Origin of the sequence: Pseudothioclava arenosa (assembly GCF_002358085.1) — a bacterium.
In the GTDB taxonomy this organism is placed as follows: domain Bacteria; phylum Pseudomonadota; class Alphaproteobacteria; order Rhodobacterales; family Rhodobacteraceae; genus Pseudothioclava; species Pseudothioclava arenosa.
This window is the reverse complement of record NZ_NTJD01000010.1, coordinates 57,672-100,955: the sequence shown is the minus strand read 5'-3', so window position 1 is coordinate 100,955 and position 43,284 is coordinate 57,672. Positions and strand designations below refer to the sequence as shown.

The 43,284-nt window shown below is 65.4% G+C and carries 40 protein-coding genes, 5 tRNA genes and 1 pseudogene (1 of these 46 cut by a window edge); 27 read left to right on the top strand and 19 right to left on the bottom strand.

What is annotated here, in order from left to right:
* Positions 1-166, bottom strand: a pseudogene (locus CLN94_RS14160) (ferredoxin--NADP reductase); the annotation flags it as partial.
* Between the two features lie 224 nt (positions 167-390).
* Here CLN94_RS14160 and CLN94_RS12780 point away from each other — a divergent pair.
* The 6 genes from CLN94_RS12780 (at position 391) to CLN94_RS12755 (ending at position 7,435) form a co-directional block, all read left to right on the top strand.
* Complete coding sequence (locus CLN94_RS12780) at positions 391-2,151, top strand: ATP-binding protein (protein ID WP_245845240.1); 1,761 nt, start codon at positions 391-393, stop codon at positions 2,149-2,151.
* Complete coding sequence (locus CLN94_RS12775) at positions 2,148-3,371, top strand: sigma-54-dependent transcriptional regulator (protein WP_096434334.1); 1,224 nt, start codon at positions 2,148-2,150, stop codon at positions 3,369-3,371. Before CLN94_RS12780 ends, CLN94_RS12775 begins: the two co-directional genes overlap by 4 nt.
* A 245-nt stretch (positions 3,372-3,616) precedes the next feature.
* Positions 3,617-4,618 (top strand): TRAP transporter substrate-binding protein, encoded by a 1,002-nt coding sequence (locus tag CLN94_RS12770; protein ID WP_096434333.1) that lies wholly within the window; start codon positions 3,617-3,619, stop codon positions 4,616-4,618.
* Positions 4,619-4,707: 89 nt separating this feature from the next.
* On the top strand, positions 4,708-5,394 hold the full coding sequence (locus tag CLN94_RS12765) for a TRAP transporter small permease (RefSeq protein WP_096434332.1): 687 nt from the start codon (positions 4,708-4,710) through the stop codon (positions 5,392-5,394).
* A 6-nt stretch (positions 5,395-5,400) separates the two neighbouring features.
* Positions 5,401-6,795 (top strand): TRAP transporter large permease, encoded by a 1,395-nt coding sequence (locus CLN94_RS12760; protein ID WP_096434331.1) that lies wholly within the window; start codon positions 5,401-5,403, stop codon positions 6,793-6,795.
* A gap of 163 nt (positions 6,796-6,958) precedes the next feature.
* Positions 6,959-7,435 (top strand): DUF411 domain-containing protein, encoded by a 477-nt coding sequence (locus tag CLN94_RS12755; protein ID WP_096434330.1) that lies wholly within the window; start codon positions 6,959-6,961, stop codon positions 7,433-7,435.
* Between the two features lie 38 nt (positions 7,436-7,473).
* On the opposite strand, the gene CLN94_RS12750 is transcribed toward CLN94_RS12755, so the two are convergent.
* Positions 7,474-9,327, bottom strand: a complete 1,854-nt coding sequence (locus CLN94_RS12750) for an ABC-F family ATP-binding cassette domain-containing protein (RefSeq protein ID WP_096434329.1) — start codon at positions 9,325-9,327, stop codon at positions 7,474-7,476.
* Between the two features lie 49 nt (positions 9,328-9,376).
* Positions 9,377-9,673, bottom strand: coding sequence for a hypothetical protein (locus CLN94_RS12745; RefSeq protein WP_096434328.1), 297 nt, complete (start codon positions 9,671-9,673; stop codon positions 9,377-9,379).
* 219 nt (positions 9,674-9,892) lie between these two features.
* On the opposite strand from CLN94_RS12745, the gene ndk reads away from it, so the two are divergent.
* Entirely contained in the window at positions 9,893-10,315 is a 423-nt protein-coding gene (gene ndk / locus CLN94_RS12740) for a nucleoside-diphosphate kinase (RefSeq protein ID WP_096434327.1), read from the top strand.
* On the opposite strand, the gene CLN94_RS12735 is transcribed toward ndk, so the two are convergent.
* The 3 genes from CLN94_RS12735 to CLN94_RS12730 form a co-directional block, all read right to left on the bottom strand.
* Complete coding sequence (locus CLN94_RS12735) at positions 10,316-10,654, bottom strand: TfoX/Sxy family DNA transformation protein (RefSeq protein ID WP_096434341.1); 339 nt, start codon at positions 10,652-10,654, stop codon at positions 10,316-10,318.
* Between the two features lie 61 nt (positions 10,655-10,715).
* Positions 10,716-10,865: a hypothetical protein gene (locus CLN94_RS14030; protein WP_179300311.1), complete on the bottom strand. Its 150-nt coding sequence runs from the start codon at positions 10,863-10,865 to the stop codon at positions 10,716-10,718.
* Between the two features lie 148 nt (positions 10,866-11,013).
* Positions 11,014-11,514 carry an RrF2 family transcriptional regulator gene (locus CLN94_RS12730; RefSeq protein WP_096434326.1) on the bottom strand — a complete coding sequence of 167 codons (501 nt, stop codon included), beginning with the start codon at positions 11,512-11,514 and terminating at the stop codon, positions 11,014-11,016.
* A gap of 173 nt (positions 11,515-11,687) precedes the next feature.
* Between CLN94_RS12730 and CLN94_RS12725 the strand changes: the two genes are divergently transcribed.
* Complete coding sequence (locus CLN94_RS12725) at positions 11,688-12,701, top strand: SLAC1 anion channel family protein (protein WP_096434325.1); 1,014 nt, start codon at positions 11,688-11,690, stop codon at positions 12,699-12,701.
* A gap of 173 nt (positions 12,702-12,874) precedes the next feature.
* On the opposite strand, the gene CLN94_RS12720 is transcribed toward CLN94_RS12725, so the two are convergent.
* A complete protein-coding gene (locus tag CLN94_RS12720) occupies positions 12,875-13,918 on the bottom strand; it encodes a cytochrome-c peroxidase (protein ID WP_096434324.1) in 1,044 nt (347 codons plus the stop codon).
* A gap of 190 nt (positions 13,919-14,108) precedes the next feature.
* On the opposite strand from CLN94_RS12720, the gene speB reads away from it, so the two are divergent.
* The 5 genes from speB to CLN94_RS12695 all read left to right on the top strand — a co-directional run bounded on the left by speB (position 14,109) and on the right by CLN94_RS12695 (position 19,413).
* A complete protein-coding gene (gene speB, locus CLN94_RS12715) occupies positions 14,109-15,074 on the top strand; it encodes an agmatinase (protein ID WP_096434323.1) in 966 nt (321 codons plus the stop codon).
* Positions 15,071-15,493 (top strand): DUF1499 domain-containing protein, encoded by a 423-nt coding sequence (locus CLN94_RS12710; protein WP_096434322.1) that lies wholly within the window; start codon positions 15,071-15,073, stop codon positions 15,491-15,493. The genes speB and CLN94_RS12710 overlap by 4 nt, the downstream gene beginning before the upstream one ends.
* Before the next feature lie 109 nt (positions 15,494-15,602).
* On the top strand, positions 15,603-16,643 hold the full coding sequence (locus tag CLN94_RS12705) for a DUF475 domain-containing protein (RefSeq protein WP_096434321.1): 1,041 nt from the start codon (positions 15,603-15,605) through the stop codon (positions 16,641-16,643).
* A gap of 71 nt (positions 16,644-16,714) precedes the next feature.
* Positions 16,715-18,325 carry an FMN-binding glutamate synthase family protein gene (locus CLN94_RS12700; protein WP_096434320.1) on the top strand — a complete coding sequence of 537 codons (1,611 nt, stop codon included), beginning with the start codon at positions 16,715-16,717 and terminating at the stop codon, positions 18,323-18,325.
* A gap of 77 nt (positions 18,326-18,402) precedes the next feature.
* Positions 18,403-19,413 carry an NAD-dependent epimerase/dehydratase family protein gene (locus CLN94_RS12695; protein WP_096434319.1) on the top strand — a complete coding sequence of 337 codons (1,011 nt, stop codon included), beginning with the start codon at positions 18,403-18,405 and terminating at the stop codon, positions 19,411-19,413.
* A gap of 41 nt (positions 19,414-19,454) precedes the next feature.
* Here CLN94_RS12695 and CLN94_RS12690 read toward each other — a convergent pair whose 3' ends face one another.
* The 6 genes from CLN94_RS12690 to CLN94_RS12665 all read right to left on the bottom strand — a co-directional run bounded on the left by CLN94_RS12690 (position 19,455) and on the right by CLN94_RS12665 (position 30,948).
* Entirely contained in the window at positions 19,455-20,339 is an 885-nt protein-coding gene (locus tag CLN94_RS12690) for a transglutaminase family protein (protein WP_096434318.1), read from the bottom strand.
* 8 nt (positions 20,340-20,347) lie between these two features.
* Positions 20,348-22,753: a circularly permuted type 2 ATP-grasp protein gene (locus CLN94_RS12685; RefSeq protein ID WP_096434317.1), complete on the bottom strand. Its 2,406-nt coding sequence runs from the start codon at positions 22,751-22,753 to the stop codon at positions 20,348-20,350.
* Positions 22,754-22,773: 20 nt separating this feature from the next.
* Positions 22,774-26,223 carry a transglutaminase family protein gene (locus CLN94_RS12680; protein ID WP_096434316.1) on the bottom strand — a complete coding sequence of 1,150 codons (3,450 nt, stop codon included), beginning with the start codon at positions 26,221-26,223 and terminating at the stop codon, positions 22,774-22,776.
* 168 nt (positions 26,224-26,391) lie between these two features.
* Positions 26,392-27,975, bottom strand: coding sequence for a hypothetical protein (locus tag CLN94_RS12675; RefSeq protein ID WP_096434315.1), 1,584 nt, complete (start codon positions 27,973-27,975; stop codon positions 26,392-26,394).
* 25 nt (positions 27,976-28,000) lie between these two features.
* The gene (locus tag CLN94_RS12670; protein ID WP_096434314.1) at positions 28,001-29,923 is read right to left on the bottom strand and encodes a hypothetical protein; all 1,923 of its coding nucleotides are present in this window, start codon (positions 29,921-29,923) and stop codon (positions 28,001-28,003) included.
* A gap of 17 nt (positions 29,924-29,940) precedes the next feature.
* The gene (locus CLN94_RS12665) at positions 29,941-30,948 is read right to left on the bottom strand and encodes a glycosyltransferase family 2 protein (protein ID WP_096434313.1); all 1,008 of its coding nucleotides are present in this window, start codon (positions 30,946-30,948) and stop codon (positions 29,941-29,943) included.
* 418 nt (positions 30,949-31,366) lie between these two features.
* Between CLN94_RS12665 and CLN94_RS12660 the strand changes: the two genes are divergently transcribed.
* Positions 31,367-31,579 carry a hypothetical protein gene (locus tag CLN94_RS12660; RefSeq protein WP_096434312.1) on the top strand — a complete coding sequence of 71 codons (213 nt, stop codon included), beginning with the start codon at positions 31,367-31,369 and terminating at the stop codon, positions 31,577-31,579.
* 141 nt (positions 31,580-31,720) lie between these two features.
* On the opposite strand, the gene CLN94_RS12655 is transcribed toward CLN94_RS12660, so the two are convergent.
* Positions 31,721-31,795 (bottom strand) — tRNA-Asn (locus CLN94_RS12655).
* Between the two features lie 69 nt (positions 31,796-31,864).
* On the bottom strand, positions 31,865-32,746 hold the full coding sequence (locus CLN94_RS12650) for an MBL fold metallo-hydrolase (protein ID WP_096434311.1): 882 nt from the start codon (positions 32,744-32,746) through the stop codon (positions 31,865-31,867).
* Between the two features lie 41 nt (positions 32,747-32,787).
* Between CLN94_RS12650 and CLN94_RS12645 the strand changes: the two genes are divergently transcribed.
* From CLN94_RS12645 to CLN94_RS12605, 9 genes are all read left to right on the top strand, one after another.
* A complete protein-coding gene (locus CLN94_RS12645; protein WP_096434310.1) occupies positions 32,788-34,137 on the top strand; it encodes an ATP-binding protein in 1,350 nt (449 codons plus the stop codon).
* A gap of 161 nt (positions 34,138-34,298) precedes the next feature.
* A complete protein-coding gene (lon, locus tag CLN94_RS12640; RefSeq protein WP_096434309.1) occupies positions 34,299-36,710 on the top strand; it encodes an endopeptidase La in 2,412 nt (803 codons plus the stop codon).
* 172 nt (positions 36,711-36,882) lie between these two features.
* On the top strand, positions 36,883-37,167 hold the full coding sequence (locus tag CLN94_RS12635) for an HU family DNA-binding protein (protein ID WP_179300310.1): 285 nt from the start codon (positions 36,883-36,885) through the stop codon (positions 37,165-37,167).
* Between the two features lie 85 nt (positions 37,168-37,252).
* Positions 37,253-37,327: transfer RNA gene (locus tag CLN94_RS12630), tRNA-Val, on the top strand.
* A 115-nt stretch (positions 37,328-37,442) separates the two neighbouring features.
* Positions 37,443-37,518: transfer RNA gene (locus CLN94_RS12625), tRNA-Val, on the top strand.
* 193 nt (positions 37,519-37,711) lie between these two features.
* Positions 37,712-37,788, top strand: a tRNA-Asp gene (locus CLN94_RS12620).
* A gap of 29 nt (positions 37,789-37,817) precedes the next feature.
* A tRNA-Asp gene (locus CLN94_RS12615) sits at positions 37,818-37,894 on the top strand.
* Positions 37,895-37,964: 70 nt separating this feature from the next.
* Positions 37,965-38,201, top strand: a complete 237-nt coding sequence (locus CLN94_RS12610; RefSeq protein WP_096434307.1) for an RND transporter — start codon at positions 37,965-37,967, stop codon at positions 38,199-38,201.
* 62 nt (positions 38,202-38,263) lie between these two features.
* Positions 38,264-39,529 (top strand): glutamate-5-semialdehyde dehydrogenase, encoded by a 1,266-nt coding sequence (locus CLN94_RS12605; RefSeq protein WP_096434306.1) that lies wholly within the window; start codon positions 38,264-38,266, stop codon positions 39,527-39,529.
* Between the two features lie 15 nt (positions 39,530-39,544).
* On the opposite strand, the gene CLN94_RS12600 is transcribed toward CLN94_RS12605, so the two are convergent.
* Positions 39,545-40,159 (bottom strand): histidine phosphotransferase family protein, encoded by a 615-nt coding sequence (locus tag CLN94_RS12600; RefSeq protein WP_096434305.1) that lies wholly within the window; start codon positions 40,157-40,159, stop codon positions 39,545-39,547.
* A gap of 25 nt (positions 40,160-40,184) precedes the next feature.
* Here CLN94_RS12600 and CLN94_RS12595 point away from each other — a divergent pair, with 25 nt between their 5' ends.
* The 3 genes from CLN94_RS12595 (at position 40,185) to olsA (ending at position 42,132) form a co-directional block, all read left to right on the top strand.
* Positions 40,185-40,364 (top strand): DUF3553 domain-containing protein, encoded by a 180-nt coding sequence (locus CLN94_RS12595; RefSeq protein ID WP_096434304.1) that lies wholly within the window; start codon positions 40,185-40,187, stop codon positions 40,362-40,364.
* A 131-nt stretch (positions 40,365-40,495) separates the two neighbouring features.
* A complete protein-coding gene (gene olsB, locus CLN94_RS12590) occupies positions 40,496-41,296 on the top strand; it encodes an L-ornithine N(alpha)-acyltransferase (protein WP_096434303.1) in 801 nt (266 codons plus the stop codon).
* Complete coding sequence (olsA, locus tag CLN94_RS12585) at positions 41,296-42,132, top strand: lyso-ornithine lipid O-acyltransferase (RefSeq protein WP_096434302.1); 837 nt, start codon at positions 41,296-41,298, stop codon at positions 42,130-42,132. Before olsB ends, olsA begins: the two co-directional genes overlap by 1 nt.
* Here olsA and CLN94_RS12580 read toward each other — a convergent pair.
* Both CLN94_RS12580 and CLN94_RS12575 read right to left on the bottom strand, forming a co-directional pair.
* Positions 42,075-42,332 (bottom strand): ribbon-helix-helix domain-containing protein, encoded by a 258-nt coding sequence (locus CLN94_RS12580; RefSeq protein WP_096434301.1) that lies wholly within the window; start codon positions 42,330-42,332, stop codon positions 42,075-42,077. The genes olsA and CLN94_RS12580 overlap by 58 nt on opposite strands.
* Positions 42,329-42,517: a DUF4169 family protein gene (locus tag CLN94_RS12575; RefSeq protein WP_096434300.1), complete on the bottom strand. Its 189-nt coding sequence runs from the start codon at positions 42,515-42,517 to the stop codon at positions 42,329-42,331. The genes CLN94_RS12580 and CLN94_RS12575 overlap by 4 nt, the downstream gene beginning before the upstream one ends.
* Positions 42,518-42,657: 140 nt before the next feature.
* On the opposite strand from CLN94_RS12575, the gene CLN94_RS12570 reads away from it, so the two are divergent.
* Positions 42,658-42,972, top strand: a complete 315-nt coding sequence (locus CLN94_RS12570) for a hypothetical protein (protein WP_096434299.1) — start codon at positions 42,658-42,660, stop codon at positions 42,970-42,972.
* 58 nt (positions 42,973-43,030) lie between these two features.
* Here the strand turns inward: CLN94_RS12570 and fumC are convergent, their stop codons facing one another.
* Positions 43,031-43,284, bottom strand: partial view of a class II fumarate hydratase gene (fumC, locus tag CLN94_RS12565; protein WP_096434298.1) — the end only. It continues 1,141 nt past the right edge of the window; only the last 254 of its 1,395 coding nucleotides appear in the window; its start codon lies off the right edge, out of view; it ends in the stop codon at positions 43,031-43,033.

Here is a 43,284-nt window from a genome sequence, read left to right as displayed (position 1 = left end):
TGTCGTCCAGGAGCCCGATCATCACGAACTCCCCCGAGCGGAACCGCAGCGTCTGCGGCCGCGTCACCCGGAACGAAAACAAACGATCCGTCCAATGCGTGACCGAAGTCACCGTCTGCGCGTCGGGGAGGGTTTTCACGGGCGGGATGCTGGCGGTCTGGGTCACGTCGATCTCATCTCCTGGGGCCACGCGCGCGCGCAGCAAATATGCCTCGCAGATACCTCTTCAGATGCGGGGCCACTTTGATCTGGCTCAAATGCCAACTGGGCGACGTAAAGGCAAGCGATCGCGGGCGGGTCAGGGTGTCGCATCTTGGGCATCCGGGGCTTGGAGCTTGATTTCCGGGGCGCGCCGGGGGCATCAAGAAGATCCGTTCTTGCCGAGGCCCCATGATTGCGCGCATCGCCCTTCTGACACTGGTTCTGGTGCTTGCCGTGATTGGCGGCGCCGAGGTCTGGCTGATCTCGGCGCGCGAGGGGCTGGACCGGCTTGAGGACCGGGGGCGGGCCGATCTGCGGCTGGCCTCGGACCGGCTGGTGACAACGCTGGTGCAGTTTCGCGAGGTCGCGGTTCTGGCGGCGGATCATCCTTACGTGCGCGCGGTGGTGCATGAAGAATCGGCGCTGGCGCCTGAGGTCGTCTCGGGGGTGCTGCGCCGCATTGCGGACCGGGCCGGGGCGCTGGATATCTTGCTGATCGCGCCCGATGGCCGGGTGCTCGCCGGCCCCGAGGATGCGCCCGCGCGCGTCCCGATGACGCCGGACCTGCGCCGCGCCGCGCAGGGCGCGAGCGGCAGCCACCATCTTGTCGACCCCGAGACCCGCCAGCGGCTCTTTACCTTTGCGGCCCCGGTCCATCTGCCCGGTGGGCCGGTCGCGGGCATGGTTCTGTTGCGGATCGAGGCCGATCGGGTCGAGGCGCCGGGCCGGGGCGATCCGGTGCCGGTCTGGTTCCGGGACGAGGCGGGTGTGACCTTTGTCGCCAACCGCTCCGAACTGGTGTTTCAGACCGCAGGCGACCCGTCCGTGCCGGGCGATTATCCGCCGGGCACCCTGCGTGCCACGCCGAAACTGCCCGAGCAGCGCATCGCGGGATACCCGCTGGTGCAGGGCAACGGGTCTTTGCCGGAACTGGGCCTGCCGGTCGCACAGGCGCTGCCGGTGATCGCGATGACGGGCCACGCGCTGATTGATACCCGTTCGGTGATGGACACGGCGCGGATCGCGGCGCTGGCGACGGCGCTTGGGGTGCTCGCCCTTGGCGCGGGGGTGCTGGCGTTCTGGGAGCGGCGCCGGGCGCTGACGGTGCGGCTGGCCGCCGAGGCGCGCGCCAATGCGGCGCTTGAAGCCCGCGTCGCGGAGCGCACCGCCGAGCTTCTGGCCGCGAACGAGCAGTTGCAGCGCACTCAGGCGGAACTGGTTCAGGCCGGCAAGCTTTCGGCACTGGGGCAGATGTCGGCGGGGATCAGCCACGAACTGAACCAGCCCCTGATGGCGATCGGGTCTTATGCGGAAAACGCGACCCTGCTGATGGAGCGCGGGCGCGGTGCGGAAGTGTCGGAAAACCTCAGCCGGATCTCGGATCTTGCGCGGCGGATGGGGCGGATCATCCGCAACCTGCGCGCCTTCGCCCGGCAAGAGGCCGAGCCCGCGACCCGCGTCGGGTTGGTCGCGGTGGTGGAAAGCGCGCTGGAAATCGCGCAGATGCGGCTGGAGCGCGCGGGCGTGGTGATCGACTGGCAGCGGCCGGGCTTTCCGGCGGTGGTGATGGCGGGTGAGGTGCGGCTGGCGCAGGTGGTGGTGAACCTCCTGGCCAACGCCGCCGATGCGATGTCGGAAGCGTCTGGCAAGCGGGTGACGATCCGTATCGAGCGCGCGGGGGAGGGGCGTCTCGCGCTGAGCCTGCGCGACACCGGCCCCGGCATCCGCGAGCCCGAGCGCATCTTTGACCCGTTCTACTCGACCAAAGAGGTGGGCTCGGCCGAGGGGATGGGCCTCGGGCTCTCGATCTCTTATGGTCTGGTGCAGGGCTTTGGCGGCACGCTGCGCGGGGAAAACCCCGAAGGCGGCGGCGCCCTGTTCACGGTCGAGTTGCAAGAGGCGCCGCCCTTCGAGGCCGCGGCGCCGCTGCGCGAAGGGGAGGGCGGATGAAGGTTCTGGTGGTCGATGACGATCGCGCGGTGCGCGAGGCGCTGGGGCAGACGCTGGATCTGGCCGGGCACAAGCCGGTGCTGTGCAGTTCCTACATCGAGGCCAAAGACCATATCGGCCCCGAGTTCGACGGCGTGGTGCTGACCGATATCCGCATGCCCGGCAAGGACGGCTTCGCGCTTCTGGAGCACGCGCATGGGCTTGATCCCGACCTGCCGGTGATCTTGTTGACGGGCGAAGGCGATGTGCCGATGGCGGTGCGTGCGATGGCGGGGGGCGCCTTCGATTTCCTTGAAAAGCCCTGCGCGGCCAAGGATTTGCTTTCGGTTGTCGAAAAGGCGCTGAAGACCCGCGCGCTGGTGATCGAGAACCGCCGTCTGCACCGTGAAATCCGCCGGGGCGACGCGGCGGCGCGGATGCTGGTGGGGTCGAGCCCGGTGGCCGAGGCCCTGCGCGAGGCGGCGCGGCGCGCGGCGCGCTCGGGCGCCGAGGTGCTGATCTCGGGCGCGCCCGGCGCGGGCAATTCGAAAGTGGCCGAGGTGATCCACCTGCTGTCCGCCGCCGCTCCGCGTGCCTTCGTGAAACTCGCTGCAGCGATGCTCACCCCCGAGGAGCTTGAGGCGGGGTTTGCTCGTGCCGAGGATGGCACGCTCTATCTCGACGAGGTTGCCGACCTGCCGCAATCGGCGCAATTCGCGCTGATCGAATTGCTGGAAAGCCGCCCCTCGACGCGGTTGATCGCGGGCACCTATCGCGATCTGGCCCGCGAGGCGCGCGAGGGCCGGTTTCACCCCGATCTCTACTGGAAGCTCGAGGTGATGCGGGTGCGCATCCCCTCGCTGTCGGAGCGCCCAGAAGACATCCCGCAACTGTTTCGCCATTACGTCCAGATGGCCTGCGAGCAATCGAGCCTGCCGATGCCCGAAATTCCGCCCGAGGTCGGGGCCGAGCTGATGGCGCGCGACTGGCCGGGCAATGCGCGCGCGCTGATGTCCGAGGCGATGCGCTTCGCGATGGGGCTGGGCCCCGAAGGCGCCGAACCCGAGGCGGGGCTTGGACTGGCCGAGCGGATGGCGGCGGTGGAACGCTCGCTCCTGATCGAGGCGCTCTCGCGCGCGAAGGGCAATGCCACCGAGGCCGCGCAGGCGTTGAAGCTGCCGCGCAAGACCTTCTACGACAAGCTCGCCCGCCACGGGCTGCGCCCCGAATCCTTCCGCTGAAATGCCGGGCCCGGACCTGTGCGACATTCCGCCCGACAGGCGCTAACATCTGTGTGGATTTTCGCACATGCTGCAGTGCGGCACGTAGCGCGCTGATTTCATAAGGAATTGTTCCCGAACCGAAAATCACGATTTTTCACGAGCTATGACGAATATGTTGATCGGCATTGCGTCTGGCGGTTGGCTATAGGGGACGCCGGAGACCCGGCGCCGTGTTTTTGCCTATGGCACTTCGGGAGGAAACCATGAAGAAATTCGCCGCCGCAATGACGGCCATCGCCCTCGTGACCGCCGCCGCGCCCGCCTTCGCGCAATGCGACGATGGCGAGATGGTGATCAAGTTCAGCCACGTCACCAACTCGGATAAACACCCCAAGGGCATTGCCGCCCAGATGTTTGCCGACCGCGTGAACGCCGAGATGAACGGCAAGGTCTGCGTCGAAGTCTATCCGAACTCGACGCTCTACAACGATGACCAGGTTCTTGAGGCGATGCTGCAGGGCGACGTCCAGATGGCCGCGCCGTCGCTGTCGAAGTTCGAAAGCTTCACCAAGGTCTTCAACATTTTCGACCTGCCCTTCATGTTCAAGAACATGCGCGCTGTCGATGCCTTCCAGAACTCGGACGTCGGCCAGGAAATGAAAGGCTCGATGGAGCGCCGCGGCCTGACCGGTCTCGAATTCTGGCACTCGGGGATGAAGCAGTTCTCGGCCAAGTCGGAACTGCGCATGCCGGGCGATGCCAAGGGCCTGAAGTTCCGCGTGCAGCCCTCGGACGTGCTCGTGGCGCAGATGGAAGCGCTTGGCGCCTCGCCGCAGCCGATGGCCTTCTCGGAAGTCTACGGCGCGCTGCAGACCGGCGTTGTCGATGGTCAGGAAAACACCTGGTCGAACAGCTACGGCCAGAAATACTACGAGGTTCAGGCCGCGATCACCGAGACCAACCACGGTCTGCTGGATTACCTCGTCGTGGTCTCGACCGACTGGTGGGCCGGGCTTGACGCCGAAACCCGCGATCAGCTCTCGACGATCATGAACGAAGTCACCGTGGCCCGGAACGCGGCCGTGGAAGAGGTCGAAGCGACGGCCCGTCAGTCGATCCTCGATGCCGGTGGCAAGATCATCGAACTGACCCCCGACGAGCGTCAGGCCTGGGTTGATGCGATGAAGCCCGTCTGGGCGAAATTCGTCGACGGCATCGGTCAGGACAAGATCGACGCCGCGCAGGCGATCAACGCCGAGCACTGATCCGATCTCGGGGCGCGGGCCAGGCTCGCGCCCCACACTCTTCCCGCGGCCTTCGGCCCGGGCCATCGCTTATTGCATGAGGTAGCCCCATGTCCGGCACCGGATCCGGTTCGCATCACTCGCGGACCTCTTGGTCAGACAGGATCGAGGAAAGCGCGATCGCGCTGATCCTTGGCGCGATGACCCTGATCACTTTCATCAACGTGATCCTGCGTTACGTGTTCAACAACTCGTTGATCTGGGGTCTGGAGCTGACGTTGATCCTGTTCGCCTGGCTGGTGATCTTCGGCGTCTCTTACGCTTTCAAGAAAACCGCGCATCTGGGCGTGGACGCGGTGCTGAACATGGTGGGGCCGGGCCCCAAACGTGCGCTGGCGGTGGTGTCGGCGTTCCTGTGTCTGGTCTATGCGCTGCTGATGCTCAAGGGCGCGTGGGATTACTGGGCGCCCTATGCCGCGCTGGAGCGCACCTCGGGGCACTGGTTCCCGACCGGCTTCGAGCCGACCCGCGATCAGGCCTGGTATGAAACCGATCAGGTGCCGATGCTGTGGATCTTCCGCTGGCTCGAACCGCTGATCAACCAGGGCGAACATTACGAAAAACTCCCCCGCGTCGTGCCCTATTTCATTCTGCCCTTCGGCGTTGCGCTGATTACCTGGCGGATTGCTCAGGCGACGCTGCGGGTCATCGCGGGCCGTCAGGAAAGCCTGATCGTCAGCCACGAAGCCGAAGACGACGTCGAACGCGTTGCGGCTGCCAACAAGGACGAGGAGTGATCCCGGATGGACGTTTTCCTGCTTTTCGCGCTCATCGTCGGGCTTCTGATGATCGGTGTGCCGATCGCGGTGTCGCTGGGTCTCAGCTCGATCCTGTTCCTGCTGGCCTTCTCGGAGACCTCGCTCGCCTCGGTCGCTCAGTCGCTCTATCAGGCGATGGCCGGGCATTACACGCTGCTGGCCATTCCCTTCTTCATCCTCGCGTCCTCCTTCATGTCGACGGGCGGTGTGGCGAAACGGATCGTGCGCTTCTCGATCGCCTGCGTCGGTCATGTCCGCGGCGGTCTGGCGATTGCGGGCGTCTTTGCCTGCATGATCTTCGCGGCGCTGTCGGGTTCGAGCCCCGCGACCGTCGTTGCCATCGGCTCGATCGTGATCGCGGCGATGCGCCAGATGGGCTACACCAAGGATTTCGCCGCCGGCGTGATCTGTAACGCAGGCACCCTCGGCATCCTGATCCCGCCCTCGATCGTGATGGTGGTCTATGCCTCCTCGGTCGAGGTGTCGGTCGGGCGGATGTTCCTCGCCGGGGTGATCCCGGGCATTCTGGCCGGTGTCATGCTGATGATCGCGATCTACATCATGGCGCGCATCAAGAACATGCCCAAGGGCGAGTGGCAGGGCTGGGGCGAGATCGCCGTGGCGTTCAAGGACGCCTTCTGGGGCCTGATGCTGATCGTCATCATCATGGTGGGTATCTATGGCCTCCCGGGGATCACCGGCGCGATCTTTACCCCCACCGAAGCCGCCGCCGTCGCCTCGGTCTATGCTTTCCTCGTCGCCACCTTCGTCTATCGCGACATGGGGCCGCTGGCGGGCAAGGACGGCGCGGCGCCGACGAGCCTTCTGCAAAAGCCGCAGGCGCTGATCACCGCGCTCTGGCATGAAGACACCCGCAAGACGCTGTTTGAAGCGGGCAAGCTGACGATTACGCTGATGTTCATCATCGCCAACGCGCTGATCCTCAAGCATGTGCTGACCGACGAACAGATCCCGCAGCAGATCGCCGAAGCGATGCTCTCGGCCGGGTTCGGCAAGATTGTCTTCCTGATCCTGGTCAACGTGATCCTCCTGATCGGTGGGCAGTTCATGGAGCCCTCGGGTCTGATCGTGATCGTCGCGCCCTTGGTCTTCCCGATCGCGATCGAGCTGGGCGTGGACCCGATCCACCTGGGCATCATCATGGTCGTAAACATGGAGATCGGGATGATCACGCCGCCGGTGGGTCTGAACCTCTTCGTCACCTCGGGTGTGGCCGGGATGCCGATGATGCGTGTGGTAAAAGCCGCGCTGCCCTTCCTCGGCGTGCTGTTCCTGTTCCTGATCCTGATCACTTACGTGCCGTTCCTGTCGACCTGGCTGCCCACATTGGCCATGGGACCGGAGTTGATCGTGAAGTGACGCGCGCCGGGCCGTGCTTTGGCCCGGGCCAACTGGGGCCGCCCTTCGGGGCGGCTCTTCTTTTTTGGGGGCGTCAAAAACGCGTGAACCTGACCAAAGTCAGGTCGTCCGGGGCGCGGATCGCGCTAAGCTGACGCAACGACATGCACAGGAGGAAACGCGCATGACCCAAGCCCTCGTTTCGCGCCGCCGTCTGCTGAGGCTGGCCGCTGGCGCCTCGGTGCTGCCTGCTTTGCCGCTCTACGCCGCAAGCGCCCCTGCGATCCATGTGGTGAAAGACCCCGATTGCGGCTGCTGCGGCGCCTGGATGGAGGTCTTGGCGCGCGACGGTTTCGCGGTGACGCAGGAACTTCGCCCCTATGACGCGCTGCAGGCCTACAAGGCCGAGATGGGCGTGCCCGAGGGGCTCGCCTCGTGCCACACCGCCATGATCGAGGGCTATGTGATCGAGGGCCACGTGCCCCCCGCCGATATCCTCCGCCTGCTTGACGAACGCCCCGAGGCGATCGGGCTCTCGGTGCCCGGCATGCCCTATGGCTCGCCCGGCATGGGCCCCGAAAGCGAGCGCGACGCCTATCAGGTGATCCTGTTCCGCCGCGACGGCACGGGGGAGATTTTCGCCAGCTACGGCGCGGCCTGAACGGGGCGGCCTGAGCGGGAATGGAGGCGGGCAGGGCACTAGCCCTGCTCGGCCCCTTCCAGCGCCTCCAGCGCCTCCATCCACAGCGCCTCGGCGCGGGTCATCGCCTCGCGCGCCTCGGCGTGTTTCTTCATCCATTTTTCGGCGTCGGCCGCACGACCGGGTTCGTAAAGCGCAGGGTCGGCTAGGATTGCGTCAAGCTTTTCAAGCATTTCCGCCAGCTTGTTCACGCGGTCTTCGCATTTGCGCACCTCGGAGCGCAGCCCCGTGATCGCCTCACGCGAGGGTTTCGCGGGCTTATCCTTCGGCGCGGCGCGGGGCTTGTCCTCGTCGCCGCCCGCCAGCAATTCGGCGCGATAGGCTTCGAGGTCGCCGCCATAGGGCGCGACCGCGCCGCCCTTCACCAGCCAGAGCCGGTCGACGACGAGGCTGAGCAGGTGCATGTCGTGGCTGACCAGGATCACCGCGCCCGAATATTCGGTCAGCGCCTCGACCAGCGCCTCGCGGCTCTCAATGTCGAGGTGGTTGGTCGGCTCGTCAAGGATCAGCAGATGCGGCGCGTCCCAGGTCGCCAGCAAAAGCGACAGCCGCGCCTTCTGCCCGCCGGAAAGCTTGCCGACCACCGTCTCGGCCTGATCGGCGCCAAGGCCGAACCCCGCCAGCCGCGCGCGCAGCTTCGATTGCGCCTCTTCGGGCAGGATCCGTTGCAGGTGCAAAAGCGGCGTCGCGCCGAGGTCCAGCTCGTCGACCTGATGCTGCGCGAAATAGCCGATGCGCAGCTTGGACGAGCGCGCGATCTTGCCGTCGCAAACCTCAAGTTTGCCCGCCAACAGCTTGGAAAGTGTGGATTTTCCCTCGCCGTTGCGCCCCAGAAGCGCGATCCGGTCGTCCTGGTCAATGCGCAGGTTCAGCCGTCGCAGGATCGGAGCGCCGCCATAGCCCACCGCCGCACCATCAAGCGCGATGATCGGCGGCGAAAGCTGTTCGGGCGCGGGGAAGGTAAAGACCTGCTTCGCCGCCTCTTCGGGAGCGGTGATCGGCACCATCTTTTCCAGCATCTTCACGCGCGACTGCGCCTGCGCGGCCTTGGTCGCCTTGGCCTTGAACCGGTCGACGAAGCTTTGCAGATGGGCGCGGCGCGCCTCTTGTTTTTTCGCCGCTGCCGCCTGCGCCTCGCGTTTCAGCGCGCGGGTCTTGGCGAATGTGTCATAGCCGCCCTGATAGAGCGTCAGCTTGCGCCCCTCGAGGTGCAAAATCGCCCCCACCGCGCGGTTCAGCAGGTCGCGGTCGTGCGAGATCACGATCACCGTATGCGGGTAGCGGATCAGGTATTGTTCGAGCCAGAGCGCGCCTTCGAGGTCGAGATAGTTCGTCGGTTCGTCCAGCAGCAGCAGGTCGGGCTGCGCGAACAAGACGCCCGCAAGCGCCACGCGCATCCGCCAGCCGCCCGAGAAATCGCTGCACGGCCGGCGCTGCGCTTCGGCGTCAAAGCCCAGGCCCTTGAGGATCGCACTGGCGCGGCCCTCGGCCGACCAGGCGTCGATATCGGTGAGCCGGGTCTGGATCTCGGCGATGCGATGGGGGTCGGTCGCGGCTTCGGCCTCGGCCATCAGCGCGGCGCGCTCGGTATCGGCGGAAAGCACCGTGTCGAGCAGGCTGGTCGAAGACGAGGGCACCTCTTGCGCGACGCCGCCGATGCGGGCGCGCTGCGGCAGTGAAATCTCGCCCGATTCCAGCGCGTATTCGCCGCGGATCAGCTTGAACAGCGTGGTTTTCCCCGCGCCGTTCGGCCCCACGAGGCCGACCTTGTGGCCGGTGGGAATGGTGGCCGTGGCGCCCTCGAACAGAGGCCGCCCCTCGATCGCGAAAGTGATGTCCGATATCTTGAGCATGACCCCCGCTTGCCCGAGTGGGCGCGGGCCGTCAAGCGGGGAAGCGGGCCTAGTCGAAGAGGCCGGTCATCAGCTCGGAATCGTAGCTCTGAAAGCCCACCAGCGGCTGGTCGCCCTCTTCGGTGAACAGGAAGATATGGAAGGCGTCGTTGAACAGCGCCACGCGACAGAACACGCCCGGCTGGGCCAGATCGACCGGGCAGACCGCCATGTCGGTATGGGGCACCGAGGCCTCGAACATCTCGTAGCTGAAGGGCAGGGCGGGCGGTGCGCTTGCCGCGTTTTCGTCGGCATGGGCCGCGAGCGGGGGAAGAAGGGCGAGCGAAAGCAGAAGGGGGCGGATCATGGCTGGCTCCGTAGCGTGGTCTGAATATTTCCTATCGAAATACTCAGGTATTGTCGAGTCCAATCCTGATCCATTTTGCCGCAGTGCCGGGCGATCACGCTTTTGCGCTAACGATTCCACCAAAGCAGGGGTTTTCAAGGCTCGGCGCGCGTGATAGCTGCGCGGCAGAAACAGCTTCGAGGCGGCTGGGGCCGCCGAGTTCAGAGGAAAGGGCTCATCATGGCCATCGAACGTACGCTCTCGATCATCAAACCCGACGCGACCAAGCGCAACCTCACCGGCAAGATCAATGCCAAGTTCGAGGAAGCCGGTCTGCGCATCGTCGCGCAAAAGCGCATCAAGCTGACCCTGGAACAGGCCGGCAAGTTCTACGAAGTCCACAAAGAGCGCCCCTTCTATGGCGAGCTGTGCGAATTCATGACCTCGGAACCGGTCGTTGTGCAGGTTCTCGAAGGCGAAGGCGCGATCAAGAAAAACCGCGAAGTGATGGGCGCCACCAACCCGGCCGAAGCCGCTGACGGCACCATCCGCAAGGAATTCGCCCTCTCGGTCGGCGAAAACTCGGTTCACGGCTCGGATGCGCCGGAAACCGCTGCGGTGGAAATCGCGTTCTTCTTCTCGGGTCTCGAACTGGTCGGCTGATCAGCCGCGCCGCAGACCCAGCGCATCGAGGGCCGCTTCCATCGGGAGGCGGCCCTTTTCCATTTCCGGGCCGGGTGTCGCGCGGGCGCAAAGCGCGTCGAACCGGACCCGCAGCGCGGCCTTTTCGGCGCCCTTGCAATCGTTCCAGGGGCGGCCCTGCAAAGCCATCACCAGCGCGTAAAAGGCGATGAAATGGGGCCGGTCGCCGGATGCGAGCAGCCGCTCATACGCGGCTTCGGCGCCAAGGGCATGCAGCGCCTCGGCATCGGGAATGCCCGCGGCCAACAGCCGCTCGGCGGTGGCCGGGCCTATGCCGCGAATATCGGTGAGGGGACGCATCGGGGCTCCGGGCAGATGGGGCATGTGCCCAGTCTCGCCCGGCCGCCCCGTTCGGGCAAGCTCAGATCAGCGCCCAGTCGGTGAAACGCACGGGATGGGTTGGGCCGTGCTTTGTTTCGGAGGGAGAGGCGGTGGTCTCCCGCGATTTGGCCTCGGTGGCGGCGTGGGCGCTCTCCGGGGCGGTTTTCTGCTCGGCTTCGCTGCTCGACATTGCAAGCTCCTGTTCCTTTGCCCCCTTGCGTCAGGATGACGCAGAACCGGGGCGAAACTGCGGCGCGTGCTAGGCGAAAACGGAACGCCCGCCAAGGCGTTTCCACCGGCGGGCGCATCACGCTTTGGAGAGCGTTGCGAAGCAGGGATCAGGCGACCTCGGCGGCCACGCGCGGGGCCGGGCGGCGCATACCGCAGACCGGGATCGTCTCGGCCGAGGGCAGGGCCAGCAATTGCTCAAGCGCCTCGTTATCCTCGACCAGATCGGCCAGCGACTTGCGGTCGAGCGCGGAGTAGAACGCATCGAGCGCCTCCAGCAGCGCCTCGCGGAACATGCAGGCCTCGTGCAGCGGGCAGGTGTTGGTGGTCAGGTCGAAGCACTCGGCAAAGGGCAGGTCGGCCTCGAAGGCGCGCAGCACCTCGCCCACGGCGATCTGATCCATCGGACGCGCAAGGCGCAACCCGCCCGAGCGTCCGCGCTGGGTCGCGATGAAGCCCTGCTGGGCCAGCGTGTTCACCACCTGCGCCAGATGGTTTTCGGAGGCGTTGCAGGCCGCGGCGATCTCATGCTTGCGCACGATGATCGACGGATTGACGGCGCAGAACATCAGAACGCGCATCGCCAGATTGGTCCGGGTCGTCAGTCGCATGGGAGGCCTTTCCTTGATGTGACGCTTTCTTAAAGGATTCGGCCCCGAGACGATTTGACCCAGATCAGATATCCGAAATACATGATTTGGCGCTGGGGTTTCATCGCCCTCCGGGTTACAGATGCCGCAATCTGAATGTGTCGGCCACCCGAGGCCATTTCAGGAGCGATCCGATGACCACCCCCTCCGCACAACACTCGCCGGATGCCGCGCAGTCGCGGCTCGAGCATTTCCCGATCACCTTCTTCGCCACCACGATGGGGCTTGGCGGCTTCACGCTGGCGCTCCGCGCGGGGTCGGCGGTGCTGGGCCTCTCGCCGCTGTTCTACCAGACCGCGCTGGCGGTCACGGCGCTGGTGTTCGCGCTGATCGTGCTGACTTACGCGATCAAGGCGCTGCGCCATCCCGGCGCGGTCAAGGCCGAGTGGCACCACCCGATCCGGCTCAGCTTCTTCCCGACGATCTCGGTGTCGCTGCTGCTGCTGGCGATCGGGGTGATCACCATCTCCAAGCCCGTGGCGCTGGTACTCTGGATCGTGGGGGCGACGCTGCAAGGCGTGCTGACGCTGTCGGTCGTGACCAACTGGATCGGCACCCGCTCGTTCCAGCACGGCCATCTGAACCCGGCCTGGTTTATCCCGGCGGTGGGCAATGTGATCGTGCCGGTCGCGGGCGCAGCGCTTGGCTTCACCGAGATTTCCTGGCTGTTCTTCTCGGCGGGGCTGATCTTCTGGCTGATCCTGCTCACGCTGGTGTTCAACCGGCTGGTGTTCCACGATCCGCTGCCGGGCCGGTTGCAGCCGACGCTGGTGATCATGATCGCGCCGCCCGCGGTGGCCTTCATCGCCTGGCTGCGCCTGACCGCCACCCCCGGCGCCGAGGCCACCCCGGCCGGCTTTGACCCCTTCGCCCATATCCTGATCTCGCTGGCCTATGTCTTTGCCGCGCTCGTCGCGCTTCAGATCCCGCGGATCCTGCGCCTGCCTTTCGCGATGTCGTTCTGGGCGCTGAGCTTCCCGCTCGCCGCCCTGACCATCGTCAGCTTCCTCTATGCCGAGCGCACCCATTCGAGCTTCCACACCTTGCTCGGCACCGGTCTGCTCGGGCTCCTGGTGGTGCTGATCGCGGGGCTGGTCGGGCGCACCATCCTGGGCATGACCCGCGGCGAGATCTGTCAGCCCGAATAACGCCTGCCTCACACCCGAGGCCCGAAGGGGCGCGGTCACCGGCCGCGCCCCTTTTCCTTTCATCGAGCCCGAAATACTCCCGCCGGAGGCATCTGTCCGCGCCGCCAGCGCGACCGCATGAAAAAGGGCGCAGGCTTTCGCCCGCGCCCCAAGGGACAGCGTCTTGCCGTGTCTTACATCGGCGCGGGCTTCGGCGTCGTCGCGGTGCGCACCGGCAGGAGCGGATGCACCACCTCGGGTTGCTCGCCGGTCAGCGTGCCGAGGAAGGCCACGATGTCGTCGATCTGCGCGTCGTTCAGGTCTTCGCCCAGCTGCGAGTTCGCCATGATCGCCACCGCTTCGCGCAGGTCCCAGACCTTCCCGGAATGGAAGTAGGGCGCGGTGATCGCGATGTTGCGCAGGGGTGCGGCGCGGAACACATAGTCGTCGCCCGCCGTCTCGGTCACGGCAAAGCGGCCCTTGTCACCTTCGGGCAGGACACCCGCGCCGGGTTTCTCGACCACGCCGAACGGGTAGTAATCCTGTCCGCCGAAGTTGATCCCGCCGTGGCACGAGGCGCAGCCGGTATCGACAAACAGTTGCAGACCGGCTTTTTCCTGATCGCTCAGCGCGCCGTCCTGCCCCATCAGGAACTGGTCGAAGCGCGAATTCGGCGTGATCAGCGTGGCTTCGAAAGCCTCGATCGCCAGCGCGAAATTGTCGAAGCTGATCGGTTCGGCCTCGCCCGGGAAGGCGGCGGCGAAGGCGTCGACATAGCCGGGCATAGATTTCAGCGTGGCTTCCACGTTGTCGGGGGTGTTGTTCATCTCGACACCTGCCTGCACCGGGCCCTTGGCCTGCGCGGCCAGGTCAGGCGCGCGCCCGTCCCAGAATTGCGCGACGTTGAACACCGCATTCAGCATCGTCGGCGCGTTGCGCGGGCCGGCCTGCCAGCCATGACCGACCGAGGTCTCCAGCCCGTCGACGCCGCCGATGCCCACGTTGTGGCACGACTGGCACGAGAACAGGCCCGATTTCGACATCCGCGGGTCGAAGAACAGCATCGCCCCCAGATCGACGCGATCGCGCGAGATCACGTTGTTTTCCAGCATGGGCGCCTGCAGCGGGATGGCTCCGAACAAGTCTTTGGCTGTCTCACGCAGGGCTGCGTCATCCGCGAGAGCAGGGCCCGACAGGGCCGCCGAGAGTGCGATCGCAGATGCAAGATACCGTTTCATGGCTTTTTCCTCCGTAGTTCCGAAAGGTAGAATCTTTCTAAACTCACGGAGGCGTGAGCTATTTGATCCAGATCAGAATTATTCTAATTACAACTGTGGTCGGATGTCGCAGCTTGCAGCGCCGCGCGCTTGACCCGGGGCGGCAGGCAGGGCAGCAATCAGAGGACAGCCGATTGCAGGAGGGCAGGCGATGGCGCTTGAAGATGCCAAGACGCAGGTGGACATGGCCTTTACCCGGCCCGAGGCGCGTGGCCTCGCCTTTGAAAACGCCTTTGGCGGCGCGCTGAGCGCGTTTCGTCGGCGTTATACCAAAGAGCTTTCCGGCGTTGATCTGGCGATCACCGGCTTGCCCTTCGATCAGGCGGTGACGAACCGGCCCGGCGCGCGTTTTGGACCGCGCGCGATCCGCGAGGCCTCGGCGTTGCAGGCGTTCGACGCGCCTTATGGCTGGGGCTATGACCCGATGAGCGAGCTATCCATCGTCGATTACGGCGATATGGCCTTTGACTACGCCAATGTCGCCGAGGTGCCCGCCCGCGTCGAGGCGCATATCGACGGCATCCTTTCCGCCCATGTCGGCACGGTCACGATGGGGGGCGATCATTTCCTGACGCTGCCGATCCTGCGCGCCTATGCGAAACGCTTCGGCCCCGTGGCGCTGATCCAGTTCGATGCGCATTCCGACACCTGGGCCGATGACGACCCGGCGCGGATCGACCACGGTACCTTCCTCTACAAGGCGATCCGCGAAGGGCTGGTCGCGCCCGAAACCACCGTCTCGGTCGGTATCCGCACCGACAACCCCGACACGCTCGGTGTGCAGATCCTCGATGCGCCCTTCGTGCATCAGGCGGGCGTCGAGGAAACCGTCGCGCGGATCAAATCGGTGGTGGGGGAGCGGCCCTGCTATATCACCTTCGACATCGACTGCCTCGATCCGGCCTTTGCGCCGGGCACGGGCACGCCGGTCTGGGGCGGGCTGGCGAGCTGGCAGGCGGCGGCGATCCTGCGCGGGCTGGGGGGGATCAACCTTGTCGGCGGCGATGTGGTTGAAGTTTCACCGCCCTATGACACGACGGGCGCCACCGCGATCGCGGGCGCGCATGTGCTGATGGAGCTGATCTGCCTTTACGGCTGGACGCGGCGGCGCGGATGAGGGTGGTGTTTTACCTGATCCTCGCGGGGCTGTTCGTCGCCGCGCAGGCCTATGTCCGGCTCGCGCCCTTGCCCGCCGCGCGGCTGGGCGCGCCACCGCAGGCGCAGGCCCCGGGCGACTGGCCCGCGCGGGGCGGATTTGCCGCCGCCCGCGTGGTCGCCGACCCGCAAGCGGCACTGGCGGCACTGGTGCAGGTGGCCGAGGCCACGCCGCGCACGCGCCGCCTCTCGGGCTCACCCGAGGATGGCCACCTTGTCTATGTCACGCGCACGCTGTTCTGGGGCTTTCCCGACATCACCCATCTCTGGGTCGCGGGCGACACGGTGCAGGCGCAGGGCCATCTTGTCTTCGGAGGCTCGGATTTCGGGGTGAACCGTGCCCGCCTCGAAGGCTGGCTCGCGCAGGCCGGGATCGACTAGGCCGGGCCTGTTGCAGGTTCACCACGGCGGGGGACTGCGCGGGGCCGGGGCCTTGCGGCTTGCCGGGGCGCTGCCTATCTCGGCTGGACCTGAGCGCGAGAGGCCTGACATGTTCCGCTATTTCCGCTGGCCGCTGATCTGGACTGCGATCGGGCTGGCGCTGTCGCTGTGGCTGGGCTGGGCCTATTCCGGCAATCTTGCGGGGGCGCTCTCGTTCTTTTTCGTGGCCTCGGTTCTGGCGGTGCTGGAAATCTCGCTGAGCTTCGACAATGCGATCGTGAATGCCAACAAGCTCAAGAACATGACGCCCGAATGGCAGCATCGCTTCCTGACCTGGGGTATCGTGATCGCGGTCTTCGGGATGCGGGTGGTGTTTCCGCTCCTGATCGTGGTGGTCGCGGCCGGGATCGGCCCGATCGAGGCGCTGCGCCTTGCCGCCACGCGCCCCGCAGAATACGCCCATATCATCGAGGGCGCGCATGTCTCGATCGCGGGCTTTGGCGGCGCCTTCCTGATGATGGTGGCGCTGAGCTATTTCATCGACGAGGGCAAGGAGGTCGACTGGATCGCGACGCTCGAATGCCGGCTGCGCGCCTGCGCCTCGATCCGTGGCCTCGAGATCGCCTTCGTGCTCGCGCTCTCGCTGATCTTCACGACGATCCTGCCGCATAACGACAAGTTCCCCTTCCTGCTGGCCAGCGTCGCTGGGCTTTTGACCTTCCTCGGGGTCGAGGTGGTGGGGCATCTGCTCGACCGCGCCGAGATGAGCCGCGAGGCCGCAAAGGGCGGCCTGGGCGCCTTCCTTTACCTCGAAGTCCTTGATGCCTCATTCAGCTTCGACGGCGTGATCGGTGCCTTCGCGCTGACCCAGAACCTATTCCTGATCGCGATCGGGCTTGGCATCGGCGCCTTCTACGTGCGCGCGATGACGATCATGCTGGTCGAGCGCAATGCGCTGTCCGAGTTTCGCTATCTCGAACATGGCGCCTTCTGGTCGATCCTGATCCTCTCGGGGATCATGTTCGCCCAGACCCTGATGCCGGTGCACGAGCTGGTCACCGGGCTCCTGGGCGCGGGCTTCATTCTTGTCGCGCTGCTTTCCTCGATCCGGTTCAACCGGGCGATGCTGCGGGGCGGCAACGAGGAGTAACCCCCGGGAAGGTCTCGACAGCACGGCTCAGCGCGCTAGTCTGGGTATCGACGCGTACCGGAGGAGCCCCCATGTTCGACCAATACACGCGGTACTTGCCGCTGGTGATTTGCGCCGCGCTGGCCGTCGCAGGGCTTGCGGGGGTGGCGTTCTCGCCGTGGTTCCTTCTGGTTGCCCTGATCTTTGGCGCACTGACGGTGCTGGGGCTGTACGATCTGGTGCAGCTGCGCCACGCGGTCTTGCGCAACTATCCGGTGCTGGGCCACATGCGTTTCCTCTTTGAAGGCATCCGCCCCGAAATCCGCCAATACCTGATCGAGAGCGATCAGGACGAAGAGCCGTTTTCGCGCGAGGAACGCACGATCGTCTACCAGCGCGCCAAGAATGTCGAAGACAAGCGCCCCTTCGGCACCCGCCAGCGCGTTTACGACTCGGGCTATCAGTGGATCACCCATTCGGTGCGCCCCAAGCATATCGAGAACACCGATTTTCGCGTCACCGTTGGCGGCCCCGATTGCACGCAGCCCTATGATATCTCGCTCTACAATATCTCGGCGATGAGCTTCGGCGCGCTGTCGGCGCAGGCGATCGAGGCGCTCAATCGCGGCGCGGCGGCGGGGGGCTTTGCCCATGACACCGGCGAGGGAGGCATCTCGCGCTATCACCGGTTTGGCGGCGATCTGATCTATGAACTCGGCTCGGGCTATTTCGGTTGCCGCAATCATGACGGTACATTCAACCCGGAAAAATTTGCCGCCATCGCCGCCGATCCGCAGGTCAAGATGATCGAGATCAAGCTGAGCCAGGGTGCCAAGCCCGGCCATGGCGGCATGCTGCCCGCAGCCAAGATCACCCCCGAGATCGCCGAGGCGCGCGACGTGCCGATGGGGGTGGATTGCATCTCGCCGGCCTCGCATTCGGCCTTTGAGACTCCGCTGGAGCTTTGCGCCTTCATCGGCCAGCTGCGCGAATTGTCCGGCGGCAAGCCGGTCGGATTCAAACTCTGTGTCGGCCACCGGCGCGAGTTCATGTGCATGGTCAAGGCGATGCTGCAAACCGGCATCGCTCCCGATTTCATCGTCGTCGACGGAAAAGAGGGTGGCACGGGTGCGGCGCCGCTGGAGTTCTCGAACCACATCGGCATGCCGCTGGTCGAGGGGCTGACCTTCGTGCACAACGCGCTGCGCGGCGCGGATCTGCGCGATCGCATCCGCATCGGTGCCTCGGGCAAGCTGGTCACCGCCTTTGACATCGCGCGCATTCTTGCGCTTGGGGCCGACTGGGCGAATTCCGCGCGCGGCTTCATGTTCGCGGTGGGCTGCATTCAGGCGCAGGCCTGCCACACTAACCGCTGCCCGGTCGGTGTCGCGACGCAGGATCCGCTGCGTTCACGCGCGCTGGTCGTGCCCGACAAATCGAAACGCGTGGCCAATTTCCACCGCAACACGATGAAGGCCCTGGGCGAGATGGCGGGCGCGGCAGGGCTCGATCACCCCGGCAAGTTCCTCCCGCATCACCTCCTGGTGCGCGAAAAGGACCGCGACATGAAAGTCGGCTCCGAGGTCTATCCCTATCAGCCGATCGGCTTCCTGCTGCGCGGCGAGGATGTGGGCTTCGGCTTCCTGTCGCGATGGGAGCGTGCCAGCGCCGAGACCTTCGATCCGCCCGATGACGGCGTCTGAGCCCGCGCATCCGGTTGGCAAGCCTGCCCGTTCCATGCGATAGCTCGGCCAGGCAAGGCAGAGGGCAAGGAGCGGGCATGCGCAAGGTTCTGGTTACCGGATCGGCGGGGTTCATCGGCTATCACCTCTGTGACCTGCTGCTGCGCGAAGGGTTTCGCGTGCACGGCTTCGACGGGATGACCGATTATTACGATGTGCGGCTGAAACAGCGCCGCCATCAGATGCTGCTGCAAAACCCGAATTTCTCGGCGACCGAGGCGATGCTGGAGGATCTGGCTGCCTTCGACGCCATGGCCGACGCTTTCGCCCCCGACATCATCGTCCATCTCGCGGCGCAGGCGGGCGTGCGCTATTCGCTCGAGGCGCCCCGCGCCTATATCGAGGCCAATGTCGTCGGCACCTTCAACGTGATGGAGGCCGCGCGTCGCCACGGTGTCGAGCACCTGCTGATGGCCTCGACCTCCTCGGTCTACGGCGCCAATACCGAGATGCCCTATGCCGAGACCGACAAGGCCGACACCCAGCTGACGATCTATGCCGCGACGAAAAAGGCGACCGAGGCGATGGGCCATTCCTATGCCCATCTGTGGAACCTGCCGACCACGATGTTCCGGTTTTTCACCGTCTACGGGCCCTGGGGGCGCCCCGACATGGCGCTTTATAAATTCGTCGATGCGATCCTCGATGGCCGTCCGATCGACATCTACAACCACGGTGAGATGTATCGCGATTTCACCTATGTCACCGATCTGGTGCGCGGCATCCGGCTTTTGATCGACACGCCGCCCGTCCGCCCCGAGGCGGGCGAAGTGCCTGAGGGCGACAGCCTCTCGCCGGTCGCGCCCTACCGGATCGTGAATATCGGCAATTCGAACTCGGTGAAGCTTCTGGATTTCGTCGATGCGATCGAGGCCGCCGTGGGCCGCCCCGCGATCCGCAATTACATGGAGATGCAAAAGGGCGATGTGCCGGCGACCTGGGCCGATGCGAGCCTGCTGCAGCGCCTCACCGGCTACCGCCCGCAAACCGATGTCAAAGACGGGATTGCCGCCTTCGTCACGTGGTTCCGCGACTATTACGGCAAGTAGCCGCCGCCCGGTTTTTCCGAAATCTGTCGCGGGCTCTGTCGTCAGGCGCCGTCGAGCGGGATCACATCGACGGATTGCGTCGTCGCGTGGCTGCCGGCGCTGCGCATCGCGCCCCGGACAGGGGCCACATCGGCATAATCGCGGCCGATCGCGAGCGTGACGTAATCAATCCCCGCAGGCTGGTCATTGGTCGGATCGAATTCGATCCAGCCCATCTCGTGGCCGACCCAGGCGCGAACCCAGGCATGCATCGCATCCGCGCCTTCAAGACGCGGCTGACCCGGCGGCGGGAAGGTGCGCAGGAAGCCCGACACATAGCCCGCAGGCACGCCGACCCCGCGCAGGCCCGCGATCATGATCTGCGCGAAGTCCTGACAGACACCGCGTTTTTGCGCGAAGGCCTCGGCGGGCGGCGTGTCCACCGTCGTGGCCTCGGCATCGTAGTGCATGCGCGTATAAAGCGCATGGCCGAGGGTCTCGACAAGGCGCGCGGTGCTCATGCCGGGGGTGATCAGAGATTGCACGAAGGCGGTGATCTCGGGAACTTCGGCGATCCGGGGCGAGGGCGACAGGAAGTGATGGGGGGCGTCGGCCGAGAGCGTCTGCATCTCGGAGATTTCCTGGCGCAGCTGCCCGAGCGGCGGCGAGATGTCGAGCAGCGCGGGGTCGGCGAGCCGCTCGACCCGCGCGACCAGATCGAAGCTCACCGCGTCGATCGGGTAGTGCCAGCTGACGGAACTGGCCGTGTTGCCGAAGAAGTCGCGGCTTTCGCGGCGTTCGTTCGGGGGCGGGCGCACATCAAGCAGACGCGAGAGAACGCGCTGCTTGCCGCCCAGATTGTCGGGCAGAAGATGCAGCACGTTGCGCGTGTGATCCGAGGGGGCCTCGTAATCGTAGTCGATGCGCAGTTTGATGTCGTAAATCATCCCGGGCCTCACCGCAGATAGGCCGCGGTCAGCAGATCGGAGGTCTGCGCCAGCCCCTCACGCAAGCTGCGCAGGCACTCGGAATCCAGCTCCGCCGGCTCGAGGATCGACAACTCGCTTTCCAGGGGCACGATCGCCCGCGACAGCGCGGCCAGACGCCCGTGTTCGCGCGCGCCGGGCAGTTCGGCGGCGAGATAGCGCATCCGCTGGATCTGGAACAGCAGCGCGCGCGGGTTGTCGACATCGAGCGCGAGCAGGTCGACGACCGTGTCGCGCGAGGTCTCGATCCGGTAGCGACGCTGGTGGGTAATCACACTGTCGGCAACCTCGACCGCGATATCGAGGCTGCCCTGCGGCGCCTCGGGATCGGCGAAAACCGCAAGCATCGCGGTCAGCGAATCCGCGCGTTCAAGGGCGCGCCCGAAGCTCAGGAACCGCCAGCCCGAGAAGCGGTACATGTTTTCATGCACGAGTCCCGAGAACCCTGCGATCTTGCGCAAGAGCACGCTCATGGCGCGGGCCGCATCATCGCCTGCGCGCGCGGTTTCGCGCATCCCGCGCGCGGTTTTCAGCAAGTCGCCCAAAGCGTTCCAGGCATCGGTCGAGAACCGGTCGCGGACTTTCGAGGCACAATAGCGCGCCTGCACGATCCGCTCGATCAATGCCGCGGGGATCGGCTCGTCGAGGTCGTGGCCGTAGCCCTCCAGAAACGCCGCCAGCGCCTTGAGCCGCGCGTCATTCGGGTTGTCGGTCGCCGCAAGCCGCAGGTGATAGGCGCGGATCAGGCGGATCGCGTCTTCGGCGCGCTCGACATAACGGCCCAGCCAATAGAGGTTGTCGGCGGCGCGCGCGGGCAGGATGCCGGGGCTGGCGCGCCGAAAATCGCCCGTGCTCGGGGCGAGGGTGAATTGCGGCACGGGCCGGTCCGAGACCACCCAGACATCCGACACCGCGCCGCCGCTTTGCATCGCCAGCGCCGTCGCCTTGTCGCTGGTGCCGATCCGGGCATAGCCGCCGCGCATGAAGTTCCAGCCCGAGGGCGTGCGCGCGGCAAAGACGCGCACCGTCATCGGACGCGGCTGCAGCCGTCCGGTGCCGGTCTCGGGGTCCTCGACCCAGGCGGGCGTGGTCGAAAGCGAGACGAGCTCCTGTCCGACAAGTCCGGTCCCCTCGGCGGCCAGCCAGTCGTTCAGCGAGGCATGGCCCGACCCGTCGACCGTGTCGAGCGGCAGGTCATGGGGTAGTTCGCAGCCCAGAGCGGGGCTGACCAGCATGCGCGCGGCATTGTCCTGGACGAAACTGCGCTCGGCCTCGGCACCGCACCACCAGGTCGCGATATTGGGCAGCGCAAGGGTTTGCCCGGTCAGCACCTCGGAGATGCGGGGCAGGAAGGCCATCATCGCGCGCATTTCCAGAACGCCCGAGCCGAGCGCGTTGATCATCGCGAGGTTGCCCTGCCGGATCGTATCCATCAGCCCGGGCGTGCCGATCTGGCTGCTTGCGTCCAGCTCCAGCGGGTCGGCAAAGGCTGCGTCGATCCGCCGCCAGAGTGCGCCCACGGGTTGCAGCCCCTCGATCGTGCGCACCATCGCCTGGCCGTTCTCGACCAGAAGGTCCTCGCCCTCCAGAAGCGGCAGGCCGAGGTAGCGCGCGATATAGGTGTGCTCGTAATAAGTGTCGTTCGACGGGCCCGGCGTCAGGATCGCCGTCGCCCGGTCGCGCCCGCCCGGGCCGCGCGCAAGGTGCTCCATCGCGTCACGGAAAGCGCCGAAGAAGCCCGCGAGCCGGTGGATATGGGCGCGCGGGAAGCGCTCGGGGAAGATGCGGCCGGTGGCCACGCGGTTCTCCAGCGCGAAACCCGCCCCCGAGGGGGCCTGCGTCCGGTCGCCCAGCACGAACCACGATCCGTCCGGCGAGCGCCCGATCTCGAAGGCGATGAAATGCAGGTAATGGCCGCCGCGCGGCGCGATGCCGACCATCGGACGCAGCCACTGGCGCGAGCCTGCGATCAGTTCGGCGGGCAGGTGGCCTTCTGAAACCAGCCGCCCGGGGCCGTAAAGGTCGGCCATTACCGCTTCGAGCAGGTCCGCGCGCTGCGAGAGCGCCGTGCAGATGCCTTCCCATTCGTCTTCGTGCAGGATCACCGGGATGTGGCTCAGTGGCCATTCGCGCTCGGCCAGCGGGTCGGCGCTATACTGGCGATAGAACACGCCCGCATCGCGCAGGTATTGGTCTGCGCGCTCGAACCGGGCTCGGATCTGCTCGGGGGTGAGCCGGGCGAAGCGGTCGACGAAACGGCGCCAGACCGGGCGCATCTGCCCGTTGGCGTCAAAGAGTTCGTCGGCGATGCCGGGCACGAGCCCGTAATCGCCAAAGAGGTCCTCTTCCGTCTTCCGCTCTGGCTGGTCGGTCATGATCTCCCCGGGTTTCGAACCTAGAGGAGCCCTATCGGCCGTCGCAGGTCAAGCGTCAACGGGAATTCGGGGTGCGGCCTTTCGGTCGCAGGGGTGTAATGCCCCGGACTGTGGCCATAAGGCTCGAACCGCGCCAGCCGACGCGCCTCGGCTTCATAGGCATTGACCGGGAAGGTGTCGTAGTTGCGCCCGCCCGGATGCGCTACGTGATAGGTGCATCCCGCGAGCGCGCGCCCCGTCCAGCTGTCGTAGATGTCGAAGACCAGCGGCGCGTTGACCGGCAGGACCGGATGCAACGCCTCGGGCGGTTGCCAGGCCTTGAAGCGCACGCCGCCCACCGACACGCCCGAGGTCTGCGTGCGCGCAATCGGCACGGGGCGGCGGTTGCACATGACCTGATAGCGATCCTGATGCAGCGTCGTCAGCTTGACCTGCAGCCGCTCGACCGAGCTGTCGGTATAGCGCACCGTGCCGCCGATCGCGCCGGTCTCGCCCAGCACATGCCAGGGTTCGAGCGCCTGACGGACCTCGAGATGCACACCCTCGGCCTCGATCTGGCCGCAGAACGGAAAGCGGAACTCGGCCTGTGCCTCGAACCAGACCGGGTCCATTTCAAAGCCGTGCGCGCGCAGGTCCGCCAGCAGCGACAGCAGGTCTTCCCAGAGGAAATGCGGCAGCATGAAGCGATCGTGCAGCACCGTGCCCCAGCGCACCGGGCGGCCCTTGACCGGCGCCTTCCAGCACCGCGCGATGATCGCGCGCAAAAGCAGCTGTTGCGCCAGCGACATGCGCGGATCGGGCGGCATCTCGAAGCCGCGGAACTCGACAAGGCCGAGCCGGCCGGTCGGCCCGTCGGGGGAGTAAAGCTTGTCGATGCAGATCTCGGCGCGATGCGTGTTGCCGGTCACGTCGATCAACATGTTGCGCAAGAGCCGGTCCACCAGCCACGGCGGGGGCAGGGGGCCGCCATCGACCGGGTCGCCGATCTGGCTCAGCGCGATTTCCAGCTCATAGAGCGTGTCGTGGCGGGCTTCGTCGATGCGCGGGGCCTGACTGGTCGGCCCGATGAACAGCCCCGAGAACAGGTAGCTGAGCGAGGGATGGCGCTGCCAGATCAGGATCAGCGATTTCAGCAGGTCGGGCCGGCGCAGGAACGGGCTGTCGTTCGGTGTCGCGCCGCCCACAACGACATGGTTGCCGCCGCCGGTGCCGGTGTGGCGCCCGTCGATCATGAACTTGTCGGCGCCAAGGCGGCTCTGGCGGGCCTCTTCATAGATCGCCTCGGTGGTGGCAACGCACTCCTCCCAGCTATGGGCGGGGTGGATGTTGACCTCGATCACGCCCGGATCGGGGGCGACGCGGATCACGTTGAGGCGCGGATCATGGGGCGGCGAATAGCCCTCGATATGGATCGGCATATCCAGATCGGCCGCCGTCGCCTCGGCCGCAGCGACCAGTTCGAGGTATTCCTCGAGCGTGTCGCAAGGCGGCATGAACAGGCAAAGCCGCCCGTCGCGCGGCTCCAGCGCGAGCGCAGTGCGCACCGCGCCGCCGGTCGGATCGACGCCCTCGCCCAGATGCGCATCCTGCAGGACCACCTCCTGACGGTTGTCGGCCCCGGACGCGGCGCCGGGCTGCGAGCCTTGCACATGGCCCGGCGAAACCGGCGGCAGCATCGCCTCGCGCTCGGCCTCTTCGCGCGCGATCCGGTCGATTTCCTCCTGGATGGCGCGGCGGCGTTCTTCGATCTGCGCGTGGAAATCGGGCAGCGGTTCCAGCGGGATCGTCGGATCGGCCGGGTAGGAATAGGGATATTGCGAGGCCGGGAGCCAGGGCAGCGCATTGAGCGGCAGGCGGAAGCCTACGGGGCTGTCGCCCGGGATCAGGAACAGCTTGCCCCGCCGCGGCTTCCACAGCTCAGAGCGCCAGCGCGAAGGCTTGTCGCCCGCCTGCCAGAGCCGCTGGAGCGGCAGCACATAGCCCGCCGCCTCGGTCAGGCCGCGGTTGAAGACACGCGCGTAACGTGCGCGATCTTCAGGGTTTTTCAGCTTTGAGTTCTCGGGCGTGACATTCGGCGGCAGGTTCGCCTCTTTCAATATCCACTCGCCCGGGTCCTCGAAAGCGGGCTGCGCATAGGCCGGATCGAGCCCGAGCTTTTCGGCGAAGCGGGCGAGGAACCGCCCCGTTTCCTTCGCGCCCAGCTTCTGCGGCGCATCTTCCTTGGCGATCAGGTCGGGGTTTGTCCAGACCGGCTGGCCGTCGTGGCGCCAATAGAGCGAGAAGGTCCAGCGCGGCAGACTTTCGCCCGGATACCACTTGCCCTGCCCATAATGCAGAAAACCGCCCGGCGCGAAGCGGTCACGCAGCCGCCGGATCAGCGTATCGGCCAGCGCGCGTTTCTGCGGGCCGACGGCGTCGGTGTTCCACTCGGCGCTCTCGAAATCGTCGATCGAGACAAAGGTCGGCTCGCCGCCCATGGTCAGGCGCACATCGCCCTCGGTCAGGCTTTCGTCGACCTTGCGCCCGAGCGCGTTGAGCCGCTCCCAGGCTTCGTCCGAGAAGGGTTTGGTGATGCGCGGATGCTCGGCCACGCGCTTCACCTCCATGTCGAATTCGAATTCGACTTCGGGCGCCCCATCTGACGAGAACCCGCCCGAGATCGGCGCGGCATTGCGGAAATGCGGCGTCGCGGCCAGCGGGATATGGCTCTCGCCGGTCAGGAGCCCCGAGGTCGGGTCAAGCCCGATCCAGCCCGCGCCGGGCAGGAACACCTCGCACCAGGCGTGCAGGTCGGTGAAATCGTGATCCGTGCCCGAGGGCCCGTCCAGGGCCTCAAGATCGGGCTTGAGCTGAATCAGGTAGCCCGAGACGAAGCGCGCCGCAAAGCCGAGATGGCGCAGCACCTGCACCAAGAGCCAGCTGCTATCTCGGCACGAGCCCGAGGCCTTTTCCAGCGTCTCGTCGGGCGTCTGCACGCCCGGCTCCATGCGAATGGTGTAATTCACCTCATTGGCGATGCGCGCGTTCAGCCCGACCAGAAAATCCACTGTCCGGGTCTGGGTGAAGTCGATCGAGCCGATGAATTTTGCCAGCCGCGGCCCCTCGGGTTCGGGGGTGCGATAGATCACCAGATCGTCGCGCAGCTCTTCGGGATAGTCGAAGGGCCAATGCTCGGCGCTGTCCTCGACGAAGAAATCGAACGGGTTGTAGACCGTCATGTCGGCAACCAGATCGACCTCGATCTTGAACTCGGTCACTGGCTCGGGAAAGACGAAGCGCGCCAGCCAGTTGCCGTAAGGGTCCTGCTGGTGGTTCACGAAATGCCCGCCCGGGCTGACCTTGAGGCTGTGCGAAATCACGCGCGTGCGCGAATGCGGGGCAGGGCGCAGCCGGATGATCTGAGGGCCCAGCGTCACCGGCCGGTCGTATTTGTAATGCGTGAGATGGTGGATGGATGCGTAGATCGCCATGGCCGGGCCCTTGTCTTGTCTAACCCGACCTTAGCCGGGCTGCCCGCCTGTGCAGCAAGAAAGGGCAGAAAGCGCACAAATCCCCGCCGAAAAGGATGCCTCTGCCTAAGTTTCGGGCGGTGAATGCGCGTCTTTCGCCCGGAACTGCTTATGCGTTACGCGGCGGCTCTATGCGCTGAGCCCGTATCGGTCGAGCGTCTCGAGAAAGACCGGGCGGCGCTTGCGCATGCGGTTGTCGTCGGGGCGCGTGTAGCGGAATTTCAGCAGTTCGGGCGCGGCACGTTCGAGGATGCGGTCGTTATAGTGGAATTCATAGCGCATCAGCGGCGGAGCCGCCGCGAGATGCTGAATGATCTGCCGGTCGCACCCCGGAGAGATGTAGAAATCATTCACGAAGGAATAGAACGTATTCCCCCAGCTGTAGGAGCGGAACAGCTCCAGCCCCATGAAGTCGATCTCGCAGCCATGGCAGCCTGCCGGAAGGGTCTGCTGCCACGCCTCATAGCGCGACAGGAACCACGGATCGGCCTCGGCCACATCGCTATCGACCATCATCAAACGCACGCCGGTGCCCGCGCCGATCAGACCGCCTTTCTTCTCGGCGAACTCCTTCATGCCGGCGGGCCGCCACAGGACGGCCTTGCTCAGATCGGTGATCTGGCCACGCATGACAAACCCGCCCGGCGGGAGCGAGAGCGTCGCGTGCAGGATACGCGCCTTTTGTTGATAGGCCCTCGGACGGCGCCGGGGCGCATAGTATTCGCGGCGATAGGCGACGTTGCCCGAGGCCAGCGCGGTTTCCTGAAGCCTGCGGATCGTTTCGGGTTGCGGGAGCGGGGGCGGCTCCTGCCCGATGAGGTCATAAACTGAGAACGGCAGGCCAAGGGTCTCGGCCATTTGCGCACCGATCCGCGCGTCTCCGCGCGAAATATCCGTGGTGATATGGGTGAAGTAATGGTCGAAGCGGATATTTCCGGCATGCGACATCGCCAGCAGCAGGCGCGAGTCTTCGCCGCCGCTGAGCGGAAGGATGCTGGGGCCGATTGTGCCGGCAAGCGCGCGCATGATCTGGCAATGGCGCTCGATCATCTGGTCGATGCCTTCATCGAGGACGCGCAGGCTGGTCACTTCGAAACTGTCGGTTTCGAGCGGCCAGTGGCGGGTTTGTTCGAAGGTGTTCAGATCCAGATAATGGTTTGGCCGCAGCGAGATCACGTCGCGATCCGCGGTGTAGCCAAAGGCGTAGCGACGGCCTTCGACGCCCATCGGATAGTCGCTGGGCACGACCGGGCGGTCGATCGCAAGGTAAAGCGTCGCGGCGACGGTGCGGGTCGCGGCATTGGCAACGGCGCCCATCGAGCCGCTCGGGTCCAGCAGGAACCGCGCATCACTCCCATGACGGACAAAGGCGCAATAGCGCCCGCCGCAGCCCGCGACATAGGCGGTCAGGTCTTCGATCGTCCGCGCGCGGCCCAGTCTCCAGGCCAGCCGCGCGTCATCGACATAGCCGCCATCGGCATCGACCCCCATGCCCAGAAACACGATGCCGAGATCGCCGGTGGCGGTTGCCGTGGTGAATGAGGCGACGGGCAGGGTGCCGCCGGTCTGGATCAGCCAGTCACCGAAAGGATGCGGCGCGAACCCCGCGATCGGGGCGTGGCTGCCTTGCTTCGCACAGTGAAATTGCTGCGAGAACCCGCGCGCGAAATTCAGTCCATGCTCGGCGCAGAGCGTTTCAGCGAGTGTGGTCACGTCGGGGTCCTTCGGGCGGGCGATTTTACTGCGCTTCGGCGGCTTTGCGGCGGGTCTCGGCGCGGCGGGCGCGGATCATTTCCTGGCGGGCGATCTTGCGGCGGCGGCGTTTGAAGGCGTCCTTGAAGGTCTGTGCACGTTCAGGTTTGCCGGCGGCGACCAGCGCCTCGGCGACGGCTTCGCGATAGAGGAAGATATCCTTGCGCGCGCGGATGCCACGGTAGAAGGCGAGCGGCGCGATCTCGCCCTCCATCGCCTCGGTCATCAGCGTCTTCAACAGCCCCATGCGATGCGCGACCAGCGCGCTCTTGTGGCCCATGCCAAAGGCCTTCAGGCGCACGATATTCGCGCCCTCGAAGCGTTTTGCGTGGCGTCGGTCAAGCTCATGGAAATGGTCGTAGACCAGATAGACCTTGCCCGCGCTACGCGCCGTTTCGGCGGCGTCCGAGCCGGGCAGCGTCCAATCCGCGGCAGTGCCCTTGGCAAAGCGCGGCTCCCAGGGCACGAGCCCCTTGTGCAGGCTCGATTGCGGGCTGAAGGCCAGCACTGTTGCGCCGGGCGCGTGTTCGCAAAAGGACAGCGCCCCAAACGCGCCCATCGAGGTGCCCGCGAAAACCACCTTGTCGAAGCGCTTGAAGAAGCCGTTCTTGGCGAGGCCCGCAAAGAACTGGATCAACTTCGGGTCGCGGTACCAATCTGGATGCTGCGCCAGAACGCCCAGATGCGAATAGCCCCGGTCGCGGCAGAAGCTCGCGGCCCAGGGGTTTCGCGCCAGTTCCTTGTTGCCGACGTTGTGCAGGTTGTCGAAGGTCACCATCAGCTTGCGCGGATCGCGTTCGACATAGGTCAGCCCGTGACGCCCGAGCCAGTGATAGAAGCCCTGTTGGCCCCCGGCGGGAAAGATCTCCTGATACCAGATCGGATAGTCGCCCGCGCCGGTCGTGGCGCCGCTTTCCTCGTCGGCCAGATCGTCGGCCTCTGCGGTTTCGGGGGCTTTCGGGTGCAGATTGTCCATGGCGGTTTTCATCGCCTCCTTCGCGGCGGCGCTGCGCATTTCGATCATCTCGGGCGCCATCTGCGGCAGCTCCTGATCCTGTTCGAGGTCGGTCATGTCGAACACCGCGCGGCTGTCGGGGAAATAGATGCTGCGCAGCGTCTCGTTATCCTCGGCGAGCGTCTCCATCAGGCCGCGGCGCTCCTCGAGGGTGAAGGTGTCGCGCGAGCTGATCAGCAGCGGATCGCGCTCGACCTTGCGCAGCTCGCGCAACAGCGCCTTGCTGTTCACGCCCTGCACCTGCGCGGCATGGCCGATCATCTCGCTCATCTCGACCGAGTAGGAGAGGTTCGCATCCCCCTGCGCGCGCTCAAACCCGGTGATGTCGTCGAGCCCCAGCGCGAGGCTGGCGAAATCGTCGATCACGTCGCCACCCTTGAGCAGCGCGCGGTCGAAGATGCGCAGCAGCGGGGTTGCGTCGGGGTTCAGTTCGAGGAAGGGCGCAAGGCAGTCCGAATAGCGCAGCTTCGGGATGTTCTTTTGCAGGAATTCCTGCCGGCTCCCCGAAACCAGCCCGTTCTTGGCGCGCTGTTTGTAAAGCGATTCAAGGTAGATGTCCTGCCGCCGGATATAGCACACGGTGCGCGTCAGCGGCCGCAGAGCGGGCGGGAAATCGCGGGCGATGACCCGCGCGAGCATCGGGCGAAAGAACAGCTCGCTCGAAACGACATGGGTCATCTCGGGCGCGGCCAGCACTTCTTTCTCGATCTCGGCCAGCATCTCGTGATGGGCATCGTTGGGGATCGCGAAGGCCACCGGGTTATGCGCGATATGCGGGCGGGCGGCGCGCACATAGTTGATCCCGCGCGCGCGAAGTGCCGCATCATTCCCGGTCAGGAAACCCTGCAACGAGGTGGTCCCGGTCTTGGGGGATCCGATGTGGAGGATCAGCATGCGTCTGCTCAAGTGGCTCAGGTTATCTGGTTTTCCGGTAGCTTATCGCGTTCGGAGAGGTGATCCAACAGTTCCTTCCCCTCGGGGGAGCGCAGGGCGGTGGCGATCTTGTCCTCGTGCCAGGCGCGGGCATGGGCATCCCATTGCGCCAGCACCGGGTCGGCCAGCAGATCCGCGTAACGGGCCTTGGCTGCGGGCAGGAGCCGCGCGATCGAGTGATCGGGTTCCTCGTTCTGGTTCATGATCTGGAAATAGGTCTCGTCACGCGCGATGCCGCCATGGGCCGAGCCGCGCAGGACCTTGGTGATGTAGGATTTGCGGAACTTCACCGCGTAATGGTTGATCTGCGCCGCGCTGTAATCGATCGTCTCGCGGTCAAAGCGCCAGTTGCCCGAGGTCTGCGCGTGATAGCGTTCGGACATCTCGGTGCCGGCGGGGTTGACCCAGCGCAGCGCCGCCCAGTCGCCCCCCTCGGGTTGCACCGGCCGGTGCAGGCCGAATTGCGCGATCGCCTCGGTGCGAAACAGGCTTTTCATCCCCCAGAGCTGCGCCGGGCGAGGCCGGTTTTCGCGCGCGGCCCAAGTGAAGGCCTCGGTCACGAAGCCGGGTCGGTATTCGGCAATGCCACCGGTCCCGAACACCCGCCAGGGCAGGGAAATCACATCGGGCCGCCCGGTCTCGGCGATCAGCGCCCCGACCGAGCCGTCGCCCAGCTTGACGTTGATGAACTCGTCCGCGTCGATGATCGCGGTATAGGCGTAATCCTCGAGCATCGGGTTCTTGCGCGCCTTGCGATAGGCACGCAGCTGATAGCTCGGGCGGTGGTGCGGCTTGCGGTCGTTGTTGTAGCGCGTCGCCAGCCCCATCTCGGCCAGCCGGTCGAGCATCTGGTCGGTGCCATCCACGCAATCGTTCGAATAGACGAGGATGTGGTCGAACCCGATCGAGAGATGAAACGCCACCCATTCCAGGAGCCAGGCGCCCTCGTTCTTCATGCAGGTGAGGATAAGCGACTTGTCGGCCATGCGGCGCCTTTCCGGGTCGTTTGCAAAACGGGTCAACTGCGCAATCGGTACGAGGGCAAGGACCTGATATCAAACACTTGGTAGCCTTAAGCCCGGATGCGGGCAAGCGCTTCGTGGGGCCTGACGCGCGCCCAGGGCCATCAGAACGACGAAACCCAAAACCGCCGCGCCGGGGTGGGGCGAGGATCACTCTAGCTGTAGCGCCAAGGACTGTCAGAGCTACATCACGCGGTCTTGCCAGCCGCGCGTTCCATAGGAAACCGTTGGACGTGAAACAAATGGAGCCAGCCGAAGGTGGCTTCTCTTCGCAGCCCGCATCGGTAAAGCGCCTCGGGGCATGGGTCCGGGGTGCTTTTTTGTTGAGGTCTTCCCTTGCTGAGAGCTGCGTGCATTCTGTCTAGCTGGACGGAGGTCCAATATGACTGAATCGGAACGAGAGAAGATCAAGCTACGCGCTGCATACCTGAATGGACTTGCACTCATATTCTTCGGTATCGGCGGCTTCGGTCCAGCCTTTGCACTGCTAGACACATTTCAATGGAAGAACCTGATCCTTGCGTTCGTCTGGCTTTGGGCAGGTGGCATGTCGAGTTGGGAGCTCCATCGGTTTGCTCAGCGCAAGCTCGACTAGTTGTCCGAGCCCGATAGCCACCGCTAGGCCTGCTGAGTCACCCGATGCCCCGTGTGCTTATGACCTGCTTATGGGGTAGGTCCAGAACTACAAAGACCGCCAGTGGCGGTCTCGGTAAGTAGCTGCTTTTATTTGGATTTTTGGCTCCGGCGGTAGGGATCGAACCTACGACCAATTGATTAACAGTCAACTGCTCTACCGCTGAGCTACGCCGGAACACGGGGGCTGTATATGAATCTCGTTTGGGGTTGTCCAGAGGGTTCGCGCGGAAAATTCGGAAAAAATTCATCGCCGCTCGAAAGCGCTGGTCGGGGACAGGGTTTCGAGCGGGGAGACTATGTTTTCCTGCGTCATTTCAATGAGATGCGCAAAGACGTTGCGCTCGGCGGCGCCGAGCAGGGCGGGCGGCGTGTCGGTATAGATCGCGCGGGTGAGCGCGGCGGGGGTGCGCGGTTGGTGGGTCAGCTCGGCCAGGATCTGCTGTGAGCGCAGGCGCCGGTGCGCGGCCAGCTCGGCGATGCGCGGCGCGGTGTCATGGACCGGCGCGCCATGTCCGGGATAGAACACGCGGGCCTCTTCCGCCTCCAGTTTCGCGAGCGAGCGGAAATAGTCGCGCAGGTCGCCATCGGGCGGCGAGATCAGCGTCGAGGCCCAGCCCATCACGTGATCGGCTGTAAAGGCGATGTCGCCCCACAGGAAACACAGGTGATTGCAGAAATGCCCGGGCGTGTGCAGCGCGCGCAGCGCCCAGTCGCCATGGGCGATGGTCTCGCCGTCTTCCAGGATCACATCGGGGGCGAAGTCGCGATGCACGCCTTCGCCGCCCCCCGCCAGCCCGCGCGCGGCCAGATCGCGCATCACCTCCGAGCGGCCGGCCTCGGGTGGGCCGAAGGCGTGGACGCGCGCGCCGATCGCCTCGGCCAGAGGCGCGGCGCCGGGCGAATGGTCCAGATGGGCGTGGGTCACGAAGACATGGCTGATCCGCTCGCCCGGCTCCAGCGCGTCGATCAGCGCCTGCAGGTGGCTGCGATCCTCGGGGCCCGGGTCGATCACCGCCACATCGCCATGCCCGACGAGATAGGTGCAGGTGCCCGTCAACGTCATCGGCGAGGGGTTGGGCGCCACGATCCGACGCACTCCGGGTTCCAGTTTTTCGATCCTGCTCATTGCCGCTTTCCCTTCACTCTGGGCTTGGCTAGGGTTTTGCCATGAATTTTCGCTGGCTCAAACAGATCATGCCGCGCGGGCTCTATGGGCGGGCCGCGCTGATCCTGATTGTGCCGGTGATGACGATCCAGTTGGTGGTCTCGGTGGTGTTCATCCAGCGCCATTTCGAGCGTGTCACGATCCAGATGACCGGGGCGATGACGCGCGAGGTGCGGCTGCTGCGCGACCTCGCGAATGCGGCGCCCGAGGCCGATGTGGCGCGGCGCGCGATGGAGGCGATGGCGGTGCCGCTGGGGTTGGGTGTTGCGCTGCCGGGGGGGGATGACACGCTGCGCACCGGGCAGTTTCAGCGCGACTTCGCGGATCTGACCGGGATCGTGGTGATCTCGACCCTGCGCGACGAGCTGCCGGGCCTCTTGGCGGTGGATCTGACGCATGACAATGACGTGAGGCTTCTGGTCGAGACCGCGCATGGGCCGCTGGAAATCAGCTTCCGCCGTTCGTTGGCATCGGCGTCGAATCCGCATCAGTTGCTGGTTTTGACGCTTGTTGTTTCGATCCTGATGACAATCATCGCCTATCTCTACCTGCGCAATCAGTTGCGCCCGATCCAGCGCATGGCGGTGGCGGCGGAGGAATTCGGCAAGGGGCGGGTGATTCCCTATCGAATCTCTGGCGCGACCGAGCTGCGCCGGGCGGGGGCCGCGTTTCTGGACATGCGTGCGCGCATCGTGCGTCATCTCGAACAGCGCACGCTGATGCTCTCGGGTGTCAGCCACGACCTGCGCACGCCGCTCACGCGGCTCAAGCTGAGCCTGTCGATGCTGCCGCGCACGCCCGACACCGAAGACGAGATCACCGCGATGGAGCGCGACGTGACCGAGATGGGCAAACTCGTCGATGCGTTTCTCGATTTCGCGCGCGACGGGGCGATTTCGGGCGACCCGGAGCGGCTCGATCCCTGCGTCTTCGTGGCGGGCGTCGTGGCCGATGCCGAGCGCAGCGGTTTTCCGGTCAGGATGGCCGATTGCCCCGGGCCGGGCGTGGCCGAGGCCTCGTTCCGCCCCGACGCGCTGCGCCGCGCGCTGGAAAACCTGATCGGCAATGCCGCGCGTTACGCGACGCGGGCCGAGGTTTCGGTGGTCCTGCGCGAGCGTGAATTCGAGATCCGGGTCGAGGATGACGGGCCGGGCATCGCGCCCGAAGATCGCGACGAGGCGCTCAAACCGTTCAAGCGGCTCGATCCCGCGCGCAACCAGGACCGGGGGCAAGGCGTGGGGCTGGGGCTTTCGATCGCGGCCGACGTGCTGCGCGGCCATGGCGGCGCCTTGCGGCTCGAACGCTCCGAGCGGATGGGCGGGCTTTGCGCGCGTATGGTCTTGCCGCGCTGATCGACCCTTGCGCGAGGCCGCACCAGGGCGCATTCTGCTCCGATTAGGCCATGGTGATGGTTGAACCGGATCGGGGTGCCCCCTAGATATTGAAAAATGGGAAGGGGTGAGCGCTGCCGCAGAAAGCGGGGCCGGGCTGTCTTCGCCAACGAGGAAAACGCATGAATACTGTTTCTGAAACCTATCCGGTTCTGCCGCTGCGCGACATCGTCGTGTTCCCGCATATGATCGTGCCGCTCTTTGTCGGCCGCGAGAAATCGGTGCGCGCGCTGGAAGAGGTGATGGCGGATGATCGCCAGATCCTGCTGGCCAGCCAGATCGACCCGAGCGTTGACGACCCCGATACCGATGGCATCTATCGCGTCGGTGTGCTGGCCAATGTGTTGCAATTGCTCAAACTGCCCGATGGCACCGTGAAGGTGCTGGTCGAAGGCGCGAAACGTGTGCGCATCACCGAATTCGTCGAAAACCCCGAGTATTTCGAGGCGAATTCCGAATTGCTGGCCGAGGAGCCGGGCGATCAGGACACGGTGCGCGCGCTTTTGCGCTCGGTCGCCGAGGAATTCGAGCGCTATGCCAAGATCAAGAAGAACATCCCCGAAGAGGCGCTGACCGCCATTGCCGAGACGCAGGAGGCCGACAAGCTGGCCGACCTCGTGTCGGGGCATCTGGGGCTGGAAGTGACGCAGAAGCAGGAGCTTCTGGAGACGCTTGATGTCTCGCAGCGCCTCGAGAAGGTCTATGGGCTGATGCAGGGCGAGGTTTCGGTCCTGCAGGTCGAGAAAAAGATCAAGTCCCGCGTCAAGTCGCAGATGGAGAAGACCCAGCGCGAATACTATCTGAATGAGCAGATGAAGGCCATTCAGAAGGAGCTGGGCGACGGCGAGGAAGGCCAGAACGAGATCGCCGAACTTGAAGAAAAGATCCGCGCCGCGAAGCTCTCGAAAGAGGCGCGCGACAAGGTCGAGGGCGAGCTGAAAAAGCTCAAGTCGATGTCGCCGATGTCGGCCGAGGCCACCGTTGTGCGCAACTATCTCGACTGGATTCTCGGGCTGCCTTGGGGCACGAAAAGCCGCGTGAAGAAAGACCTCGTGGCGGCCGAGAAGGTGCTTGATGCCGACCATTACGGGCTGGAAAAGGTCAAGGAACGGATCGTCGAATACCTTGCTGTGCAGGCGCGTTCGGCCAAGCTCAAGGGCCCGATCCTCTGCCTCGTCGGCCCGCCCGGCGTGGGGAAAACCTCGCTTGGCCGGTCGGTGGCGCGTGCCACCGGGCGCGAATTCATTCGCATCAGCCTTGGCGGCGTGCGTGACGAGTCCGAAATTCGCGGCCACCGCCGGACCTATATCGGCTCGATGCCGGGCAAGATCATCCAGGCGCTGAAAAAGGCGAAAACCACCAACCCGCTGATCTTGCTCGATGAAATCGACAAGATGGGGCAGGATTTCCGTGGCGACCCGGCCTCGGCCATGCTTGAGGTGCTCGATCCCGAACAGAACGCGACCTTCGTCGATCACTATCTTGAGGTCGAATATGACCTCTCGAACGTGATGTTCCTGACCACGGCGAACAGCTACAACATGCCGGGCCCGCTCCTGGACCGGATGGAGATCATCTCGCTCGCCGGCTACACCGAGGACGAAAAGCGCGAAATCGCGCGCCAGCACCTGATCCCGAAACAGGTCAAGGCGCACGGGCTGCGCAAGGGTGAATTCACCCTGACCGACGGTGCGCTCAGCGACGTGATCCGCTACTACACCCGCGAGGCGGGCGTGCGGAATCTCGAACGCGAGATCGCCAAGCTCGCCCGCAAGGCCGTGACCGAGATCCTCAAGGGCAAGGGGGCGGTGAAATCCGTCACTGTCGACGAGGCCAAGGTCGCCGAATATCTGGGCGTGCCGCGCCATCGCTATGGTCTGGCCGAGAAAGAGGATCAGGTCGGCGTGGTGACGGGGCTTGCCTGGACCTCGGTCGGCGGTGACCTCTTGCAGATCGAGGCGCTGAAGCTGCCCGGCAAGGGTCGGATGAAGACCACCGGCAAGCTCGGCGAGGTGATGAAGGAATCGATCGACGCGGCCAGCTCCTACGTGCGCTCGGTCGCGCCGCAGATCGGGGTGAAGCCGCCCAAGTTCGAGAAGGTCGATATTCACGTCCATGTGCCCGAAGGCGCAACCCCGAAAGACGGGCCGAGCGCGGGCATCGCCATGGTGACTTCGATCGTCTCGGTGCTGACCGGCATCCCGGTGCGCAAGGATATCGCGATGACCGGCGAGGTCACGCTGCGCGGCAATGTGCTGCCGATCGGCGGGCTCAAGGAGAAACTGCTGGCGGCGCTGCGCGGCGGCATCAAGACCGTGCTGATCCCGGCCGAGAACGAAAAGGATCTGGCCGAGATCCCGGACAATGTGAAGGAAGGCCTGGAGATCATCCCGGTCAGCCATGTCCGCGAGGTTCTGCCGCGCGCGCTGGTGCGGATGCCCGAGGCGGTCGAATGGGACGAAGAGGCCGAAGAGGCGGCCGCGGCCGCGGCCGCCAAGGCGGCGATCCCGGGGCAGGGGGCGGTCGCCCACTGACGCCCATGCAAGGTTGAAACTCCCGACGGGCGTGCCGGTTCGGCGCGCCCGTTTTCGTATCGTGAGGGCTCTGGCGCGGGGCCGGGTTCCGGCGTAACGTCGCGTGGACTTGCGGGCCGAGATGGGGCCGCGACCCGGAAAAAACCGCGCCATAACGGTGCAGGAGGATTGCATGACTGCCGAAACCACCGAAGCCCCCGAAGCCACCCTCGTGCTGCGCAAGAAAGAGTTCATCGACCGTGTCGTCGCGCGTTCGGGTGCGAAACGGGGCGATGTGCGCCAGGTCGCCGAGGCGCTGCTGCAAGAGCTGGGCGCGGCGCTTGCGGCCAATGAAACCCTTGCCCTGCCGCCCCTTGGCAAGCTGCGTGTGACCCGCACGCAGGAGCGCGAAGGCGGCGATACGCTGGTGGTCAAGATCCGCCGCGCCAAGGCCGAAACCGAGGCTTCTGAGGCCTGATCCGGGCGCCGCGAAGAGGGGTGTGAAAAATCTGCAAACCCCTCTTGCACCGTCTGTCGACAGAGGTTAGAAGGCCCGCCACGGGGGGCGATTAGCTCAGCGGTAGAGCGCTTCGTTCACATCGAAGATGTCAGCGGTTCAAATCCGTTATCGCCCACCATTTTCCCTCAGAAGGCGCTCCGATCGGGGCGCCTTTTGCGTTTCGGCATTGTTCGCGTGGCGCATTTCAAGGCTTGCGCGGCAGGCCCGGATGCGGATAGAACGCCCGGCGGTCGGGGCGGTTAGCTCAGTTGGTAGAGCGCTTCGTTTACACCGAAGATGCCGGGGGTTCGAGTCCCTCACCGCCCACCACTTCCCCTGCCTTCAGCACGATTTTTCCCGGCCCTCCGGGGCTTTCGCGCGTGGCCGTTGCGCGGTGTGATTGCGGGCTGGGGGAGGGCTGAAAATTTCTGTGAGAAATTCGTATCCTTCCGCTTGACGCCGCCCACCGCCCTGCGTAATACCCTCTCCACGCTCGGGCGGCGATCCGGGCGAAAGGGACTGCGCGGTTGTAGCTCAGTTGGTTAGAGTACCGGCCTGTCACGCCGGGGGTCGCGGGTTCGAGCCCCGTCAACCGCGCCACCCTTTTCCGGATCGCCCGAGCGCTGTGCGCGGTTGTAGCTCAGTTGGTTAGAGTACCGGCCTGTCACGCCGGGGGTCGCGGGTTCGAGCCCCGTCAACCGCGCCACTTCTTCCCCTTCTCTTGTGTCCCGGCGTTTTTACGCCTATCCCGGCGCGAACTTGCAGGGGGAACACCCATGATCGCCTTTATCGACCGGATCCGGCTGGAAACCGCGCTGATCGCGGCCCTGTTCCTGGGGCTCGCGCCGTTTTTCCCCGAACCCCATGTCTGGGAAAAGCTCAAGATGCTGGTCTCGGGCACGCTGGTGCGCCCGATCGACTGGTTCGACCTGCTGCTGCACGGCGCGCCCTGGATATTCCTGGCGATCAAGATCACGCGCATCCTCAACGGCCATCCAACCAAGACCGGCTGAGCTTGCCTGCGCTGCCCTTCGGCGCGTATAGGAAGGGACGATTTTCACAAAGGAGCCTTGCGATGAAGGACCAACTGGACGCCAAAGCCATGATCGACGAGCTGGGGGCCGCGGCCCGCGCGGCTGCCGCCGAGCTGGCTTTCGCGCCAGCCGAGGCCAAGGCGCAGGCGCTGACCATCGCGGCCGATCAGGTCTGGGAGCGTCGCCACGAGATCATGGCCGCCAATGGCGAAGACATGGCTTACGGCGCGAACAAGGGCCTGAGCCCGGCGATGATGGACCGGCTGATGCTGGACGAGGGCCGGATCAAGGCGATCTGCGACGGGCTGCGCGCGGTTGCCGCGCAAGACGATCCGGTCGGCGCCACCATCGCCGAATGGGATCGGCCCTCGGGGCTGCATATCCAGCGCGTGCGCACGCCGCTCGGCGTGATCGGGGTGATCTATGAATCGCGCCCGAACGTGACGGCGGATGCCGGCGCGCTCTGCCTCAAGGCGGGCAATGCGGTGATCCTGCGCGGCGGCTCGGAGAGCTTCCATTCCTCGCGCGCGATCCATGCCTGCCTCGTCGAGGGGCTGCGCGCCGCGGGCCTGCCCGAGGCCGCGATCCAGCTGGTGCCGACGCGCGATCGCGCTGCCGTGGCCGAGATGCTGCGCGCCGTGGCCCATATCGACGTGATCGTGCCGCGCGGCGGCAAGGGGCTGGTCGGGCTGGTGCAGGCCGAGGCCCGCGTGCCGGTCTTCGCCCATCTCGAAGGCATCTGCCATGTCTATGCCGATGGCGCCGCCGATCTGGAAAAGGCGCGCCGCGTCGTGCTGAACGCGAAAACCCGGCGCACCGGGATTTGCGGCGCGATGGAATGCCTGCTGATCGACCGCGCCTTCTACGAAAAATTCGGTCCCGTGCTGGTCGAAGACCTCGTGGCGGCGGGCGTCGAGGTGCGCACTGAGGGGGATCTGCTGAAGGTCGCGGGCACGGTTCCGGCCGCGCCCGAGGATTTCGGCCGCGAATTCCTCGACATGATCTGCGCGGCGAAGATCGTGGACGGTGTGGATGGCGCGATCGCGCATATCCGGCGCTACGGCAGCCAGCACACCGAGTCGATCCTGACCGAGGATGACGCGGCGGCGGCGCGCTTCTTCCAGCGGCTCGATTCGGCAATCCTGATGCGCAACGCCTCGACCCAGTTCGCCGATGGTGGCGAATTCGGCATGGGCGCCGAGATTGGCATCGCGACCGGCAAGCTGCATGCGCGCGGGCCGGTGGGCGCCGAACAGCTGACCTCGTTCAAATATGTGGTGGTGGGCGACGGCACCTGCCGCCCGTAAGACAGGGCCGGGCGGTCAGAAGCTGATCTGGCCGCCCGTCTCGTCGATCTGCCAGTGCAGCGAGCGCCCCAGCTCGGCCACCGCGCGGGGCAGAAGCGCGAATTGCACTTGCGCCGGGGCAAGCGCCTGATCGGCGCCGGGCGCGCCTGACAGGTTCGCCCAAAGCCGGGGGGCGGGCTTGACCCGTTCGGCTTCGGCCAAAAGCCGCCAGCTCCCGCCCTCCGAAGAAATCGTGACCGTTCCGCCCCAGGGCAGGGCCGTCTCGAGGCACATGATCGCGAGGAAGACCGGGCGAATCTCGGCGCGCGACTGGTCGCCTTCCGCCGCCATCCGAAACGTCAGCCGCCCCGCCGCGCTCAGATCGCGCAGCAGCGCCCCGATTTCGCGGGCCGAAAGCCGCTGGTCCGGCGTCGCGCGCCCCAGCGCGATGCGAAAGAACTTCACCTTGGCATTGGCCGCCGCCACGCTTTCCGCGATCAGCGCCATTTCGGGCGATTTTCCCACACCCGTCATCGCCATCAGCTCAACCCCATTGCTGATCGCGCTCAATGGGCTAATTAGGTCATGACAGAGGCGCGAGCCGACAAGGGCGATCAGATCGTCAGGTGTTTCGGGGCTCTCAAATGGCATGGCGTTATCCGTAAGCGAGGCAGGAATGCACGAGATTCTCGAACCCGGCATGTTGGTGCGCAACCCGATGGCCCCCGACTGGGGCATCGGGCAGGTGCAGTCGCGCATCGGCGACAGGGTGACGGTTAATTTCGAACATGCGGGCAAGCAGGTGATTGATGGGCGTCGTGTCGAGCTTACGCTGGTTATTCCGGATCAAAGTTGACAAAGGGTTAATCTCTGCCCGCGCGCAGCCTCGCATGGCCGCACCGCGCTGTCCAAGGCTTCACTGCGTTTCTGTTGCAATTGGCGCAGGCGCCGCCTAACTCTCCAATAGGGAGTGATGGATGGGGCCGCATGACAGCCGAAACCGCGATCTATGAAACCCGCCTTGCGCGCGACGAGGCGGATCTCTTGGCGGCGCAGCGCCTGCGCTATTCCGTCTTTGTCGAGGAGTTGGGCGGGGATGGTCCGATGGTGGACCATGCCGCGCGGCTTGAGCGTGATGAATTCGACCCCGTCTATGATCACCTGATTCTGGTCGATCGCACGCGCCCGCAGGGCGATCACGTGGTCGGCGCCTACCGGCTGCTGCCGGCCGAGCGCGCCGAGGCCTTCGGGCGCTATTATTGCGATGCGGAATATGACCTTGCGCCGCTGCGCGCCTCGGGGCGCAAGCTGTTGGAGCTTGGCCGTTCCTGCGTGCATCCCGAGCATCGTGGCGGGGCGGCGATGCTGATGCTCTGGAACGGGCTGGCCGATTACGTGCTCGCGCGCGAGATCGAGGTGCTCTTCGGCGTGGCCTCGTTCCACGGCATTGACCCGGAGCCGCTGCGTCAGCCGCTGGCCTGGCTGCATCATCACCACCTCGCACCGCCCGAGATGCGCCCGCGCGCCCGGGCCGAGCATTTCCAGCCGATGGACCTTGTGCCCGAGGCGGAGCTTGACCGCCGCGCCGCGATGGCGGGCATGCCGAACCTGATCAAGGCCTATCTGCGCCTTGGCGGCTTTGTCGGCGAGGGCGCCTATATCGACGCGCCCTTCAACACCACCGATGTGCTTTTGCTGATGGACACCAAGGCGATGAGCGAGAAGCATCGCAGCTTCTACACCCGCCGCGTCGAGCCGCGCGAGGCGGGCGGCGGAGGGCAGGGCTGATGGTGACCTGGGTCGGCAAGGCGCCGTGCCCCGAGCCGAAACCGATCACGCTCCGCGGTTGGCTGCGGGTGATCCCGCGCGGGCTCGCGCTGGGGGTGGTGGTGTTCGGCGGACTTGGCCTCTACCTCCTGATGCGCCTCTTCGAGCGCCCGCTGAACGGCCATCTGCGGCCTTGGACGGGGCGGCTTACGCAGGCGGTTTGCCGCGTGGCCATCACGCTTCTGGGGCTGCGCTACAAGGTGACCGGCCGCCCGATGGAGCATATCGGCGCGGTCGTCGCGAACCACTCCAGCTGGATCGACATCTTCGCCCTCAACGCCTGCCAGCGCGTCTATTTCGTTGCCAAGGCCGAGGTCAGCAACTGGCCGGGCATCGGCTGGCTTGCGCGTGCGACCGGCACGCTGTTTGTCGTACGCGACCCGAAACAGGCCCGCGCGCAGCAGGCGCTGCTGGAGGAGCGCATCCGCGCCGGCCATCACCTGCTGTTCTTTCCCGAAGGCACCTCGACCGACTCGCGCCGCGTGCTGCCCTTCAAGACGACGCTGTTCCAGCCCTTCTTCAGCCACGGGCTCGACAAGGTGATGCAGATCCAGCCGGTGAGCGTGATCTACCGCGCGCCCGAAGGCGAGGACCCGCGGTTTTACGGCTGGTGGGCGGATATGGGTTTTGGTGAGAACCTGCTGAACATCCTGGCCGCGCCGCGCCATGGCTCGGTCGAGGTGCTGTTCCACGATCCGGTCGATGTCTCGGATTTCCCCTCGCGCAAGGAGCTTGCGCGTTATTGCGAGGACACGGTGCGCGCGGGGCTGCCCTGGGACCCGCCCGAAGACCTGTAAAACCGGAGCACGTAAAGCCGGATCGCGGTGGCAAGCCCGGCCTCAATGCCGCGCGCCGCGTCGATCTCGGCGGCCAGTTCGTTCAGCCCCTTGCCCTCGGCGGCGGCGATCTCGCGAAAGGCCGTCCAGAATTCGTCCTCAAGGCTGACCGAGGTGCGATGCCCGCCCAAGGTCAGCGAATGTTTGCGCGGGCGGCTCATGCGTCGTCCCCCTCGCGCCGGTGCTGATCAAGATGACGCCGCGCCTTTTCGGCCTCGGCCTGTTCGGTGGCCCGCTGCGCCTTGCTGCGTCCGAATTTCGCGGCATTGGCATCGCCCGCCGCGCGCTTTTCGGCACGAGCCTTCTGTTTGCGGAACTGCGTGAGGTTGGTGATCTTCGCGCTCACTGCCTGCCTTCTTCCTGCCCGCCGCGCCGTTTCTGGCGAAATGCGCGGTTTTGCGCTATGCTGCCCATGGGGTGGGAGCCATCAACACGACAAGAACGCCAGCCGGGCATGAGGTCAAGTCAAACGAAAGGAGACTTCTCATGATGGTAGCGCGTTGGCATGTCAGGGCGAAATACGGTTACAAGCAGACCGTGATCGACCTTCTTAAAGAGTGGCAGAGCGAAATCGGCCCGCAGGCCGGGCTCGATGTCTCGAAGGAAAAGATCCTCGTCGGCTCGGTCGGGGCCTGTGAATCCGAAATCCAGAGCGAGATTCACATCCAGAACCTGACCGAACTCGATCAGTTCTTCGACAAGCTGGCCAAGGTCAAAATGCACAACGACTGGGGCAAGCAACTGAGCGACCATGTCGTTTCGGGATCGAACTACTGGGAGGTGTTCCGGGTCGTCGAATGAGCCGGAATGGAAAAGGGCGGCCGCGACGGGCCGCCCTTTGAGTGTCTGTCAGGCCAGATCAGCCTTTCGGGCCGATCATGTCCTCGGGGCGCACGATGCGGTCGAAGGTTTCCGCGTCCACATAGCCCAGCGCGATCGCCTCTTCCTTCAGGGTCGTGCCGTTCTTATGCGCGGTCTTGGCGACCTTGGTCGCGGCGTCGTAGCCGATGGTCGGCGCGAGCGCGGTGACCAGCATCAGCGACTCTTTCATCAGCTTGTCGATGCGCGCCACGTTCGCCTGCGTGCCCACCACCATGTTGTCGGTGAAGGCCG

Excerpts from the sequence above, each read along its gene's own strand:
- CLN94_RS12780 (WP_245845240.1), top strand. The coding sequence starts at position 391 with ATGATTGCGCGCATCGCCCTTCTGACACTGGTTCTGGTGCTTGCCGTG.
- CLN94_RS12775 (WP_096434334.1), top strand. The coding sequence starts at position 2,148 with ATGAAGGTTCTGGTGGTCGATGACGATCGCGCGGTGCGCGAGGCGCTG.
- CLN94_RS12770 (WP_096434333.1), top strand. The coding sequence starts at position 3,617 with ATGAAGAAATTCGCCGCCGCAATGACGGCCATCGCCCTCGTGACCGCC.
- CLN94_RS12765 (WP_096434332.1), top strand. The coding sequence starts at position 4,708 with ATGTCCGGCACCGGATCCGGTTCGCATCACTCGCGGACCTCTTGGTCA.
- CLN94_RS12760 (WP_096434331.1), top strand. The coding sequence starts at position 5,401 with ATGGACGTTTTCCTGCTTTTCGCGCTCATCGTCGGGCTTCTGATGATC.
- CLN94_RS12755 (WP_096434330.1), top strand. The coding sequence starts at position 6,959 with ATGACCCAAGCCCTCGTTTCGCGCCGCCGTCTGCTGAGGCTGGCCGCT.
- CLN94_RS12750 (WP_096434329.1), bottom strand. The coding sequence starts at position 9,327 with ATGCTCAAGATATCGGACATCACTTTCGCGATCGAGGGGCGGCCTCTG.
- CLN94_RS12745 (WP_096434328.1), bottom strand. The coding sequence starts at position 9,673 with ATGATCCGCCCCCTTCTGCTTTCGCTCGCCCTTCTTCCCCCGCTCGCG.
- ndk (WP_096434327.1), top strand. The coding sequence starts at position 9,893 with ATGGCCATCGAACGTACGCTCTCGATCATCAAACCCGACGCGACCAAG.
- CLN94_RS12735 (WP_096434341.1), bottom strand. The coding sequence starts at position 10,654 with ATGCGTCCCCTCACCGATATTCGCGGCATAGGCCCGGCCACCGCCGAG.
- CLN94_RS14030 (WP_179300311.1), bottom strand. The coding sequence starts at position 10,865 with ATGTCGAGCAGCGAAGCCGAGCAGAAAACCGCCCCGGAGAGCGCCCAC.
- CLN94_RS12730 (WP_096434326.1), bottom strand. The coding sequence starts at position 11,514 with ATGCGACTGACGACCCGGACCAATCTGGCGATGCGCGTTCTGATGTTC.
- CLN94_RS12725 (WP_096434325.1), top strand. The coding sequence starts at position 11,688 with ATGACCACCCCCTCCGCACAACACTCGCCGGATGCCGCGCAGTCGCGG.
- CLN94_RS12720 (WP_096434324.1), bottom strand. The coding sequence starts at position 13,918 with ATGAAACGGTATCTTGCATCTGCGATCGCACTCTCGGCGGCCCTGTCG.
- speB (WP_096434323.1), top strand. The coding sequence starts at position 14,109 with ATGGCGCTTGAAGATGCCAAGACGCAGGTGGACATGGCCTTTACCCGG.
- CLN94_RS12710 (WP_096434322.1), top strand. The coding sequence starts at position 15,071 with ATGAGGGTGGTGTTTTACCTGATCCTCGCGGGGCTGTTCGTCGCCGCG.
- CLN94_RS12705 (WP_096434321.1), top strand. The coding sequence starts at position 15,603 with ATGTTCCGCTATTTCCGCTGGCCGCTGATCTGGACTGCGATCGGGCTG.
- CLN94_RS12700 (WP_096434320.1), top strand. The coding sequence starts at position 16,715 with ATGTTCGACCAATACACGCGGTACTTGCCGCTGGTGATTTGCGCCGCG.
- CLN94_RS12695 (WP_096434319.1), top strand. The coding sequence starts at position 18,403 with ATGCGCAAGGTTCTGGTTACCGGATCGGCGGGGTTCATCGGCTATCAC.
- CLN94_RS12690 (WP_096434318.1), bottom strand. The coding sequence starts at position 20,339 with ATGATTTACGACATCAAACTGCGCATCGACTACGATTACGAGGCCCCC.
- CLN94_RS12685 (WP_096434317.1), bottom strand. The coding sequence starts at position 22,753 with ATGACCGACCAGCCAGAGCGGAAGACGGAAGAGGACCTCTTTGGCGAT.
- CLN94_RS12680 (WP_096434316.1), bottom strand. The coding sequence starts at position 26,223 with ATGGCGATCTACGCATCCATCCACCATCTCACGCATTACAAATACGAC.
- CLN94_RS12670 (WP_096434314.1), bottom strand. The coding sequence starts at position 29,923 with ATGCTGATCCTCCACATCGGATCCCCCAAGACCGGGACCACCTCGTTG.
- CLN94_RS12665 (WP_096434313.1), bottom strand. The coding sequence starts at position 30,948 with ATGGCCGACAAGTCGCTTATCCTCACCTGCATGAAGAACGAGGGCGCC.
- CLN94_RS12660 (WP_096434312.1), top strand. The coding sequence starts at position 31,367 with ATGACTGAATCGGAACGAGAGAAGATCAAGCTACGCGCTGCATACCTG.
- CLN94_RS12650 (WP_096434311.1), bottom strand. The coding sequence starts at position 32,746 with ATGAGCAGGATCGAAAAACTGGAACCCGGAGTGCGTCGGATCGTGGCG.
- CLN94_RS12645 (WP_096434310.1), top strand. The coding sequence starts at position 32,788 with ATGAATTTTCGCTGGCTCAAACAGATCATGCCGCGCGGGCTCTATGGG.
- lon (WP_096434309.1), top strand. The coding sequence starts at position 34,299 with ATGAATACTGTTTCTGAAACCTATCCGGTTCTGCCGCTGCGCGACATC.
- CLN94_RS12635 (WP_179300310.1), top strand. The coding sequence starts at position 36,883 with ATGACTGCCGAAACCACCGAAGCCCCCGAAGCCACCCTCGTGCTGCGC.
- CLN94_RS12610 (WP_096434307.1), top strand. The coding sequence starts at position 37,965 with ATGATCGCCTTTATCGACCGGATCCGGCTGGAAACCGCGCTGATCGCG.
- CLN94_RS12605 (WP_096434306.1), top strand. The coding sequence starts at position 38,264 with ATGAAGGACCAACTGGACGCCAAAGCCATGATCGACGAGCTGGGGGCC.
- CLN94_RS12600 (WP_096434305.1), bottom strand. The coding sequence starts at position 40,159 with ATGCCATTTGAGAGCCCCGAAACACCTGACGATCTGATCGCCCTTGTC.
- CLN94_RS12595 (WP_096434304.1), top strand. The coding sequence starts at position 40,185 with ATGCACGAGATTCTCGAACCCGGCATGTTGGTGCGCAACCCGATGGCC.
- olsB (WP_096434303.1), top strand. The coding sequence starts at position 40,496 with ATGACAGCCGAAACCGCGATCTATGAAACCCGCCTTGCGCGCGACGAG.
- olsA (WP_096434302.1), top strand. The coding sequence starts at position 41,296 with ATGGTGACCTGGGTCGGCAAGGCGCCGTGCCCCGAGCCGAAACCGATC.
- CLN94_RS12580 (WP_096434301.1), bottom strand. The coding sequence starts at position 42,332 with ATGAGCCGCCCGCGCAAACATTCGCTGACCTTGGGCGGGCATCGCACC.
- CLN94_RS12570 (WP_096434299.1), top strand. The coding sequence starts at position 42,658 with ATGATGGTAGCGCGTTGGCATGTCAGGGCGAAATACGGTTACAAGCAG.